The 56,290-nt window shown below is 72.9% G+C and carries 51 protein-coding genes (1 of these 51 cut by a window edge); 23 read left to right on the top strand and 28 right to left on the bottom strand.

Features of this window, described 5'->3' with window-relative positions; all coding sequences use genetic code 11:
- Window positions 1–95: 95 nt before the first annotated feature.
- On the bottom strand, window positions 96–371 hold the full coding sequence (locus B0I32_RS46965) for a hypothetical protein (protein ID WP_146178565.1): 276 nt from the start codon (window positions 369–371) through the stop codon (window positions 96–98).
- Between the two features lie 115 nt (window positions 372–486).
- Between B0I32_RS46965 and B0I32_RS46970 the strand changes: the two genes are divergently transcribed.
- Entirely contained in the window at window positions 487–1,467 is a 981-nt protein-coding gene (locus B0I32_RS46970) for an acetylxylan esterase (RefSeq protein ID WP_106250864.1), read from the top strand.
- Window positions 1,468–1,667: 200 nt separating this feature from the next.
- On the opposite strand, the gene B0I32_RS46975 is transcribed toward B0I32_RS46970, so the two are convergent.
- The 3 genes from B0I32_RS46975 to B0I32_RS46985 all read right to left on the bottom strand — a co-directional run bounded on the left by B0I32_RS46975 (window position 1,668) and on the right by B0I32_RS46985 (window position 7,331).
- Window positions 1,668–1,955, bottom strand: a complete 288-nt coding sequence (locus B0I32_RS46975) for a HesB/IscA family protein (RefSeq protein WP_106250866.1) — start codon at window positions 1,953–1,955, stop codon at window positions 1,668–1,670.
- Window positions 1,956–2,126: 171 nt separating this feature from the next.
- A complete protein-coding gene (locus B0I32_RS46980; RefSeq protein ID WP_106250868.1) occupies window positions 2,127–6,194 on the bottom strand; it encodes a hypothetical protein in 4,068 nt (1,355 codons plus the stop codon).
- A 183-nt stretch (window positions 6,195–6,377) separates the two neighbouring features.
- Window positions 6,378–7,331, bottom strand: a complete 954-nt coding sequence (locus B0I32_RS46985; RefSeq protein WP_219912381.1) for an NAD(P)-dependent alcohol dehydrogenase — start codon at window positions 7,329–7,331, stop codon at window positions 6,378–6,380.
- A 99-nt stretch (window positions 7,332–7,430) separates the two neighbouring features.
- On the opposite strand from B0I32_RS46985, the gene B0I32_RS46990 reads away from it, so the two are divergent.
- Window positions 7,431–8,159, top strand: coding sequence for a TetR/AcrR family transcriptional regulator (locus tag B0I32_RS46990; RefSeq protein WP_106250871.1), 729 nt, complete (start codon window positions 7,431–7,433; stop codon window positions 8,157–8,159).
- Between the two features lie 29 nt (window positions 8,160–8,188).
- On the opposite strand, the gene B0I32_RS46995 is transcribed toward B0I32_RS46990, so the two are convergent.
- From B0I32_RS46995 to B0I32_RS60555, 3 genes are all read right to left on the bottom strand, one after another.
- Entirely contained in the window at window positions 8,189–8,707 is a 519-nt protein-coding gene (locus B0I32_RS46995) for a type II toxin-antitoxin system Phd/YefM family antitoxin (protein WP_106250872.1), read from the bottom strand.
- Between the two features lie 86 nt (window positions 8,708–8,793).
- Window positions 8,794–9,045 carry an aldo/keto reductase gene (locus B0I32_RS60550; RefSeq protein WP_245956564.1) on the bottom strand — a complete coding sequence of 84 codons (252 nt, stop codon included), beginning with the start codon at window positions 9,043–9,045 and terminating at the stop codon, window positions 8,794–8,796.
- A gap of 8 nt (window positions 9,046–9,053) precedes the next feature.
- Window positions 9,054–9,191 (bottom strand): hypothetical protein, encoded by a 138-nt coding sequence (locus B0I32_RS60555; RefSeq protein ID WP_245956565.1) that lies wholly within the window; start codon window positions 9,189–9,191, stop codon window positions 9,054–9,056.
- Between the two features lie 200 nt (window positions 9,192–9,391).
- On the opposite strand from B0I32_RS60555, the gene B0I32_RS47005 reads away from it, so the two are divergent.
- The 3 genes from B0I32_RS47005 to B0I32_RS47015 all read left to right on the top strand — a co-directional run bounded on the left by B0I32_RS47005 (window position 9,392) and on the right by B0I32_RS47015 (window position 11,629).
- Complete coding sequence (locus tag B0I32_RS47005; RefSeq protein WP_106250874.1) at window positions 9,392–10,210, top strand: SDR family NAD(P)-dependent oxidoreductase; 819 nt, start codon at window positions 9,392–9,394, stop codon at window positions 10,208–10,210.
- Between the two features lie 63 nt (window positions 10,211–10,273).
- Window positions 10,274–10,816 carry a GNAT family N-acetyltransferase gene (locus B0I32_RS47010; protein ID WP_106251059.1) on the top strand — a complete coding sequence of 181 codons (543 nt, stop codon included), beginning with the start codon at window positions 10,274–10,276 and terminating at the stop codon, window positions 10,814–10,816.
- A 51-nt stretch (window positions 10,817–10,867) separates the two neighbouring features.
- Entirely contained in the window at window positions 10,868–11,629 is a 762-nt protein-coding gene (locus B0I32_RS47015; protein ID WP_106250876.1) for an SDR family NAD(P)-dependent oxidoreductase, read from the top strand.
- 76 nt (window positions 11,630–11,705) lie between these two features.
- On the opposite strand, the gene B0I32_RS47020 is transcribed toward B0I32_RS47015, so the two are convergent.
- Genes B0I32_RS47020 through B0I32_RS47055 form a run of 8 tightly spaced genes read right to left on the bottom strand, consistent with a single transcriptional unit; the run spans window position 11,706 to window position 20,438 of the window.
- Window positions 11,706–13,235: an aldehyde dehydrogenase family protein gene (locus B0I32_RS47020; protein ID WP_245956567.1), complete on the bottom strand. Its 1,530-nt coding sequence runs from the start codon at window positions 13,233–13,235 to the stop codon at window positions 11,706–11,708.
- Window positions 13,232–14,290, bottom strand: a complete 1,059-nt coding sequence (locus B0I32_RS47025) for a P1 family peptidase (RefSeq protein ID WP_106250878.1) — start codon at window positions 14,288–14,290, stop codon at window positions 13,232–13,234. The genes B0I32_RS47020 and B0I32_RS47025 overlap by 4 nt, the downstream gene beginning before the upstream one ends.
- Window positions 14,290–15,468: a M20 family metallopeptidase gene (locus B0I32_RS47030; protein ID WP_106250880.1), complete on the bottom strand. Its 1,179-nt coding sequence runs from the start codon at window positions 15,466–15,468 to the stop codon at window positions 14,290–14,292. Before B0I32_RS47030 ends, B0I32_RS47025 begins: the two co-directional genes overlap by 1 nt.
- Window positions 15,465–16,277, bottom strand: coding sequence for an ATP-binding cassette domain-containing protein (locus B0I32_RS47035; RefSeq protein WP_106250881.1), 813 nt, complete (start codon window positions 16,275–16,277; stop codon window positions 15,465–15,467). The genes B0I32_RS47030 and B0I32_RS47035 overlap by 4 nt, the downstream gene beginning before the upstream one ends.
- Complete coding sequence (locus B0I32_RS47040) at window positions 16,246–17,160, bottom strand: ABC transporter ATP-binding protein (protein ID WP_106250883.1); 915 nt, start codon at window positions 17,158–17,160, stop codon at window positions 16,246–16,248. Before B0I32_RS47040 ends, B0I32_RS47035 begins: the two co-directional genes overlap by 32 nt.
- Entirely contained in the window at window positions 17,147–18,007 is an 861-nt protein-coding gene (locus B0I32_RS47045) for an ABC transporter permease (protein WP_219912367.1), read from the bottom strand. The genes B0I32_RS47040 and B0I32_RS47045 overlap by 14 nt, the downstream gene beginning before the upstream one ends.
- The gene (locus tag B0I32_RS47050; protein WP_106250886.1) at window positions 18,004–18,942 is read right to left on the bottom strand and encodes an ABC transporter permease; all 939 of its coding nucleotides are present in this window, start codon (window positions 18,940–18,942) and stop codon (window positions 18,004–18,006) included. The genes B0I32_RS47045 and B0I32_RS47050 overlap by 4 nt, the downstream gene beginning before the upstream one ends.
- Window positions 18,939–20,438, bottom strand: a complete 1,500-nt coding sequence (locus B0I32_RS47055) for an ABC transporter substrate-binding protein (RefSeq protein ID WP_106250887.1) — start codon at window positions 20,436–20,438, stop codon at window positions 18,939–18,941. The genes B0I32_RS47050 and B0I32_RS47055 overlap by 4 nt, the downstream gene beginning before the upstream one ends.
- An 88-nt stretch (window positions 20,439–20,526) precedes the next feature.
- Here B0I32_RS47055 and B0I32_RS47060 point away from each other — a divergent pair, with 88 nt between their 5' ends.
- From B0I32_RS47060 to B0I32_RS47080, 5 genes are all read left to right on the top strand, one after another.
- Window positions 20,527–21,297, top strand: a complete 771-nt coding sequence (locus tag B0I32_RS47060; protein ID WP_106250889.1) for a FadR/GntR family transcriptional regulator — start codon at window positions 20,527–20,529, stop codon at window positions 21,295–21,297.
- Window positions 21,298–21,473: 176 nt separating this feature from the next.
- Window positions 21,474–22,424, top strand: coding sequence for an adenylate/guanylate cyclase domain-containing protein (locus B0I32_RS47065; RefSeq protein ID WP_181308556.1), 951 nt, complete (start codon window positions 21,474–21,476; stop codon window positions 22,422–22,424).
- A 35-nt stretch (window positions 22,425–22,459) separates the two neighbouring features.
- Complete coding sequence (locus B0I32_RS47070; RefSeq protein WP_106250893.1) at window positions 22,460–23,215, top strand: aminotransferase class IV; 756 nt, start codon at window positions 22,460–22,462, stop codon at window positions 23,213–23,215.
- A 53-nt stretch (window positions 23,216–23,268) separates the two neighbouring features.
- A complete protein-coding gene (locus B0I32_RS47075; RefSeq protein WP_106250895.1) occupies window positions 23,269–24,789 on the top strand; it encodes an acyl-CoA synthetase in 1,521 nt (506 codons plus the stop codon).
- 124 nt (window positions 24,790–24,913) lie between these two features.
- A complete protein-coding gene (locus B0I32_RS47080) occupies window positions 24,914–25,558 on the top strand; it encodes a class I SAM-dependent methyltransferase (protein WP_106250897.1) in 645 nt (214 codons plus the stop codon).
- 15 nt (window positions 25,559–25,573) lie between these two features.
- Here B0I32_RS47080 and B0I32_RS47085 read toward each other — a convergent pair whose 3' ends face one another.
- From B0I32_RS47085 to B0I32_RS47100, 4 genes are all read right to left on the bottom strand, one after another.
- Window positions 25,574–27,148 carry a benzoate-CoA ligase family protein gene (locus B0I32_RS47085; protein WP_106251063.1) on the bottom strand — a complete coding sequence of 525 codons (1,575 nt, stop codon included), beginning with the start codon at window positions 27,146–27,148 and terminating at the stop codon, window positions 25,574–25,576.
- Between the two features lie 79 nt (window positions 27,149–27,227).
- Window positions 27,228–28,676 (bottom strand): benzoyl-CoA 2,3-epoxidase subunit BoxB, encoded by a 1,449-nt coding sequence (gene boxB / locus B0I32_RS47090; RefSeq protein ID WP_219912368.1) that lies wholly within the window; start codon window positions 28,674–28,676, stop codon window positions 27,228–27,230.
- Window positions 28,663–30,246, bottom strand: a complete 1,584-nt coding sequence (boxC, locus tag B0I32_RS47095) for a 2,3-epoxybenzoyl-CoA dihydrolase (protein WP_106250900.1) — start codon at window positions 30,244–30,246, stop codon at window positions 28,663–28,665. The genes boxB and boxC overlap by 14 nt, the downstream gene beginning before the upstream one ends.
- Before the next feature lie 246 nt (window positions 30,247–30,492).
- A complete protein-coding gene (locus B0I32_RS47100) occupies window positions 30,493–31,431 on the bottom strand; it encodes a LysR family transcriptional regulator (RefSeq protein ID WP_106250901.1) in 939 nt (312 codons plus the stop codon).
- A 66-nt stretch (window positions 31,432–31,497) separates the two neighbouring features.
- Here B0I32_RS47100 and B0I32_RS47105 point away from each other — a divergent pair, with 66 nt between their 5' ends.
- Window positions 31,498–32,760 carry an MFS transporter gene (locus tag B0I32_RS47105; RefSeq protein ID WP_245956568.1) on the top strand — a complete coding sequence of 421 codons (1,263 nt, stop codon included), beginning with the start codon at window positions 31,498–31,500 and terminating at the stop codon, window positions 32,758–32,760.
- A gap of 64 nt (window positions 32,761–32,824) precedes the next feature.
- Here B0I32_RS47105 and B0I32_RS47110 read toward each other — a convergent pair whose 3' ends face one another.
- Entirely contained in the window at window positions 32,825–33,736 is a 912-nt protein-coding gene (locus B0I32_RS47110) for a MerR family transcriptional regulator (protein WP_106250903.1), read from the bottom strand.
- A 63-nt stretch (window positions 33,737–33,799) separates the two neighbouring features.
- On the opposite strand from B0I32_RS47110, the gene B0I32_RS47115 reads away from it, so the two are divergent.
- On the top strand, window positions 33,800–34,549 hold the full coding sequence (locus tag B0I32_RS47115; RefSeq protein ID WP_106250905.1) for a maleylpyruvate isomerase family mycothiol-dependent enzyme: 750 nt from the start codon (window positions 33,800–33,802) through the stop codon (window positions 34,547–34,549).
- 26 nt (window positions 34,550–34,575) lie between these two features.
- Here the strand turns inward: B0I32_RS47115 and B0I32_RS47120 are convergent, their stop codons facing one another.
- The 6 genes from B0I32_RS47120 to B0I32_RS47145 form a co-directional block, all read right to left on the bottom strand.
- On the bottom strand, window positions 34,576–35,394 hold the full coding sequence (locus B0I32_RS47120) for an aldo/keto reductase (protein WP_106250907.1): 819 nt from the start codon (window positions 35,392–35,394) through the stop codon (window positions 34,576–34,578).
- A 98-nt stretch (window positions 35,395–35,492) separates the two neighbouring features.
- On the bottom strand, window positions 35,493–36,137 hold the full coding sequence (locus tag B0I32_RS47125) for a response regulator (RefSeq protein WP_106250908.1): 645 nt from the start codon (window positions 36,135–36,137) through the stop codon (window positions 35,493–35,495).
- Complete coding sequence (locus B0I32_RS47130) at window positions 36,128–37,336, bottom strand: sensor histidine kinase (RefSeq protein ID WP_245956573.1); 1,209 nt, start codon at window positions 37,334–37,336, stop codon at window positions 36,128–36,130. Before B0I32_RS47130 ends, B0I32_RS47125 begins: the two co-directional genes overlap by 10 nt.
- Window positions 37,337–37,347: 11 nt before the next feature.
- The gene (locus tag B0I32_RS47135) at window positions 37,348–38,229 is read right to left on the bottom strand and encodes an ABC transporter permease (RefSeq protein WP_106250910.1); all 882 of its coding nucleotides are present in this window, start codon (window positions 38,227–38,229) and stop codon (window positions 37,348–37,350) included.
- Window positions 38,226–39,131 (bottom strand): ATP-binding cassette domain-containing protein, encoded by a 906-nt coding sequence (locus B0I32_RS47140; RefSeq protein WP_106250912.1) that lies wholly within the window; start codon window positions 39,129–39,131, stop codon window positions 38,226–38,228. Before B0I32_RS47140 ends, B0I32_RS47135 begins: the two co-directional genes overlap by 4 nt.
- Window positions 39,132–39,247: 116 nt before the next feature.
- Window positions 39,248–42,148 carry a hybrid sensor histidine kinase/response regulator gene (locus B0I32_RS47145; RefSeq protein WP_106250913.1) on the bottom strand — a complete coding sequence of 967 codons (2,901 nt, stop codon included), beginning with the start codon at window positions 42,146–42,148 and terminating at the stop codon, window positions 39,248–39,250.
- Window positions 42,149–42,303: 155 nt separating this feature from the next.
- Between B0I32_RS47145 and B0I32_RS47150 the strand changes: the two genes are divergently transcribed.
- The 6 genes from B0I32_RS47150 to B0I32_RS47175 all read left to right on the top strand — a co-directional run bounded on the left by B0I32_RS47150 (window position 42,304) and on the right by B0I32_RS47175 (window position 47,052).
- Complete coding sequence (locus B0I32_RS47150; RefSeq protein WP_106250915.1) at window positions 42,304–42,990, top strand: response regulator; 687 nt, start codon at window positions 42,304–42,306, stop codon at window positions 42,988–42,990.
- Between the two features lie 8 nt (window positions 42,991–42,998).
- A complete protein-coding gene (locus tag B0I32_RS47155; protein ID WP_245956575.1) occupies window positions 42,999–43,868 on the top strand; it encodes a glutamate ABC transporter substrate-binding protein in 870 nt (289 codons plus the stop codon).
- A gap of 100 nt (window positions 43,869–43,968) precedes the next feature.
- On the top strand, window positions 43,969–44,712 hold the full coding sequence (locus B0I32_RS47160) for an amino acid ABC transporter ATP-binding protein (protein ID WP_106250917.1): 744 nt from the start codon (window positions 43,969–43,971) through the stop codon (window positions 44,710–44,712).
- An 8-nt stretch (window positions 44,713–44,720) separates the two neighbouring features.
- Entirely contained in the window at window positions 44,721–45,551 is an 831-nt protein-coding gene (locus B0I32_RS47165) for a glutamate ABC transporter substrate-binding protein (protein ID WP_106250919.1), read from the top strand.
- A 5-nt stretch (window positions 45,552–45,556) separates the two neighbouring features.
- Window positions 45,557–46,225: an amino acid ABC transporter permease gene (locus tag B0I32_RS47170; RefSeq protein WP_106250920.1), complete on the top strand. Its 669-nt coding sequence runs from the start codon at window positions 45,557–45,559 to the stop codon at window positions 46,223–46,225.
- Window positions 46,222–47,052, top strand: a complete 831-nt coding sequence (locus tag B0I32_RS47175; protein WP_106250922.1) for an amino acid ABC transporter permease — start codon at window positions 46,222–46,224, stop codon at window positions 47,050–47,052. The genes B0I32_RS47170 and B0I32_RS47175 overlap by 4 nt, the downstream gene beginning before the upstream one ends.
- A gap of 100 nt (window positions 47,053–47,152) precedes the next feature.
- On the opposite strand, the gene B0I32_RS47180 is transcribed toward B0I32_RS47175, so the two are convergent.
- Entirely contained in the window at window positions 47,153–48,421 is a 1,269-nt protein-coding gene (locus B0I32_RS47180; protein WP_106250924.1) for a hypothetical protein, read from the bottom strand.
- Between the two features lie 234 nt (window positions 48,422–48,655).
- Here B0I32_RS47180 and B0I32_RS47185 point away from each other — a divergent pair, with 234 nt between their 5' ends.
- Complete coding sequence (locus B0I32_RS47185; RefSeq protein WP_106250926.1) at window positions 48,656–50,005, top strand: amidase; 1,350 nt, start codon at window positions 48,656–48,658, stop codon at window positions 50,003–50,005.
- Window positions 50,006–50,100: 95 nt separating this feature from the next.
- Here B0I32_RS47185 and B0I32_RS47190 read toward each other — a convergent pair whose 3' ends face one another.
- On the bottom strand, window positions 50,101–52,233 hold the full coding sequence (locus B0I32_RS47190) for an ATP-binding protein (protein WP_106250927.1): 2,133 nt from the start codon (window positions 52,231–52,233) through the stop codon (window positions 50,101–50,103).
- A gap of 166 nt (window positions 52,234–52,399) precedes the next feature.
- Here B0I32_RS47190 and B0I32_RS47195 point away from each other — a divergent pair, with 166 nt between their 5' ends.
- The 4 genes from B0I32_RS47195 to B0I32_RS47210 form a co-directional block, all read left to right on the top strand.
- Complete coding sequence (locus tag B0I32_RS47195) at window positions 52,400–53,479, top strand: NAD(P)H-dependent amine dehydrogenase family protein (protein ID WP_106250929.1); 1,080 nt, start codon at window positions 52,400–52,402, stop codon at window positions 53,477–53,479.
- A complete protein-coding gene (locus tag B0I32_RS47200) occupies window positions 53,476–53,994 on the top strand; it encodes a carboxymuconolactone decarboxylase family protein (RefSeq protein ID WP_106250930.1) in 519 nt (172 codons plus the stop codon). Before B0I32_RS47195 ends, B0I32_RS47200 begins: the two co-directional genes overlap by 4 nt.
- Entirely contained in the window at window positions 53,991–55,586 is a 1,596-nt protein-coding gene (locus B0I32_RS47205; protein ID WP_181308558.1) for a GMC oxidoreductase, read from the top strand. The genes B0I32_RS47200 and B0I32_RS47205 overlap by 4 nt, the downstream gene beginning before the upstream one ends.
- 197 nt (window positions 55,587–55,783) lie before the next feature.
- Window positions 55,784–56,290 carry the 5' portion of a glycerophosphodiester phosphodiesterase gene (locus tag B0I32_RS47210; RefSeq protein ID WP_245956581.1) on the top strand. Its footprint extends 588 nt past the window's final position, so 507 of the gene's 1,095 nt are visible here — the first part of the coding sequence; it begins with the start codon at window positions 55,784–55,786; the stop codon falls past the right edge of the window.

Consider the following 56,290-nt stretch of genomic DNA (forward strand, 5'->3'; position numbering starts at 1 on the left):
GGTCGGGGGTCGGGGGGCGGGGGGCGGGAGCCGGAAGTCAGGGGCGGGAGCCGGAAGTCAGGGGCGGGAGCCGGAAGTCAGGGAGGGTTCGGGGGTTAGGGGAGGGAGCGGCCGAGGCGGAGGCGGACGCGGTTGCCTCGTTGGACGGTTTCGCGTACGGTCCACACCCGCTCGTCGATCACCGTCCCCTTGGCCGTCATGTAGCCGCCCATCCGCAGCACCGGCCGCCCCGTGGAGTCGCGCAGCAGCTGGGCCCGGGACTCCGAGTCGTCGCCGAACAGCACCAGGAAGTCGGCGGCGTCCGCCGGGGCGTCGAGGATCAGGCCGGGATACAGGTGGGAGTACGCCACCTCGATCACATGGTCAGTCACGCGGCGACGTCTACCCAGATATCACGCTTTCAGCGGAAGCGGATGGCGGGATAGCGCTTTCCGGCGCTATGGGATGAAATGGCAGCATCCCTATCTACAAGGCTGGAGTACCACCGTGCCACTGTTCGACCTGCCCCTCGACCAGCTCCGCAGCTACCTGCCCGACCGCGACGAGCCCGCCGACTTCGACGCGTTCTGGTCCGCCACCCTGGCCGAGGCCAGGGAGTTCGACCTGGCCGCCGAGTACGTCCCCTATGACCTGCCGTTCACCGGCGTGGACGTGTACGACGTGTCGTTCGCCGGTTGGGGCGGTCACCGGATCAACGGCTGGTTCCTGCTGCCGCGCGGCGCGGAGGGGCCGGTTCCGTGCGTGATGCACTACATCGGCTACAGCGGCGGGCGCGGTTTCCCGAAGGACCATCTGATGTGGCCCGCGGCGGGGTACGCGGTGTTCGTCATGGAGACCCGCGGCCACGGCGGCGCGAACGTCGGCAGCCCCGGAGCCACCGGCGACCCCCACGGCAGCGCCGGGCCGCAGGCCCCCGGCATGATGACCCGCGGCATCCTGGATCCGGCCGACTACTACTACCGTCGCGTGTTCACCGACGCCGTCAGGGCCGTGGACGCGGCGGCGGAGCATCCGGCCGTGGACGCCTCCCGCATCGTGACGTCGGGCGGCAGCCAGGGCGGGGCCATCTCGCAGGCGGCGGCCGCGCTGCACCCGGGCGTCAAGGCGGCGCTGATCGACGTGCCGTTCCTGTCGCACTTCCGGCGGGCGGTCGAGATCACGGGGCGCGACCCGTACCAGGAGCTGGTCCGTTATCTGTCCACCCGGCGCGACACCGCCGACCAGGTGTTCCGCACGCTGAGCTACTTCGACGGGGTCAACTTCGCCGCCCGCGGCACCGTGCCCGCGTTGTACTCGGTCGCGCTGATGGACGACATCTGCCCGCCGTCCACGGTGTTCGCCGCCTACAACCACTGGCAGGGGCCCAAGGAGATCACGGTGTGGCCGTGGAACAACCACGAGGGCGGTGGCGGCTACCAGTCGGAGGAGCAGGTGCGTTATCTGCACAAGCTGCTGTCCGGCGGATGAGCCGGCCGGCTCCCCCGCTCGACCTCCTGGCCGGCGCTGAGCAGGGTCTCCGCCAGACTTCTGCCCGGCGGTTGAGCGGAGTCCCCACCAGGCTTCTGCCCGGCGGCTGAGCGGAGTCTCCGCCAGGCTTCTGCCCGGCGGCTGAGCGGAGTCCCCGCCGTGCCACAGCCCCCGTGGGCCGCGGCACGGCGGGAGCCGCGTCAGGCGGTCTGCTCGGTCACCAGGAAGGAGACGCTCCCCTGGTCGTCGGCTCCCGCGTCGAGGGCCTTGTCGTCCAGTACGGTCGCCGCCACAGGGTCGAGGTAGACCCGCGCGCCTCCCGTCTCGACCACCGCGTCGGCCGGTTCCGGGGCGGTGGCCAGGGTCAGGGTGAGCGAACTCGCGCCCTCTCCCTGCGACGAGATGCGGATCCCGCTCTGAGAGGGCTCGGGCGCGGTCGCGGTCAAGTCACGGATCGCCTGGGCGGCGTTTTCGGTCAGGGTGAGCACTACGGCTCCTCCTCACGTTCGACGTTCTTGAAGTTGCCTGCCCTTCCCTCGACCCGGCGCCCTAACCCTTCTTGACTGAATTCTTTTCCAACTGTTCCGTGTCGCGGCGCAGCACGATGCCGCGGTCCCGTCTCACGGGACCGCGGCACATGCGGAAGAGGACTGTGCGAGCTACCGGGCGTCGGACCTGCTGCCGGTCTTGGAGTCGGCGCCGGGGCCGCAGGAGCCGGCCTTGGTGCCCGCCACCTTCCACTCCGACCCCGGGAACGGGCTCATGAAGTGCGTCAGCAGGTCCACCGCGTAGTCGGGCACCTGCCCGCCCGGATCCAGCAGGGAGACCATCTGGGGCCCGTCAGCGCCGCGCAGCGTGATCGTGTTGCCGCCGGTGCCGGCCGCGAAGCCGGGTTTGGCGTCCACGGTCACGCAGGCCAGGCTGATCCCGGCCGCCTTGATCTCCTGCTTGGCCCCGATCCTGCGCATGCGCTGGTCGTAGCGGCGCAGGGCGAGAGAGGTGGCGGGGCCGATCCGGACGGCTTCGCGGAAGACGTCGTCGCCGACCTCCCTGCTCAGCTTGACGTCGAGTTCGACGTCGGGCCGCAGGTTGACGCCCTTGGCGGAGATCTTGACGGTGCCGTAGTTCCCCTCGAAGCCGGGGGCGAGGTAGCCGACGGCCGCGGGCGCCTTCACGCCGAAGGGCACCTTGCCCGGTCTGATCCGCAGCCATGACACGCGCCTGATGCTCACCGCGACGTCCTCGATCGAGCTCTTGGCGAGCCCGAACCGCCCGCCGACGTGGTAGGTGAGGAAGCCCTTGGTGTACGGGACCTCCTTGCTCACCGCGATGCCCTGCGGGGCGACCGGGTCCATGGTGAGCCCGGCGCGCAGCGTGATGCGGCCCGTGGGGACGGGCCTGGAGACCAGGTCGAGGGTGTGGTCGGGGTTGAGCCTGACCGTGGTGTCGGCGGCCAGGTCCTTTACCGCGAACGCCACGTCGCCCAGCCGCCCCGACGGGTCCACCAGACCGCCCTCGACGCCGAAGTAGCCGTCGAGCGTGCTGGCGCCGCCCTCCGCCTTGTACGTGACGGCCGGCACCTTCAGAGCGGCGGACGAGGCGTCGGCGTCCACGCCGAAGACGGCGGGCACGTCGCCGAAGCGCAGTTCGCCGGTGCCCTTGCCGGGCAGGGTGACCTTGGCGGTGAGGTGCTTGACGGGGGCGGAGTTGCTGACGCGGATGCGGGTCTTGGCCCCGTAGGCGCCTTGGAGTGCCACCTGCGCGGGCACCGGGTCGACGGCGACGTGGCCGCGCAACCCGGCCGCCTCGGCGTGCAGGTCGAGGGAGCCGAGCGTGGCGGGCGGCTCGATCCGGTACGCGGCCTGCACGGTGTTGCCCTGCCCCACCCCGAACGGCCCGATCGCCATCGAGGTGATCTCGGCCGGCAGCCCGGTCAGGGTGGCCCTGGCCTTGATCGGCACGGGCGACAGGACGCTGCTGGACAGGTAGACGCCGAGGTCGGGCCGCTTGGGCCGGAATCCGGAGAACGCCAGCGTGCGGCCGGTGAGGTCCACCGTGACCTGGTCGGGCAGGCCGGTCACGTCCACGTACCCCTGCAGGCCGAAGCAGCCGCGCTGGGCCAGGCAGAAGGGGCCCTGCGCGCAGCCGGGCGATCCGGCGGCGCAGCCGCCGTCCACCAGCGACACGCCGCCGGGCACGGCGGGCGCGGCCTGCATGCGGGCGAGCGCGGCCTTCTTGCCGAGCCAGGCGCGGGCGCGGACGTCCAGGCGCGAGCCCGCGTAGGAGAGCTTGCCGTCGGCCGAGGTGACGGACAGGCGTCCGGGTACGGGGCCGACCGTGCCGAGCAGGCCGAAGCGGTCGTCGCCCCGGACGACGTCGGCGTCCACGGCGATGATCTGCTTGGCCGAGCGGAAGTCGGCGCTGAACCCCTGCGCGGCCGGGCTGAACTCGACGTGCGAGAGCCCGTTGACCAGGACGCTGGCGTCGAGGTCGCCCGTGCCCTGGTCGTAGTGGGCCGCCAGGTGCGGCCCGGTCGGCGACTTGGCGCCGTCGTGGTTGGTGAACGCCAGTTCGGCCGTCTTGACCGGCCCCGACAGGCCGCGGAAGCGGTAGCCGGCCGGGTCCCAGGAGGCGTCGAACCTGGCGGGCACGCCGGTGACCTCGGCGGCGGCCCTGGCGTACCGGTCGCCCAGCTTGACCCGGGCCAGCGCCGACACCTTGGCGACGGGGGCGTCGGAGGTCCAGGTCAGCGTCCTGGCCTTGGTGTCGGCGACGAGTTCGGCGCGCTTGCGCACGCCTTCGACGGTGGCGGTCAGGTCCTCGCCGCCCACCCGCGTCACGTGCGCTTTATTGGCATAAATCGCCATCTCGGCGAGCTTCGCGGACGTGCTGACCTTGACCGTCGCACGCTCGCCCAGCTCCCACGACGCCTTCACGTCGTCGCGCACGCCGAGCAGGGTGCCGTCGATGGTGGGACCAGACTTGAGGTTCGTGTACGTGGCCCGCACCCGCTTGATCGTGCCGCTGGCCTGGTAGGCGGCCTTCCTGGCGGACGGGTCGAGTGTCACGTCCACCTCCCCGGGCGTGTTGCTGATCTCCAGGCCGGCCACGTGGGTGCGGTCGATGACGGCCGCGCCGACGAACGAGCGCCCGCTGGAGTCCGTCTTCAGATGGGCGTGCGGCGCGGCCCCGTACGTGACGTCGAACCCGGACAGTCCCGACACCAGCCCCGACACGCCGATGGCGGAGCCGTCCTTGATCATGGTGACGTGGCCGCCGCGCGGGGTGGCGACGGCACCCCCGTTGCGCTGCAGCACGGCGGCGAACCTGCCGATGGGCGAGCTGGACGACTGGGTGATCTGGTGCCGCTCGGGGTCGTTGACCAGGCTCACCCTGGCGGGCAGCTCGCTCAGCTCCGCCTTGAGCACGGTCTTGGCGGCGGCCCGGTCGTAGAAGAGCATGCTCGCCGCGCCGGCGCCCGCGCGACCCGCGCCCGCCGCGACGGCCAGGCTCTGCTTGCCGCCTCCGGCGACGTACTTCGCGGTGAAGGTGCGCGGGAGGCGCTCGAGCTCGGCCCGCATCACCCGGTTCAGCTGGCCGTCGCGGTAGTCGAGGTCGTCGACCCGGGCGTGGGCGATGGCGGTCGGGCTGGCGAAGCGGACCTCGCCGTGCGCCAGGCGCACTTTCGCGCTGGTGCCCATGCGGTCGAGCACGGCGTGGGTGAGGCGGCCGCCGCGCACGGCGACCGCCTCCAGCTTGGCGGGCGCGGAGGCGGCGACGTCGAGGGCGCGCGTGTCGAGGGCGGCGTTCACGGTGAGCCGGGTGGTGGCCGGGGTCTGGCGCATGCTCACGGCGCTGCGGCCGGTCAGGCCGGCGACCATGGCCGCGGACTGTCCCGGCTCCTTGCGCTCGACGACGGCCTTGACCCGCTTGCCGGTCGAGTCCATCGTGAACGTGCCCTTGTCGGAGGCCGACAGCGAGGTGCCGCGGCGCAGGCCGTCGAATCCGACCGAGACCTTGCCGTCGTACTCGGCCCAGACCTGCGCCTTCAGGTTCTCCTCGCCGAGCCGCCTGACGGCGAACCGCAGCCCGACCGAGCCTCCGCCGGGATCTGCGGTGGGCACCAGGTCGGCGGCCAGGTCGGGCTTGCCGTCGCCGGTCACGTCGGCGGCCACCGGCAGGCCGACCGGCTGCCTGATCGAGCAGGAGACGGGCACCGTCTCGCTCTCGACGCAGAGCCGGTAGGTCAGCCCGGGCACGGCCTGCCCGAGCGGCTCGAACGACTTCGCGATCGCGGCCAGGGGTTTGCTCAGCCCCAGCGTCGCGGCCTGAGAGGTGTCCGGCAGCATGTCGCCCGGCTTCGGCGCCTGCCTGCCGAGCCCCTGCCCTTCCTGGACGGCGACGGCGGCCGCGGTGATCTCGTTGACGAGCCCCGGGCCGGCCGGCGTGGTCACCTCGGGCGTGGCGGGGCCGACCGTGCCGTTCTGGCCGGCCGCGCCGTTCGCGACGGGGCGCAGCGCGAGCGAGTTCTGCCGCGGCACGGTGACGACGGCGGGGGCCGGCTCCCGTACCGCGGGCACGGGCCGCGCCTTCTGGGCGGCCTGCGCCCGTACGGGCTGAGTATGTGCCGGTACGGGCCCGGCCTGCGCTCCGACCGGCGGCAGAGCCACGAGGGCGGCGCCGGCAATCGTCGTCGAAGCGAGCACGCGCAGGAGGGCGTGCGGCATGTAGCGTTCTCCCCCGGACCTGGTTAATTCATCCCATCAGAAACATAGGTCACGAGACGACCATACTTCCTCACTTTCCGTCAAACTGCTCTCGACATGGGACTCCAATTTTCTGCGGGAAGGGAGGTTTCGCCGCAGGTCGGGCGTTTTCGAGAAGCCTGGCCAGTCCGGAGGAGCGGTGGGTCAGGCGATGCGGACGACGATCTTCCCGCGCACTCCCCCGGCCTCCAGCGCCCGGTGCGCGCCGGCGATATCGGAGAGCGGGTATACCGCGTGCACAAGCGGACGTATTGCGTCCTTTTCCACATAACGGGTCAGATCGGCGAAGTCGCGGTGAGTGGGGTCGCCGCTGAAGAAGCGCACCCGCCGGGAGCCGAACACGGCGGAGGCCAGCACGTACGACAGCGACACCACGGGCCGGCCGAGGTCGAAGGCGATCGCCACCATGCGCCCGCCCGGCGTCAGCAGGCGGCGGAAGGGCTCCTGCGCCACACCCCTGGTGTCCAGTACGACGTCGAACGGGCCCAGATCGGCCGGGCCGGTGACCGCGTAGTCGTATGCCTCGTCCGCGCCGATCTCGCGGACGAAGTCCAGCGTCCCGGCCGAGGCCAGCGCGGTGACGTGGGCGCCGAGGTGCTTGCCCAGCTGGACCGCGACGTTCCCGACGCCGCCGGCCCCGCCGATCACCAGCAGTCGCTCGCCGGGACGCAGCCTGGCCTTGTCGCGCAGCGCCGTGACCGCGGTCGTGCCCACGGGCAGGGCCGCCGCCTCGACCAGGTCCATGCCGGCCGGGGCGAGGGAGAGCCGGCGCGGGCGTACGGCCACGTACTCGGCGGTGCTGCCGAAGGTGCGCGACAGCGCGCCCCAGACCCGGTCGCCCACGGCGGGGCCCGGCTGTTTCGAGCGCACGGCGACGACCTCGCCGGCGAAGTCGATGCCCACGAGCTTGGGGAAGCCGCGCTGCATCAGGTCCGTCAGCATCCGCAGCCGGCCCGCGCGGCCGTGCAGCTCACCGCCGTTCACGCTGGTGGCGTGCACCTTGACGAGCACTTCGCCGGGCGCGGGTGACGGCATGGGGCGCCTGCCCTCGTAAAGCACCTCAGGGGGGCCGTACCTGTCGTAGAGGGCCGCGCGCATCTCGTCCATTGTCCTTCTTATCCCCTCTGCCGGAATCGTCACCAGTGACGCTAACGCGGCAAACGGACGGGGTGCTCCACTTAGGCTAATGTGAGAAACATGCCTGGTCATCCCTCTCGGATAGAGCTCGAACGTGGCACGGATCGGGCCGAACTGCGCGCGGCCGTACACGCCGATCTGCGGGTGCCTCCGCAGGACGGGCCGGGCCCCGACCTGCGGGCCGACGCGCGGCACAACCGCGAGCGGATCCTCGGTGCGGCGCGGGAGGCGTTCGCCACGCGCGGGCTGGACGTGCCGATGGCGGCCATCGCGCGGCGCGCGGGCGTCGGCGTGGCGACGCTCTACCGGCGCTTCCCCTCACGCGAGTCGCTGGTCGTCGAGGTCTTCGCCGACCAGCTCACGGCCTGCGCGTCCACCGTGGACGACGCGCTCGCCGACCCCGACCCGTGGCGGGGCTTCACCACGGCGATCGAGAAGATCTGCGCGATGCAGCTCGCCGACCGGGGGTTCGCCACGGCGTTCATGACGGCGTTCCCCGCCGCGACCGGCTACGAGCACACGCGGGCGCACGCGGAACGGCGCTTCGCCGAGCTGGTACGGCGGGCCAAGGAGGCCGGGCGGCTGCGGGCCGACTTCGACTCGGCCGATCTGGTGCTGCTGCTCAAGGCCGTCTGCGGCGTCACCGCCGACGCCGGCGAGGCCGCGGCGGCTTCTTCGCGCAGGCTGGTGGCCTACCTGCTGCAGTCCTTCGAGGCCGGGCGCACCGCCCCCTTGCCGCCCCCGCCCCCGCTCGACCTCGGCCACCTGCACCCGGTGGCACCCCGCTGACTCCCCCACCGCTTCGCGGGACGGAGCGGTCAGTCGCCCAGCGACCGCAGGGCCTGGGCGATGCCGTCGCCGGAGCCGGCCGCGAGCACGTTGCCGTCGCGGTCGCGGGCGATGGCGGTGATCCCGTCGCGGGCGTCGCGGGCCAGGGTGATCGTGGCGTCCGCGGCCAGCAGCCGCTCGGCCACCGGCGGCCGGGCGCCGGCCGCGCCGAGCAGGCGCCTGGCCGCGACCAGCGCGACGACGGGGGTGCGGTGGCGGGTCAGCAGCACGGGCTCGTCGTGCGGCCCGACGGCCTGGCGGACCAGCTCGCCCAGCTTGGACCGGGCGGCCGACAGCGACAGCACCGGCAGTCCGCTGAGCAGCCCGGACAGGTGCGACAGCGGGACCAGCGCGGCCCACTCCCAGCGTTCGCGGGTGATGAGGACGGTCGCGCCGTTGGTGGCGGCGTCCACGAGCGAGCCCCACCGGCCGCGGGCCTCCTCCACGCCGACGGGGGCGCCGAAGCGCGCCTCCAGGTCCTCGTACGGGGGCCGATCCGAGTTGATCATCGCCCGATCGTAAGCCACCTTACAGAAATTGTGCAAGCCGCCTTACAAGCTCTGCGGGACGGTCGTACCCGGGAAGGGCCGGGCGCTCAGTGGAGGCGGTCCAGGGCGGACAGGTCGTCGGGGGTGAGCTCCAGGAAGGCCGGCCCGCGTTCCTCGCACAGCCGGAGCACCGGCTCGGACTCCCGGTCGAGCACGTTGTAGCGGTTCTGGACGGAGGCGATCTCGGTGATCTCCAGCGCCCGCTCCAGCTCATCCGCCGTGACCGCGTCCAGCCCGATGTGCCGGATCTTGCCCTCCCGCCGCAGCTCGCCTCCAATGGTGAACTCCTGATCGGTCATCGTCCCCCTCAATAGCTGTGACCGGCCGTGACCTCGGCGGAGGCGGACACCGCCCGCCGGGCCCGCCGCCCGCCCCGTTCGAGCACGAGCATGGACAGCGTGTCGACGATGGTCAGGTGGGCCAGGCGGCCGGCGACGGCCTCCATGCCGAAGACGAGGTCCTCCCCGCCGCCGGTACGCGGCGTCGGCCGCCGGCTCGGCCTCGCGCGGCGCCTGCCTGGCGGCGGCGATCTTCAGCTCCTGGTAGCCGCCGAACCCCAGCCGCCGGCACGCGCGCACGACGGTGGAGGCGGAGGTGCCGGCCGGCGGAAGGGGTAGCGTCGGACACCGGTGATGGGAGGTGGGCATGAGGCCCATGGAAGAGCGGACGATCCTCGTCACGGGCGCGACCGACGGCCTCGGCCGGGGGCTGGCCGCCGACCTCGCGGGCCGGGGCGCGACCGTTCTCGTGCACGGCCGCGACGACGAACGCGGCCGGGCCACGATGGCGGAGATCAGGGCCGGCGTCCCCGGGGCGCGGCTGCACTGGTACCGCGCGGACCTGTCCTCGCTCGACCGGGTACGTGAGCTGGCCGCCGCCGTCGCCGCCGAGCACCAAGAGCTCGACACGCTGGTCAACAACGCGGGCATCGGCACCACCGTCCCCGGCGGCGAGGCACGCCAGGAGAGCGCCGACGGGCACGAGCTGCGGTTCGCGGTCAACTATCTGGCGGGCTTCCTGCTCACCCGGCTGCTGCTGCCGGTGCTGCGGGCGGCGGCGCCGTCCAGGATCGTCAACGTCAGCAGCCTGGGCCAGGCGCCGATCGACTTCGACGACGTGATGCTGCGCGAGGGGTACAGCGGGGTGCGGGCGTACGGGCAGAGCAAGCTGGCGCAGGTGATGTTCACCGTCGACCTGGCCGAAGAGCTGGCGGGCACGGGGGTCACCGCGAACGCGCTGCATCCGGCGACGTACATGCCGACCAAGATGGTGCCCGTGCCGGCCCTGAGCGAGCTGCGCGAGGGGGTCGAGGCGACCGCGCGGCTGGTGACCGCTCCGGAGCTGGACGAGGTGTCCGGGGGCTTCTTCGACGGGACGCGGCCCGCGCGGGCGATGCGGCAGGCGTACGACCCGGCGGCGCGGGCCCGGCTGCGCGAGCTGTCGCGGGAACTCACCGGCGGCTGATCGTGGTCACCGGCGGAGGAAAAGCGTTCGAGTGTGCCCACCGCCTGGGCTAACGTGCCGCCGGTGCACGTGTATCTGGAGACCGAGCGGCTGATTCTGCGCCGTTTCACCGAGTCCGACGCCGACGACCTGTTCGCCCTCGACAACGACCCCGACGTCATGCGCTACCTCAACGGCGGCGCGCCGACGCCGCGGGAGGTGATCGACGAGCGCGTCCTGCCGCGTCTCATCGCCGGCGGGTTCTTCGCCGCCCTGGAGAAGCCGGCCGGCCGGTTCCTCGGCTGGTTCCACCTGCGGACGGTCGAGGGCCGGCCGCCCGATGAGCTCGAACTGGGCTATCGGCTGCGCAAGGAGGCCTGGGGGCGGGGGTTCGCGACCGAGGGATCGGTCGCGTTGATCGACAAGGCGTTCGCCGAGCTGGGCGCCGGGCGGGTGTTCGCCCAGACGATGGCGGTCAACCTCGGGTCGCGGCGGGTGATGGAGAAGTGCGGGCTGCGCTTCGCGCGCACGTTCCAGGTCGACTGGCCCGACCCGATCGAGGGCTCGGAGCAGGGAGAGGTGGAGTACGAGCTGCTGCGCTCCGCATGGGAGGCCGCGCGCAGCTGATCGGCGGCCCAACCTGGTGCACTGGTCGGACCAGTCGCTAGGGTGCCTCGTATGGGATATGACGCGCTGTTCCGCCTGGATGGGCGGCGGGCCGTGGTGATCGGGGCGGGAAGCGGGATCGGCAGGGAGTCGGCGCTGGCGCTGGCCGCCCACGGCGCCTCCGTGGTGTGCGCGGACCGGAACCTGGAGGCCGCCAAGGAGACCGCCGACGGCTGCGGCGGGGACGCCCGGCTGGTCGACGTGCTGGACGCCGAGGCGGTGCGCGCGCTCGCCGCGGAGCAGCCGGCCGACGTGCTCGTGTTCACGGCGGCCACGAACGTGCGCAAGCGGCTGCTCGACTACACCGGCGAGGAGTTCGACCGGGTGGTGGCGCTGAACCTGCGGGCCTCGTTCGACGTGGTACGCGCGTTCGGGGCGGGCATGGTCGAGCGGGGACGCGGATCGATCATCGGCTTCGCCTCGATCCGGGCCTCGGTCACCGAGCCGGGCCAGAGCGTCTACTCGGCCACGAAGGCCGGGCTGGTGCAGCTGCTGCGCACGGCCGCGGCCGAGTTCGGGCCGCACGGGGTCCGGGTCAACGCCATCGCGCCGGGTGTGGTGGAGACGCCGCTGACCCGGCAGATCCAGGACGATGCCGGCTGGTACGCGGCGTACTCGGCCAAGTCCCCTCTCGGCCGGTGGGCCAGGGCGGACGAGATGGCCGGCGCGGTGGTCTACCTGGCGAGCGAGGCGGCCAGCTTCGTCACCGGCTCCGTCCTGTACGTGGACGGCGGCTGGACGGCCGTGGACGGCCGCTTCGACCCACCGAACTGACCCCGGGTCCGACCGCCTCCTGGGGCGTGCCCGGCCCCTGCCCGGCCCCACCGGCCACCTTCCGGCCGGGCGGGGGTCAGGGGCGGATGATGGCCATCTTGGTGACGGTGAGTTCCTCGATGGCGAACCGGGGGCCCTCGCGGCCGATGCCCGAGTCCTTGACGCCCCCGTACGGCATGTTGTCGGCCCTGAAGCCCGGCACCTCGTTCACCACCACGCCCCCGGCGTCGATGCGTTCGATCGCCGCGAAGGCCGTGGCCAGCGAGCGGGTGAAGACGGAGGCGTGCAGGCCGTACCGTGAGCGGTTGACCGCGGCGAAGGCCGCGTCGAGGTCGGGCACCGGGCGCACGCACACGACGGGACCGAAGATCTCCTCGTCCCAGGCGGCGGCCCCGTCCGGCACGCCGGACAGGACGGTCGGCGCGATGGCCCGGCCGTCGCGGTGCCCGCCGGTCACCACCTCGGCCCCGGACCCCTCGATCCAGGCGAGGACGCGGTCGGTGGCGGCCTCGTCGATGAGCGGCGCGACGCGGGTCCCGGGCAGGCGCGGGTCGCCGGTCGTCACGCCCTTGACGCGGTCGGCCAGCAGGGACAGGAACTCCTCGCGTACGGGCTCCTCGACCAGCACCCGCTGCACCGCGATGCACGCCTGGCCCGAGGCGTAGTAGCCGCCGCGCACGACGGCGTCGGCGGCGGCCTCCAGGTCGGCGTCGGCGGCCACGATGAGGGCCGCGTTCGAGCCGAGCTCCAGCAGCACCTTGGTCGGGGCGGCGGAGCGGGCGATGGCGTGGCCGGCGGCGGCCGAGCCGGTGAAGGAGACAGCGCCGATCCGCCGGTCCTCGACGAGCGTCCGGCCGACCTCGACGTCGCCGGTGACGAGCTGGACGGCGGCCGGCGGCAGGACGCCGGACGAGCGCAGCAGGTGCACCAGCCAGAGGGTGGCCAGCGGGGTGGCCGGGGCCGGCTTGACGATCACGGGGCAGCCGGCGGCGACGGCCGGGGCGATCTTGTGCGCGGCCAGGAGGAGCGGGTAGTTGAAGCCGGTGATGCCGACGACGACGCCGACGGGCCGCCGCGTCCAGAAGCCGATCAGGCCCTCGCCGGCGGGCAACAGGTCCAGCGGGACGGTCTCGCCGTGCAGCCGGGCCACCTCCTCGGCGGCCGTGGCGAGCGTGACGAGCGTCCTGGCCACCTCGACCCGGCAGTCCACCAGCGGTTTGCCGGTTTCGAGCACCAGCAGCCGCTCGAACTCCTCCCGGCTGGCCGCGACGGCGTCGTGCGCGGCCATGAGGGCGGTGCGGCGGGCGTGCGAGGGCAGGGCGGCCATGGCGGGGGCGGCGGCGAGCGCCTCGTCGAGGGCCTGCCGCGCGTGCTCGGGCGTGCCGAGCGGGGCGGCGGCCACCGTGGAGCCGTCGTAGGGGAAGATCACGTCGGTGGTGGCGGCGGTCTCCACCCATCCCCCGCCGACGGGCAGCCCGCCGGGCCAGTTCTGTTTCATGGCGGCCTCCAAAGGCTCGTGGGTGGCGCTCTCGCGGGCGGCGTTCCCGCGGGTGGTGGTCCCGCGGGTGGTGGTCTTCTCGTCGGGGCCGGGACGGTCTGCGGTCATGGCCGTCTCCGCCGGGCGCTCGGGAACACGTCGAGGTAAGCGGGCGCGCCCTCGCGGCCGGTGGCGGCCAGGACGGCGTGCGCGACGGCCCGGCTGAACACGTCCGCCGCCACCGCCAGGACGTCCTGGAAGGCGTCGTGGCCGGGGACGGGACGCGCGCAGGTGGCCAGGCCGAAGATGGTGTCGCCGTCGGTCATGGTGTGGGCCGGCCTGATCGCCCTGGCCAGGCCGTCGTGCGCGACGGCGGCGAGCTTGCCGCACTGGGCCTTGGTGAGGGTCAGGTCGGTGGCGGCGACGCCGATCGTGGTGTTGAAGGCGGGCGCCTTCTCGGGCCGCCACGCCTGCGCCTCGCGCGCGTCGGGCGGCCGGAGATGGCCGAACTCGCCCGGCAGCCCGTACCTGACGCCGGCCAGGGTGGCGTCCCGGGGGTCCAGGACCGAGCCGGCGGGGTTGACGACGGCCAGCGCGGCCACGGTCGTGCCGTCGGGCAGGACGACGCTCGCCGTCCCCACGCCTCCGGCCAGCCCGCCCGCCACCGCCCCGGTCCCGGCCCCGACGGACCCGCTCGCCGCCGCCGACGCCGTCCCTTGGGAGAACGACGTCCCGGCATCGGGCGCGCCAGGGACACGAGAGCCGCAGGCGGCGTCGTAGGCGGCGGCGCCCAGGTCGGCATCGGGGGTGGCGCGGAAGGCGCCGCCGCGGCCCAGGTCGAAGATGACGGCGGCCGGGACGATCGGGACCGCGCCCGCCGCCACCGGATACCCCGCCCCCGCGTCCGCGAGCCGGTCCATCACCCCGCAGGCCGCCCCCAGCCCGAACGAGCTGCCGCCCGACAGCACCACCGCGTGCACCCGTTCCACCAGGTTGCGCGGGTCGAGCAGCTCGGTCTCCCGCGTCCCCGGGGCGGCCCCGCGCACGTCCACGCCCGCGACGGCCCCGTCGGAGGGCGCGAGGACGACGGTGGTGCCGGTGCGGTAGCCGCCGCCGACCCGGTGCGCGTGCCCCACCCGGAGCCCCGCGACGTCGATCAGGGAGTTCGTCGGCCCGGCCCGCATCAGTGGTCGCCGGTCAGGAAGCGGCGGGCCGCCTCGGCGAACACCCGGGTGCAGCGCACGATCTCGTCGATCTCCACGTACTCGTCCGCCTGGTGCGCGATCCACTTGCCGCCGGGCCCGTACACGACGGACGGGATGCCGCCCCAGTGCGTCAGCACGGTCCCGTCGGTCGAGCCGGGCACGCCGCCGTACACCGGCTCCTGCCCCGTCACCGTCCGGTGGGCGGCGGCCAGCGCGGCCACGACCGGGTCGGTCACGGGGACGTCCACCGGCGGCCGGTCCACCAGCACGGACACCTCGGCGGTGACTCCGTCCCCGCCGGCCAGCGCGGCCACCCGGTCGGCGATCTCCTTGTGCTCGGCGCCGGGGACGGTGCGCACGTCCACGAAGACCGAGGCGACCGCGGGAATGACGTTGACCTGCTCCTCGGTGCCGGCCCGCAGCACGGTCGGGGTCACGTACACCTCGCCGAGGTGCTCGTGCGCGGGATGGCGGGCCTGCAGTTCCTCCTGCAGCGTACGCAGCGCGACCAGCAGCGATCCGGCGGCCTGGATGGGGTTGCGGCCGTGCTGGGGCATCGCGCCGTGCGCCATCTTGCCGGTCAGGTCCACCCGCAGCCGCAGCGCGCCCTTGGCGACGGCGCAGATCTCGCCCGCCTCGGGCTCGGCCACGATGGCGCCGTCGACGCCGGCGGTCAGACCGGAGGAGACGAAGTGGTGGGCGCCGATCATCAGGCCCTCCTCGTCGGCCAGCGCGCACACCTTGATCCGCCCGGGGAACGGTCCAGCGAGCTGGAGCGCGCGGGTGGCGTAGAGGGTGGCGGCCAGGCCGGACTTCATGTCGGCGCTGCCCCGCCCCCACAGCCTGCCGTCGCGGATCTCCCCGCCGAACGGGTCCACGGTCCAGGCGGACAGGTCGCCCTCGGTCACCACGTCGGTGTGGCCCTCGAACATGAGGGTCGGGCCATCTCCGCCGCCGCCCTCGACCACGGCCACCACGTTCGGCCGGCCGGGCGCGGCCTCGTACACGACCGGTTCCCAGCCCCACTCGCGCATCTTGGCCTCGACCAGCTCGGCGGCGGGCCGCTCGCTGCGCCCGCGCGCGGGGTCGTTGGTGCTGGGCACGCGCACCAGCGCCCGGGTGAACTCCACCACTCCATCGGCATCGACGTCGATCATGCAAACCCCTCCAGAGTCGGTACGGCCGCCAGCAGCTCCCGCGTGTACGGGTGGGCGGGCTCGGCCCAGACGTCGTCCACCAGGCCCCCTTCCACGATCTCCCCCTGGCGCATGACGGACACGGTCTCGCACACGTGCCGCACCACGGACAGGTCGTGGGAGACGAACACGAGGGTGAGCCCCAGCTCGTCGACGAGGTCGGCCAGCAGGTTGAGTATCTGCCCGCGGACGGAGACGTCCAGTGCGCTGACCGGCTCGTCGGCGACCAGCACCTTCGGCCGGGGCGCGAGCGCGCGGGCGATGGCGATGCGCTGCCGCTGCCCGCCGGAGAACTGGTGCGGGTAGCGGCCGGCCGCCTCGGCGGGCAGGCCGACCGCGTCGAGCAGCTCCGCGACCCGGTCGCCGACCGGCAGGCCGAGCGCGGTCAGCGGCTCGGCGACGAGGTCGCGCACGCGCATGCGCGGGTCGAGCGAGCTCATCGGGTCCTGGAAGACGATCTGCAGGTTCTCGCGCAGGAAGCGCAGCCGCCGTTCCGGACGGCCGGTGATCTCCTGGCCGTCGAAGCGGATGGAGCCGCTGGTGGGCTGGTCGAGCGCGCACAGCAGGCGCAGCAGGGTGGACTTGCCCGACCCCGACTCGCCGACGATGCCGTGGCGTTCGCCGCGCCGCACGGTCAGGGAGACGTCGCGCAGGGCGTGGACGGCGGCGCCCGGCCTGGTCAGTGAGGTGCGGGGGCGGTGGTAGACGCGGTTCAGCCGCTCCGCTGTTATCAGGGCGTCAGTCGGCTGGGTGCCAGCATGCGAAGGCATGGCCGTCTCCTGTCAGCGCCGGAGGCGTCTCGCACTCGGGGGTGGCGTGCGGGCAGCGGTTCCTGAACACGCAGCCGCCGGGGAAGCGCCCGGCCGCGGGGACGCCGCCCTCGATGACGGGCAGGCGGGTGCCGCGCGGGGTGAGTTTCGAGGCGGCCAGCAGCCCTTGGGTGTAGCGGTGGCGGGGGCGGGTGAAGACCTCGCGGATGGGGCCGGACTCGACGACGCGGCCGCCGTACATGACCAGGACCCGCTCGCAGACGGAGGCGACGACGGCGAGGTCGTGGGTGATGAACAGCAGCGCGGGCGCGACCTCGGCGATCAGCTCCAGCATCTGTTTCTGCACGGTGACGTCGAGCGCGGTGGTGGGCTCGTCGCAGATGAGCAGCCGGGGCTCGTTGGCCAGGGCGATGGCCAGCATGACGCGCTGGCGCTGGCCGCCGGAGAGCTGGTGCGGGTACGCGCGGGCGATCTGGGCGGGTTCGGGCAGGCGGACGCGTTCGAGCAGCTCGGCCGAGCGCGCCCTGGCCTCCTGGCGGGAGCGGCCGTGCAGGGTCATGACCTCGGTGACCTGGGCGCCGATCCGCATGAGCGGGTTGAGCGCGGTCATGGGCTCCTGGAAGACCATGGACAGCTCGTCGCCGCGCAGGCCCTTGATCCGGCTCTCCGGCACGCCGACCAGGTCGCGCTCGCCGAGCCTGGCCCGGCCGGCGGCGGTGACGCCTTCGGGGAGCAGGCCCATGAGCGACAGGGCGGTCAGCGACTTGCCCGACCCGGACTCGCCGATCAGGCCGACCCGCTCGCCGGGCGCGATGGCGAAGGAGACGTCGTGGACGAGGTCGGTGGCGTCCGCGCGGACGGTCAGGCCCTCAACGCTCAGCACGGATCCTCCTGAGCTTGGGGTCGAGGAAGTCGCGCAGGCCGTCGCCGAGCAGGTTGAAGCCCAGCACCGCGAGGGCAATGGCGATGCCCGGCCACAGGGCCAGGCGCGGGGTGGAGAAGAGCAGTTCCTGCGACTCCTGCAACATCCGGCCCCACGACGGGGTCGGCGGGCGGGTGCCGAAGCCGAGGAACGACAGCGCCGCCTCGGCCAGGATGGCGATCGCGAACGACACCGACGCCTGCACGATGAGCATGGAGCCGATGTTCGGCAGCACGTGGCGCAGGGCGATGGCGCCGCGGCGGCGTCCGGCGGCCCTGGCGGCCAGGATGTAGTCGGTCACCATGACCTGGAGTGTGGCGGCGCGGGCCACGCGGGCGAACGCGGGCACGGTGGCGACGCCGATGGCGATCATCGCGGTGAGCGTGCCGGCCCCGTACACGGCGCCGAGCATGACGGCCAGCAGCAGCGCGGGGAAGGCGAACACGAGATCGTTGACCCGCATGATCAGCTCGGACAGCCAGCCGCGCGGCGTCATCCCGGCGGCCATTCCGAGCGGGACGCCGAGCGCGGCGGCGATGCCGACCGCGACGACGCCGACGTAGAGGGTGGTGCGGGCGCCGACCATGAGCTGGCTGAAGGTGTCGCGGCCGAACTTGTCGGCCCCGAGCAGGTAGCCGCCGCCGGGTTCGCGCAGCTTGCCGGCGGCGTCCACGAGGGTGGGGTCGTGCGGGGTCCAGAAGAACGAGACCAGCGCCGTGAGCACGACGAGCGCGACGAGCGCGCCGCCGGCGAGCAGCCCGGCGTTCATCCGGCCGCGGTTCGCCTTCGCGGAGGTCCGGCGGCTCATCGCAGCCTCGGGTCGAGCAGGTGGTAGGTCACGTCCACCACGAAGTTGATCAGCAGTACGGCGGCCACCAGGACCATCACCACGCCTTGGACGAGCAGCAGATCACGCCCGGCGACGCCGTTGAGCAGCAGGTCGCCGAGCCCGGGGATGACGAAGACGCGCTCGACGACGACCGCGCCGATCAGCAGGGTGGCCAGTTGCAGGCCGAGCACGGTGACGACGGGGATCGAGGCGTTGCGCAGCCCGTGCCGCCACAGCGCGCCGGTGCTGCCCCGTCCCTTGGCGCGGGCGGTGCGCAGGTAGTCCTCGCGCATGACGTCGAGCACGGCGCTGCGCACGTAGCGGGTGAGCACCGCGCCCTGGACGAGCCCGAGCGACAGCCAGGGCAGCAGCAGGCTGCGCAGCCACTCACCCGGGCTCTCCGCGATCGGCACGTAGCCGCCGGACGGCAGCGCCTGGGCCTGCACCGCGAAGACGAAGACGAGCAGGATGCCGGCCAGGAAGGCCGGGATGGCGATGCCGAGCTGGCTGGCCGCGCTGATCGCCGCGCCGAGCGGGTCGCGGTGCCGTACGGCGGCGAACGTGCCCAGCGGCACCGCCAGCACCAGCGCCACCACCATGCCGCCGAGCACGAGCACGAGCGTGACGCCGAGCCGGTCGCCGATCTGCGGCCCGATGGGGGAACTGGTCACGTAGGAGGTGCCGAAGTCGCCCTGGAGCAGGCCGCCGGCCCAGTCGAGGAACTGCGCGACGGCGGGCCGGTCGGTGCCGAACTGCTTGCGCAGCTCGGCCACCGCGTCGGGGGTGGCGTTGACGCCGAGCGCGATCTCGGCGGGGTCGCCGGGCAGCACGGCCATGAACGCGAACACCGCCACCGCGGCCACGGCGGTGCTCGCGAGCAGGACGGCGAGCCTTTTGAGCAGGTAGAGGATCACTGTTTGGCGAGCGCGGTGAAGTCGAAGGACTCCGCGATGGCGTTCTTCGGCAGCCCGGTGACGCCCTTCTTCGCCACGATGAGGTTGGGGAAGAGGAAGAGCCAGTCGGCCGCGGCGTCGTCGGACAGGAGCTTGGCGGCCTGCTTGAGGTCGTCGGTCTGCTCCTGCTCGGTGCCCTCGTCGGCGGCGGCGAGGAGCTTGCCGAACTCCGGGTTGTCGTAGCGGAAGTAGTACGACTTATCGGCAAAAATCCCCATGTCGCGGGGTTCGACGTGGTTGATGATCGACAGGTCGTAGTCGCCCTTGGTGAACACCTGGTCCAGCCAGCGGGCCGGGAACTCCAGCGGCTCGATCTCGGCGTTGATCCCCACCTGCGCCAGCTGCGACTTGACGACCTGGGCGCTGTTGACCGCGTACGGGAGGTTGGGGATGCGCATCTTGACGTTGTACGTCTTGCCGCCGAGCAGCTGCTTGGCCTTGGCCGGGTCGTAGGGGTAGTCGCCGGTGCGGTCCTCGTACCAGGGGTCGGTGGGCGCCGTCATCGAGCCGATGAGCTGCCCGCGCCCGGCCCAGGCGGTGTCGAGCAGCGCCTTGTGGTCGATGGCGTGCCTGACCGCCTGGCGCACGGCCTTGTCGTCGAACGGCGGGCGGCCGTTGTTCATCGACAGCACGACCTCGCCGTTCGTGGTGCCCTCGACGGTCTCGAACCGGCCGGGGTCGGCGAACTGCTGCAGCGACTCGGGCGCCTGCACGCTGGAGATGACGTCGATGCCGCCGGTCAGCAGCGCGTTGTTCATCGCCGTGGCGTCCTTGAAGTACTTCAGCGTGATGGCGCCCAGCGGCGGTTTCGTGCCCCAGTAGGAGGGGTTGGCGGCGAGCTGGATGGAGTCGCCGCGGCGCCACGAGCTCAGCACGTAGGGGCCGGTGCCGACGGGCTTGTTGGCCAGGTCGGCCACGCCGGTGCGGCTGAACATGGCGCCGAGCCTGGTGGCCATCGAGTAGAGGAAGCCGTTGCTGGGCCGCTTGAGCGTGACGACGGCGGTCGAGTCGTCCTTCTTCTCGACCTTGTCGATGACGTCGAGCTGCGACTTGATCTTGAGCTTCCAGTCCGACTTGACCCGGTCGAGGGAGAACGTCACGTCGTCGGCGGTGAACGGCGCGCCGCCGCTGAACTTCACGTTCTCGCGCAGCGTGAACGTGTAGGTCTTGCGGTCGGGCGAGACGTCCCACTTCTCGGCGAGCAGGGGTACGATCTCGCCGTTCTGGTCGAGCTTGACCAGGCCCTCGTAGACGTTGACGAGCAGCGCCTGCGGGATGGCCGCGCCCTCGGTCGAGGTGAAGTCGAGATTCGCCGGCTCGGCCACGAATCCGACGGACAGCGACTGGGCCTTGGGGGTGCCGCCGGTGCCGGCGCTCCCGTTCCCCGATCCGCCGCCGCAGGCGGCGGTGGCCAGCAGGAGACCGCCGGCGGCGATCCAGATGCCGATTCGCCTCATGTCTTACAGCCTCCTGGCTAGTGCACTGGTCGGACCAGTAGGCTCTGCACATTGCCAGTCGGTGGCGGCTCGGGTCAAGGGGGCTTGCATGGGTGGACCGCGCTTCGAGCCGGTGCGTGCCGTGCGCGCTTACGAGCGGGTCGTGGAGCAGGTCGAGGAGGCCATCGAGAGCGGCGCGCTGACGCCGGGCGGGCGGTTGCCGAGCGAGCGCGAGCTGATGGTGCAGTTCTCCGTCAGCCGCTCGACCGTACGCGAGGCGCTGCGGGTGCTGCAGGCGCGCGGCCTGGTGCGGTCGCGGCCCGGCGATCCGAACGGCGCGGAGGTGCTGCCGTTCACGCCCGCCGCATTACACAAGTCGATGACCACGCTCGCCCGGGTGGAGGAGCTGTCGCTGGCCGAGCTGGTGCAGTTCAGGATGGTGCTGGACTCCGCGGCCATCCTGCTGGCGGCGCGCCTGCGCACCGAGGAGCAGCTGGCCGAGATGTACGCGGCGGTCGCGGCGATGCGCGCGGCGCTGGACGCGGGGGAAGCCGGTGACGAGGGCGCGGACTCCTTCGGTGCGGCCGACCTGGCCTTCCACGACGCCGTGGCGCGCGCGAGCGGCAACAAGCTGATCGAGATCTGCACCGACGTGGTGCGCTCGATCGTGCTGAAGCTGATCGCCGGCCGGATCACGGACGAGCCGGACCGGGGCGCGCTGATGCGGCGCAGCATCAGGAACCACGAGGACGTGGTGGCCGCCATGCGTGCCGGTGACGGGCCGCTCGCCGCCAGATTGTCGAGAAAAGCGATGTACGACTACTACGCCGGGTACGTACCGGAAAGAGAAAGAGGCGCCTTGCGTGCCTTGCTGGAGTGATCTGGCGCACAGGGTGTTATCTTGCCGAGGTGGCGGCGGTGTACGGGGACGAACCGGCCGGGGGGCCGGGCGGCGGACCGGCAGACGGACCGGCAGACGGACCGGCAGACGGACCGGTGGGCGGGCCCGCGAACGGATCGGCGGGCGGGGCGATGGGCGGTCTCACGGACGGGCTCATGAGCGGGCTCACCGAGGCGTTCCTGCGTGAGCCGCGCCGGTACACCAGTCACCAGGTCGCCGACATGGCGGGGGTGCCGGTCTACCGGGCGCGGCGGTTCTGGCGCGCTCTGGGCTTCCCCAACGTGCCCGACGAGGCGGTCGAGTTCACCGACTCCGACGTCGAGGCGCTCAGGACGCTCGTCGGCATGGTGACCTCGGGCGTCTACGACGAGGAGCACGTGCTGCTCCTCGCGCGCTCGCTCGGCCGGGCCACGACCCGGCTCGCCGAGTCGCACGCCGAGCTGGGCGTCGAGGAGCTCGACCAGGCCGGGGTGCCGCTGGCGGAGCGGCCGCGGGCCTGGCGCAGGCGGGCCGAGCGGGTGGTGCCCGACCTGGCCCGGCTGCTGGTCTACGCCTGGCAGCGCCAGCTCGCCGCCGCGGCCGGGCGCATCGCCGTCCAGGACATGAGCGCCGTACGCCTGGCCGTCGGGTTCGCCGACCTGGTCGCGTTCACCCGGCTGAGCCGGCAGATCACCGGCGGCGAGCTGGCCCGGCTGATCGACAGGTTCGAGGGGCGCTCGGCCGACATCGTCACCTCCTCCGGCGGGCGGGTGGTCAAGACGCTGGGCGACTCGGTGCTGTTCGTCTCCGACAAGGCGCACGTGGCCGCCGAGATCGCGCTGCGGCTGGTGGAGACGCACGCGCGCGGCAAGGACATGCCGGAGCTGCGGGTGGGGCTGGCCTCCGGGCCGGTGATCTGGCGGATGGGCGACGTGTTCGGCACCACGGTCAACCTGGCCAGCCGGCTGACCGCGCTGTCCCTGCCCGGCACGATCCTGGCCGATCCGCAGCTGGCCGAGGAGCTGGAGGGCGACCGGGCCTTCCGGCTGCGCGAGGTCAACCGGTTGTCGGTGCGCGGGCTGGGCGAGCTGGCCCCGTACACCGTGATGCGGGCGGAAGGCACCTGAGGCTCTCGGTGCGGAGGTCCGTAGAGTGGATCGTCATGACCGGACGCACCACTCTCGACGGGCGGCTCGTGGGCGCGGAGGCGCGCCTGCTGCTGGAGGCCCGCTACGGCCACTTCACCGCCATGCAGGTCAGGGATCGCCGGGTGCGCGGGCTCGGCCTGCACCTCGACCGGCTCGACGCGGCCTCCCGCGAGCTGTTCGGCGGCGGGATCGACCGGGCGGCGGTGCTCGCCTCCGTCCGCACCGTGCTGGGCGGCGACGTACGGGACGCGAGCGTGCGCGTCTACGTGCTGGACGGCGACCCCCCGCACGTCGTCGCCAGTTCGGGCCCGCCCCACGCACCGCTGGCGGGGCCGCTGAGCGTCAGGTCGGTGGTCTACCAGCGTTACCTGCCGCACATCAAGCAGGCGGGCGGCTTCCAGCAGGCCCACATCAACCGGGCGGCGGCCCGCGACGGGTTCGGCGAGGCGCTGCTGACCACCGGCGACGGCCTGATCAGCGAGGGCTCGATCACGAACCTGGGCGGCTTCGCGGACGGCCGGCTGGTCTGGCCGGACGCGCCGATGTTGCGCGGCATCACGATGCGGCTGCTGGAACGCATGGACGTGCCGCAGGTGCGGCGTCCGCTCAAGGTGGCCGATCTGACCGGATTCGACCTGGTCTTCCTCTGCAACTCCTGGGGCGTGATGACGGTCGGGCAGGTGGACGGCCTGCCGCTGCGCCACGACGACGGCCTCGCCCGGCGGCTGCTCGATCACTACGAGGCGATCCCGGGCGACCCTCTGGACTGACGCGGGCCACGGGTTAGGATCACCCGAACATCGTTCTGACGAAGGGTGCCCGGATGACACGCCAGCACGCCATCGGTGACCTCCTGCGGCGCTCTGCCGCCCGCTACCCGGCCAAGACCGCCGTCGTCTACGGCGACCTGCGGCAGAGCTACGCCGAGCTCGACGCCGTGGTGAACAGGACGGCCAACGCGCTGGCCGCGCGGGGTGTGGGCAAGGGCGACAGGTTCGCCGTCCTGAGCCACAACAACCACGCGTTCGTGGTGGCGTACTTCGCGCTGGCGCGGCTGGGGGCGATCTCCGTGCCGGTCAACTTCATGCTGGGGGCCGAGGAGGTGGCGTACATCCTTGAGCATTCCGGGGCGAGCGGGATGCTGGTGGAGGACGCGCTGCTGCCGGTGGCCGCCGCGGCGGTCACGGACGACGTACGCGTGCGCGGCGTGATCGGCGCGGGCGCCGACGGGTGGGAGCCGTTCAGCGCCTGGTCGGAGCACGACGACGCGACGGAGGTGACGGTGGAGATCGGCGACGACGAGCCGATCCAGCTCATGTACACCAGCGGCACGGAGTCCCGGCCGAAGGGCGCCACGCTGTCCAGCCGCAGCCTGATCGCCCAGTACGTCACCTGCGTGATCGACGGCGAGATGCGCCACGACGACGTCGAGGTGCACGCCCTGCCCCTCTACCACTGCGCGCAGCTGCACTGCTTCCTGACGCCGGGCGTCTATCTCGGCGCGACCAACATCGTGCTGCCGGGGGCGAGCCCGGCGGCCATCCTGGCCACCATCGAGGGCGAGCGGGCCACGAAGCTGTTCTGCCCGCCCACGGTCTGGATCTCGCTGCTGCGTCACCCCGACTTCGACCGCAGGGACCTGTCGTCACTGCGCAAGGGCTACTACGGCGCCTCGATCATGCCCGTGGAGGTGCTGAAGGAGATCGCCGCGCGGCTGCCCGACGTGCGCCTGTTCAACTTCTACGGCCAGACGGAGATGGCGCCCGTCGCCACGATCCTCGGCCCGGACGAGCAGCTGACCCGGCTCGGCTCGGCCGGGCGTCCCGCGCTGAACGTGGAGACGCGGATCGTCGACGACCAGGACCGGCCGGTGCCGCCCGGCGTGGTGGGCGAGATCGTGCACCGCAGCCCGCACGCGATGCTCGGCTACTGGAACGACCCGGACAAGACGGCGGAGGCGTTCCGCGGCGGCTGGTTCCACAGCGGCGACCTGGGCGTCATGGACGGCGACGGCTACCTGTCGGTGGTGGACAGGAAGAAGGACATGATCAAGTCGGGTGGTGAGAACGTGGCCAGCCGCGAGGTCGAGGAGGCCATCTACCAGCATCCGGCCGTCGCGGAGGCGGCGGTGTTCGGGGTGCCGGACGAGAAGTGGATCGAGGCGGTGACGGCCGCGGTGGTGCTGCGGGAGGGTGCGGGGCTGACGGCCGGTGAGCTGACCGGGTTCCTGCGCGGGCGGCTGGCGCCGTTCAAGACGCCCAAGCGGGTGGTGTTCGTGGACGCGCTGCCGAAGAACGCCTCCGGCAAGGTCCTCAAACGCGAGCTCCGCGAGTCGATGTCGTGAAATATGCTCATGGCATACCGCTGACCAGGCGTTATCCGGCCTGATAACGGGCATCCCCTCTCGGCGACGACTTCATCTCAAAGCCCAGGGACCTCTCCTTTGCGTCCCGACCGGGAGGGGCCGCATGCCACGCCTGCCCGAGCTCATGCACCGCGCGCTCTTCCGCGCGCTGTCCCTGCTGTCGGCGAAGGGGCAGGGGCTGGTCCTGCGCCGCTACTTCGACTGGCGGCACCGGATCCCCGACCCGTGGCGGCTCGCGACCGACGACTACGAGCAGCAGAAGTACCTGGTCACGCTCAAGCACCTGCCGCCGGGGCCGTACCGGCGGATCATCGAGGTCGGGTGCAGCGAGGGGGTGTTCACGCTCGCGCTGGCGGCGGCGTACCCGGAGGCGGAGATCGTCGGAGTGGATCTGTCCGAACGGGCGCTGACGCGGGCGCGGGCGCGCGTGCCGCAGAACGGGCACGTGCGCTTCGTCCGCGCCGACCTGCTCACCCACCGGCCGCAGGACCGCTTCGACCTGGTGTTCTGTTCCGAGACGCTCTACTACCTGGGGCGCGAGGAGCGGCTGCGGCTGGCGTCGTCGCGGCTGAGCGAACTGCTCGCGCCCGGCGGGGTGCTGGTGGCGGTCCATCCGTGGCCGGAGTCCGACCGGCTGCACGGCTACCTGGACGCGCACGGGTCGCTGGCGCGGCTGAACGAGCAGGTCTACGCCTCCTCGCCGCGGCCGTTCGCCATCACCGTCTACCGGACGCGGGCGGCCGCCTGACCGCCGTCCGGCCGGCTACTGCTGGCCCAGGAGGTCGGCGGCGATGCGGCGGACCACCACGCGCTGGATCTTGCCGGTCGCCGTCTTGGGCAGCTCGTCCAGCACCAGCACCTCGCGCGGCCGTTTGAACGAGGCCAGACCGTCGCGGCAGAAGCCGATGAGCTCGCCGGCGTCCACCTGGCGGCCGGGGGCGGGCACCACGCAGGCCACCGGCTTCTCCAGCCCCTCGCCGTCGATGTAGGCCACGACCGCGCACTCGCCGACCGACTCGTGCCGCAGCAGCCGGTCCTCGACCTCCATCGGCGACACCCAGATCCCGCCCGCCTTGATCATGTCGTTGGAGCGGCCGAGGCAGCGGTAGGAGCCGTCCTGCTCGCGGACATAGGTGTCGCCGGTGCGCAGCCACTCGCCCTGGAAGACCTGGCGGGTGGTGGCCGTGCGGCACCAGTAGCCGGTGGCGATCGAGTCGCCGCGGACGAGCAGGTGGCCCGGCCTGCCGTCCTCGACGGGGACGCCGTGGTCGTCGAGGAGCCTGGCCTCGTAGCCGGGCACGACCGTCCCCGAGGTGCCCGGCCGCACCTGGCCCGGCGCGTTGGAGATGAAGATGTGCAGCGCCTCGGTGGAGCCGAGGCCGTCGATGATCTCCACGCCGAAGCGGCCGGTGAAGCGGCGCAGGATCTCGGCCGGCAGCGCCTCTCCCGCCGAGACACCCAGCCGTACGGAGGCGAAGGCGTCATCGGGGATGCCGGCGGCGAGCAGCGCGGCGTAGAAGGTGGGGCCGGCGAAGAACAGCGTCGGCCGCTCGGCCGCCACCAGGGCGGCCACGCCGGCGGGGGTGGGGCGGGCCGGGTCGAGGACGGCGGTCGCGCCGGCGGCCAGGGGGAAGAACATGGAGTTGCCGATGCCGTACGCGAAGAACAGCCGCGCCACCGACAGGCACCGGTCGTCCGGGCGGATGCCGAGCACCTGGCGGCCGTAGGTCTCGTAGACGTCCCTGATCGCGCCGTGGCGGTGCATGGCGGCCTTGGGGGCTCCGGTGGTGCCGGAGGTGTAGAGCCACAGGGCGGGTGAGTCGCGCCAGCTCTCGTACGCGGGCCCCGCCGGCCGGCCCGAGGCCAGCACCTCGGTCCAGGAGCGGCCGGGGTCACGCGCCTCTCGGGTCTCGGCGCCCTCGCCGGTGTCGCCGGTCAGGATGAGTGTCGTCACCTCGGGGGTCTGCGTCAGGGCCGTGCGGACGACCGGTTCGAACTCCGGCGTGGCCACGACAGTCCTGGCCCGCGCGTCCCTGATGAGCGCGCCCAGCTCCGTCCCGTTGTACATCGTGGACACCGGCACCGCGACCGCGCCCATCCGCATGACGGCCAGGATGGTGATCACGGTCTCCGGCCGGTCGGACATGACGAGCAGGACCCGCTCCTCCGGCCTGATCCCCAGGCGGGCCAGCCCGGTGGCCAGCTCGGCCGTGCGGGTGGCGAGCTGGGCGTAGGTCAGCGTGCCCGCCGGGCCGGTGACGGCGACGTGGTCGCCCCGGCCGGCCTCGACCTGGCGGTCGGTGAGAAAGACGCTGGCGTTGAACGATTCGGACGTCATGGCCGTCCCCATCCGCAGGCGGGCGATCGTGACTGAATCTTCTACACAGGATCGGTAGCTCGTCAATGACTTGTAGAGCTCAAAGGTGCACGTACTCGTAGTCGAAGGGCCGGCCGTTGATGCCCGAGCGCGGCGGCGCGACCCAGGCGGCGATCTTCCCCGGCTCGTAGACGGGCCGCATCAGCGACAGCACGTGCGTCTTGTCCTCGGCGGCCGGCAGCCAGCGGCCGGCGGCGGCCTCCCAGTCGAGCTCGGCGAGCACCCGCCCGTCCGGGGAGACGTGGTGGCCGGCGAACGCGCCCACCTTGCGGTTGAAGCCCACGTGCGGCAGGTAGAGGACGGGGTCGAGGCCGTGGGAGACGAGGATGCGGTTCCACCGGTTCACGCCGGTGACGCAGTCGGCCACGTACTCGCCGCGCAGGTCGGCGTTGAGCGCCGTCAGCGCGGGCAGCCGGGCCTCGGCCAGGCGGCCGTCCTCGATCCGCGGCACCACGGCGACGGCCTCGGTGAGCAGGTGGTCGTCCTTGCGGCGCTCCTCCTGCCAGCGCCCCTTCAGCCCGGCCGTGTAGTAGTTCGCCACGTTGGTGGAGGTCTCTCCGCCGAACAGGTCGAGGCTCACGCTGTAGTGGAAGTTGATGTACTTCTGGATGACGTTCAACGGGATGCCACCATATTTCCGGACATCTTCGTCGTCGTGCTCGCGCATGAGCTGCGCCGTCCGCTCCACCACCCGGTCCACGCCCGTGGTGCCCACGAACATGTGGTGGGCCTCCTCCTTGAGCATGAACTCGCAGGTACGGCTGAGCGGGTCGAACGCCGACTCCTTGAGCGTGCCGAGCTGGTACTTGCCGTCGCGGTCGGTGAAGTAGGTGAACATGAAGAACGACAGCCAGTCCGGCGTCTCCTCGTTGAAGGCGCCCAGGATGCGCGGCGAGTCCTCGCTGCCCGAGTTGCGCAGCAGCAGCGCCTCGGCCTCGTCCCGGCCCGACCGGCCGAAGTAGGCGTGCAGCAGGTAGACCATCGCCCACAGGTGCCGGCCCTCCTCCACGTTGACCTGGAAGAGGTTGCGCAGGTCGTACAGGGAGGGAGCGCTCAGCCCGAGGCGGCGCTGCTGCTCGACGCTGGCCGGCTCGGTGTCGCCCTGGATGACGATGAGCCGCTGCAGGTCGGCGCGGTACTCGCCGGGCACCTGCTGCCAGACCGGCTGTCCCTTGTGCTGGCCGAAGGCGACCCGCCGGTCGGTGTCGCGCTCGGCCAGGAAGATGCCCCAGCGGTACTCGGGCAGCGGTACGTGGTCGAAGTGCGCCCAGCCCTCACGGCCGACGGCGACGGCGGTGCGCAGGTAGACGTCCTGGGTGGGCAGCGCCGGGCCCATCTCCGCCCACCACTGCAGGAAACGCGGCTGCCACGACTCCAGCGCCCGCTTCAGCCGCCGGTCCTCGGCCAGGTCGACGTTGTTCGGGATCCGCTCGGTGTAGTCGATGCCCATGTCAAGCTCGCCTCCGGTCGGCTGGTCATGCTCGCTCACGGTCGTAGACGGGGCGCCGGCCGGTACCGTAGCTGCGCAGCGCGCCCTCGGGGCCCGAGGCGTTCGGGCGGGTGAAGATCCAGTTCTGCCAGGCGGCCAGGCGGGCGAAGATCTTGGTCTCCATGGTCTCGGGGCCGGCGAAGCGCAGGCTGGCCTCCATGCCGGTGAGCGCGTCGGGGCTGAGCGCGGCGCGTTCCTCCAGCGCCAGGCGTACCTCGTCGTCCCAGTCGAGGTCGTCCGGCGCGAACGTCACCAGCCCCAGCTCCAGCGCCTCGGCCGGGCCGAGGCGCCGGCCCTGCTCCTTCTCCAGCGCGGCCACCCGGCCGGGCTCGGCGTGGAAGCGGGCGGCCAGCCGCGACAGGCCGTTGCCCATGGGATAGTCGCCGAAGTTGGCGTGCGAGAGCTCGATCTCGGCCGGCCGGTCCGGGTCGTCCTGCATGTACTGGCGGTCGCAGGCCAGGGCCAGCTCCAGCAGCGGGCCGGCGAAGCAGCTGCCCGGCTCGATCAGCGCGATGAGGCTGCGGCTGGTGACGTCGAGGCGTTTGAGCGTGCGCTTCAGGTAGTGCCTGATCTCGCCGTGCGGCCAGGCGTCGGTGCCCGGCTCGGCGGCCAGGACCGCGTCGATGTCGCCCTCGGTCCTGATCACCCAGGTGCCGAGCTCCGGCTCGTTCGTCCGCAGGCGCAGGATCAGGTCGTCCAGTTCCCTGGTCATGCGCAGCAGCCAGCCGTCGTCGCCCGCCTCGGGGCCGCGTACGGTGATCGTGACCTGGTGCTCCTCCGGCACCGCCGTGACCGTGGAGTAGGCGTAGCCGTCGGGGCGCAGCGGCGGCAGCTCGACCGGCCGGGCGCCGTCGGGGCGGGCCGAGCGGGCGGCCGCCTCCTTCGCGCGCTTCCGTACGGTCTGCTCGAACCGGCTGCGCGGCACCGCCTCGTCGACCAGCCGCCAGGCCACCGCCGTCCTGCCGCGCACGCCCTCGCTGCGGGTGGCGAACACGTCGGCCAGGTCCTTGCGCACGCCGCGCTTGTCGGTCAGCCGGGTCAGGCCGCCGGTGCCGGGCAGCACGCCGAGCAGCGGCACCTCCGGCAGGGACACCGCCGTGGAGCCGTCGTCGACCAGGATGATCCGCTCGCAGGCGAGGGCGAGCTCGTAGCCGCCGCCCGCCGCGGTGCCGTTGACCGCGGCCAGGTAGGTCTGGCCCGAGCAGGCGGTGGCGTCCTCGATGGCGTTGCGGGTCTCGTTGGTGAACTTGCAGAAGTTCACCTTCCACGGGTGGGACGACTGGGCCAGCATGCGGATGTTCGCGCCCGCGCAGAACACCCGGTCCAGGCTGCCGGTGAGGACGACCACGCGGACCTCGGGGTGCTCGAAGCGCAGCCGCTGGACGGCGTCGTGCAGCTCGATGTCGACCCCGAGGTCGTAGGAGTTGAGCTTGAGGTCGTAGCCCGGGACGATGCCGGCGCCCTCGTCGACCGCCAGCACGATCCTGGCGACGTCGCCGTCGAACTCAAGCCTGAGATGACGGTATCTGCCGGGATCGGTGTCGAAGGACACCTCTGGCTGTCCGGTCATGCCTCAAGTTCAACAACCAACGCGTGCCGCGTCAAGGTTCTGTAGAACTTTCCGGGCGGGGGCCGAGGTCCTGCGAGCGAGGGTCGGGCGCCCGCATGCGGGGGTGCCCCTGAGCCTGGCGGAGGCAGGCCGTCCCGAACGACGTGCGTTGCCGACGCGGGTGGGCGGCCTTCCCCGCGAGGTGTGGCGTTACCGGCGCGGCGGCGTCCCGGCTCGCTGGCGACGTTCGGAAGCGGCGTGCGGCGTTCAGGAGGCGTGGGGGCGGAAGCCGGGGCCGAAGTCGGTCAGGCCCGAGCAGACGTGGTCGCGGAACGAGCGCGCGGCCGGGGTGAGCCGTTCACCCACCGGCCAGCTCACCCCGATCGTCCTCGACACCGGCGGATCCAGCGGGATCTCCACCACACCCCCGGCCGGCGGCTGCTCGGAGCGGGGCAGGACGGCCACGCCCAGCCCGGCCGCCACCAGGCCGCGCACGGTCTCCGTCTCCTGCCCCTCGAACGCGATCCGCGGCTCGAACCCGGCCGCCGCGCACAGGCTGTCGGTGATCTGGCGCACGCCGTACCCGTGTTCCAGCGTCACCAGCTCCTCCCCCGCCAGCTCCTCCGCCCGCACCCGGCGCCGGCCCGCCAGGCGGTGGGACGAGGGCGCCGTCAGGACCATCTCCTGGTCGGCGAGCGGGCGGCTGGCCAGGTCGGGATCGTCCAGCGGCATGGGGCCGACGAACACCAGGTCGATCTCGCCCTCGCGCAGCGCCCGCAGCATGTCCTGCCGCGACCCCTGCGCCAGGCTGAACCGGATGTCCGGGTTGCGCTCGCGGAAGCCGCCGATGAGGGAGGGCACCAGGGTGCGGCCGAGCAGGTGCAGGAAGCCGAGCACGATGCGGCCGCTGCCCGGGTCGATGTCCTCGCGCACCTCACGGGCGGCGGCGGTCACGACGGCCAGGGCTCTGGTGGAGGCGGCGGCCAGGGTACGTCCTGCCCTGGTCAGGCGGATGCCGCGGCCGGCGGGCAGCACCAGCGGGGTGCCGACCAGGTCCGCCAGTCCGGCCAGACGGCGGCTGGCCGTGGGCTGGGGGATGCCGAGCAGCTCGGCGGCGCGGGTCACGTGGCCGGTCTCGCCTACGGCGGCCAGCAGCGCTAGCACGGGGGCGAGGCTTGCCGCCAGCTGGTCATCCGATTCATCCATCACAGTATGAATTATCGCCTATTTCTGCATTAGACGTATTTATTAGCCTTGCTTAGCGTTTGTGGGGTGGTAGTTCTCGAAGCCTCCTCCTCCGCCACCGTCGGCACGCGGCGGGTCAGCATGGCCGTGGCGGCGGCCGGGCTGTCGTCGTTCGCCCTGCTGTACGCGCCGCAGCCCGTCCTTCCTCAGCTCGCCTCCGCGTACGGGCTCGATCCCGGCACCGCCTCCTTGGCCATCGGGGTGGCCACCGCTGCACTCGCCGTGGCGGTGCTGCCCCTGGCCTGGTTCGCCGGGGCGGTGGGCCGGCGCCGGGTGATCGTCTGGTCGGTCGTGCTGTCGGCGCTCATCGGCCTGCTGCTGCCGCTGGCGCCGTCCTTCCCCGTGCTGCTGGGGATGCGGGCGGTGCAGGGGGTGGCCATCGCCGGGTTCGCGGGGGTGGCGGCGGCGTACCTGGCGGACGCGCTCGGTACGGCCCGGCTGGCCGGAGCGGTAGGGGCCATGATCGCCGGCAACTCCGTCGGCGGCATGCTCGGCCGCCTCGGCGCCGGCTTCGCCGCCGAACCTTTGGGCTGGCACGGAGCCCTCGCGGCGGTAGCGGCCGTCTCCCTGGCCTGCGCCCTCTTCACCGCCACCACCCTGCCCCGCGACCCCCGTACAGCGGGATCCCGGCGAGCCGCCGCGCCGGCGGACACCGGGGCACGGGCGGGTACCGGAGTGCGGGTGACGCTGGTGGTGCCGGTGGTGGTGGGGGCGCTGGGGATGGGGGCCTTCGTGGCGCTGTACAACGCGGCCGGGTTCCGGCTGGCCGCGCCTCCCCTGTCGCTGGCCCCGGCCGCCGCCTCCCTGGTCTTCCTGTCGTACGCCATGGGCACCGCCTCCTCGGCCGCCGCCGGACGTCTGACGGCCCGCCTCGGCCGGAGGACGGCGCTGGTCACCGCGCTGGCCGTCACGACGGCGGGCTCCGTGCTGACCGTGTCGGCGTCGCTGCCCGTGGTGGTGGCCGGGTTCGCCGTGCTGACCGCCGGATTCTTCGCCGCCCACGCCGTAGCCAACGCCTGGGTCACCGCCGACGCGCCCCCGTCCACCAGGGGCAGGGCCGCCGGGCTCTACACCCTCTTCTACTACCTGGGCAGCGGCGCGGGCGGCACGGCCGGCGCCGTCGTGTACGGGCACGCGGGCTGGACCTGGCTGATCGTCATGACCTCGGCCTGGCTGCTGCTGGCCGCCCTCATCGTCCTCCTGACCACCCGCCGCCCGACCTCACCCGCCCCAGCGGCGCACGACGCCAGGACGAGAACCCAGGAGAACCAGCGAACCCCGACCAGCTGACCACCGACCCGGGTCCGGCCGGAGCCCGTTCTCCGAGCGGTTGACCACCGAGCGGGAACCGGCTTCATCCGACAGAGCGTTCCAGCGAGTCGGTCAGCCAGCCGAGCAAAGCGCCGATCGTGGCCTGTTCGCCGCTGACCTCGCCCACGAGTTGCCAGTAGCGGCGGACGCGTGGGTCGCGGTCGGGTTCGACGATCGTGAGGAGGCGGCGGCGGAAGGACGGGGTGTCGGTGCGGCCCCTGACCGTGGCGTGTGCCTGGACGAAGCGGTCCAGTTCGGGTCCCGGGCGCGGTGCCTCGCCGGCGAGCACGAGCGGCGCGGCCAGGGTGATCGCCTCGCCGACGCCGTGCATGAGGTCGTCCTCGCTGCCGATCTCCCTGGCGTGCGCCACGGCCCTGGCGCGCAGGTCGCCGGTCAGGGAGCGGTCCCCGGCCAGGGCGACCAGTTCCGCGTACGCGATCACCTGCGGCGGCGTCGGATCCGGCGGCGGCGGGGGCGCGGCCATGGCCAGGAACGGGGCGAGGGTCGCGTCGGAGACCGGCGAGACCATCTGCCACCGCCAGAACCGCAGCAGCGCCTCCCGCGCGGCGGCCGCGTCCGCCACGCCGGCCAGCAGCGCGAGCCTGGCCGCCCGGTCGGCCGGGTCGGCCTCCTCGACGGCCCGCAGCCGGGCGCGCCGCCAGGCCAGCTCCGCGAGCCGCAGGTCGAGCGCGGCCCGCTCGGCGGCGACGGCCTCGCCGACGGAACGCTCGCCGGTGAGCACGTGGCAGATCGCGGTCAGCCCGAGCCCCAGCCCGCGCAGCCGCTTGACCAGGCCCAGCCGCTCCACGGCCGTCCGGTCGAACCTGCGGTGCCCCCCGGTGCTGCGTACGGAGGCGATGATCCCCTCGTCGCAGTAGAAGCGGATCGTCCGCACGGGGACGCCGGTGAGCCGGGCCAGATCCCCGATCCCGAGCGTCTCGTCGCGCGAAAGCACTTGAACCTCCACTGGACTGGAGTTCTTACGCTACCGCCGTATCCGTGGAGAGGAGATCTCGTCATGATGACGCTGGACTACGCGCGGCTGGTGGAAGGGCTGCGGGAGGTGACCACCGGGCTCGCCGGCGCGGTGGCAGGGGGCGATCCCGAGGCGAAGGTGCCCACCTGCCCGGAATGGCGGCTGGCCCGCCTGGTCGGGCACATCGGGCAGGCCGACCGGTGGGCGGCGGGCATCGTCCGCGAAGGCGGCCCTTCGGCCGTCCCCGATCCGGCCGAGGCCGACCACGATCAGCCGGCGGCATGGGAGGACTGGCTTCTGGGCGGCGCCGAGGAGCTGATCGCGGCCGTGCGGGACGCCGGGGCGGAGACTGAAGTGTGGTCGATGGCAGGGCCGGTGCCCACGGCGTTCTGGATGCGCCGGATGATGTGCGACACCGCGGTCCACCACTACGACGCGGCGCTGACGACCGGCGCCGCGTACGGGATCGCCGGCGATGTGGCCGCCGAGGTGCTCACCGAGAGCCTGCAGCTGATCGCGGCGACGGAGGCGGCGGAGGCGTTCCTGCCGAGGCTGGCCGCCCTGCGCGGCCGGGGCGAGCGGCTGGTGATCCGCCCGGACGGGGTGGACGGCTGGGTGATCACCAGAACGCCCGAAGGGGTGCGGTGGGAGCGCGGCGACCGTGACGGTGACGTGGTCGTGTCGGGGACGACGGCCGAGTGCATGCTGGTGTTCGCACGTCGGCTGCCGGCCCGCGCCGTCACCGGGGACCGGGCGGTGCTGGAGCACTGGCTCGCCCACACCGCGTTCTGAACGGTCGCCCGACAGGGCGGGGATGGTCAGAGTTCGACGTGGTGGTCGGGGTCGCCGCCGAGGCGGCCGCCGTTCAGGGTGTCGAGGCGGGCCGTCTCCTCCGGTGACAGGCTGAAGTCGAACACCTCGAAGTTCTGCCGCATCCGTTCGGGATCGCCCGACTTCGGGATGGGCACCGCGCCCCCCTGCACGTGCCAGCGCAGCACCACCTGGGCCGGGGTACGGCCGCGCGCGAAGGCCAGGTCGGTGACGGCGGGCTCGTCGAGCAGCTTGCTGCTTGCGCCGAGCGGGCTCCACGACTCGGTCACGATGCCGTGCTCGGCGTGGAAGGCGCGCAGCTCGTGCTGGGGGAAGCCGGGATGCATCTCGACCTGGTTGACGACCGGCAGCACGCCCGTCTCGTCGGCCAGCCGGCCGATCTGGGCTGGGGTGAAGTTGGACACGCCGATCGAGCGCACCAGCCCCTGATCACGCAGGTGGGCGAAGGCCCGCCAGGTGTCCACGTAGAGGTCGCGGCCGGGCAGCGGCCAGTGGATGAGGAGCAGGTCCACGTAGTCGAGGCCGAGGCGGGCCCGGCTCTCCTCGAAGCCGCGCATGGCCGCGTCGTAGCCGTGGTGGGAGCCGCGCAGCTTCGTGGTGACGAACAGCTCCTCGCGGCCCACGGGCGCGTCCGCGACGGCGGCGCCGACGTCGGCCTCGTTGCCGTAGGCGGCGGCGGTGTCGATCAGGCGGTAGCCCAGCGAGATCGCGTGGGACACCGCCTGGCGGGCCTCCGCGTCGCGCATGGGATAGGTGCCGAGCCCCAGGCGCGGCATCGGGCGGCCGTCGGAGAGCATGACGGTCATGATGTGGGTCCTTCCCCCCTGTGTCGTACGAGTCGAGTGTCCTCCCTTACCCGGCGGCCTGCCGGGCAATCCGTGACGTGCCGCGGGAAGGGGATCACTCAGCTTTCCAGATAGCGCAGGATCGCCAGCACGCGGCGGCTGTAGCCGGGGTCGCGGGGCAGGTCGAGCTTCTCCATGATCGCGTTGACGTGCTTCTCGACCGTGCTGAGCGAGACGTGCAGGCGTTCGGCGACGGCGGCGTTGACGAACCCCTGGGCGAGCAGCCGCAGCACCTCCCCCTCGCGCGGGCTGAGCCGGCTCAGCGGGTCGGCTCGGGTGGTGCGGGCCAGCAGCTGGCGCACCACCTCGGGGTCGAACGCGGTGCCACCGGCGCGGACCCCTTCCAGCGAGTCGAGGAAGTCGCCGACCTCGGAGACCCGGTCCTTGAGCAGGTAGCCGAGCCCTTCGGTGGACCCGGCCAGGAGCCTGGCGGCGTAGTGCTGCTCGACGTACTGCGACAGGACGAGCACGCCGACCCCGGGCAGCCGCTCGCGGATCTCCAGCGCCGCCCGCAGCCCCTCGTCCTTGTGCGTGGGCGGCATGCGCACGTCGACCACGGCCACGTCGGGACGGTGCCGGCCGACGGCGTCGAGCAGCGCGGGCGCGTCGCCGACGGCGGCGACCACCTCGTGCCCGGCGTCGTCGAGCAGCCGGGTCAGGCCCTCGCGCAGCAGCACCGAGTCGTCGGCCAGGATCACCCGCACGGCGGCGCCTTCGGCAGCGTGGCGGCGATCCGTGTGGGGCCGCCGGGCGGGCTGTCCACGGTGAACGTCCCGTCGAGCGCCAGCACGCGCCGGGCCAGGCCGGACAGCCCGCCGCCCGAGGCGTCGGCGCCGCCCGCGCCGTCGTCGGAGATCGCCACGCTCACCGTCCGCTCGTCCTCGCTCAGGACCACCAGGATGTCATGCGCGCCGGCGTGCTTGACCGCGTTGGTGATGGCCTCACGGGCGACGAAGTACAGGGCCGTCTCGACCTCGGAGGCGAGGCGGCCGCTCAGCTGATGGTGCACGGTGACGGGGACGCCCGACCGCTCGGCCACGCCGGCCAGCGCGGCGCGCAGGCCGAGCTCGTCGAGCGCGGTCGGGTAGACCCGCCAGGCCACGCTGCGCAGCTCGTCGAGGAGCTGGCGGGCCTCGGTGTAGGCCTGGTCGACCAGCTCGGCGGTCCGGTCGGGGGCGACGCTGTGGCGGGCGCGGCCGAGCAGCATGGCCAGGGCCACGCCGCGCTGCTGCACGCCGTCGTGCAGGTCGCGCTCGATCCTGCGCCGCTCGTCGTCCACCGCTCTGACGATGCCGGAACGGGTCGCGGTCAGCTCGGCGATGCGCCTGCGCATCAGCTCCCGGCCGCCCGGCCCGAGGAAGCGGGCCGCCAGGCGGCGCTCCAGGGCCGCCAGGGCCGCGACCATGAGGACGAGCACGGCCAGCAGGGCCGCTCCCGTGGTGAGGCCGACGATGCCGCTGCTGGTCACGAGCTTGACGCCGGGCAGGTTCAGCGGAACGGGCTCCGTGCTGTCCCTGATCAGGTCCCAGGCGCCGCCGGCCAGGAGCAGGCAGGCGAGGAACAGCGTGGACGCGCAGACGTACCCGCCGAGGAGGGCCAGGGCGGCGCGGGCGGCCAGGAACGTGTACCCGCCGTCCCGCGTGCCCTGGTCCTGGACCAGGTCCGCCGCCCCGTCAGTCCCCCGCGAACGCGTGCCGAGGTGGCTCGGGTCCAGGTCGAGCCAGCGGGACAGGCGGGCGCGTTCCAGGGCGGTGAGGCGGGCGCGGCCGCGGGCGAGGGCGGGACGCAGCGCGGGGACGAGGGACGCGGGCGCCGCCGCGCACAGGAAGGCCAGCTCGGCGAGGCCGAGAGCCGTCCCGACGAGGACCCCGGCCGCCATCCGCGCGATCTGCCCGCCCCACACGGGCGTGAAGTCTAGGCGTCGCGGCGGCGCAGCACGACCAGGCCCGCCACCAGCGCCGCCGCCGTCCAGGCCACCAGCCATGCCAGCCCCTCCCCCGCCGGGTACGGGATCGGCCCGCCGGTCAGATTGCCGGTGCTGCCCATGAACGCCAGCCCGGCGAACATCGGCAGCCGCATCGAGGCGTCCACCGCCACCTGGCCGCCGGTCATCAGCAGCAGCAGCGGCAGGCCCATGAGCAGCATGAACACCACGGTCAGGGTGCCCGCCGCGCTGCGCACGGCCGCGCCGGCGCCCAGTGTCAGCACCCCTGCGAAGGCGTAGTACACGCCGGTGCCCAGCAGGTCGAACGCGACGTCGGCGGCGGGCAGCGCGACCAGGCCGCCGAACACGTCGATGGACAGCAGCAGGTACACCGCCGCCGTAGCCACCGCCCCGGACAGGACTCCGGCCGCGAACATGACGGGCGCGACCACCAGCGCCTTGGCCGCCAGCACCACGCCGCGCACGGGCGTGGCCTGGAGGGTGACGCGGATGCCGCCGGAGGCGTACTCGGCGGTGATCGTCAGCATGGCCAGGGCCACCAGGGCGAACTGCACGAACGACGTGGCCGAGACCACGGGCTCGCTGGCCGTGACGCGCACGCCGGCCGCGCCGTCGCGCAGGGCGTCGGTGGCGGCGGCCCCGCCCAGCGTGACGGCGGTCAGCACGGTGAGCGCGAGCGCGCAGGCCAGGCACCACCATGTGGACCTGACCGACCACACCTTCGCCCACTCCGCCCCGGCCGCCTGCCACAACGCCCGCGCCATCGCCCCCGGTCGCCCGGACTCCTGCCCCGACGTCCGCGCCGTCGCCTCCGACGGCTCGGACGCCTGCCCCAGCGTCCGCCCGTTCATCGGCCCGCTCCGTACTCGACGCTGTCCGCGGTCAGCTCCTGGTAGGCCTGTTCCAGGGACGCCTGTCTGGTCCGCAGTTCGTGCAGCCGGATCCCGGCCTCGTGGGCCAGGTCGCCGACGCGTTCGACGGGGGCGCCGGTGGCCTCCAGCTCGTTCTCGCCGAGCCGGTCCACCGCGATCCCGGCGGCGCGCAGCCGGTCGGCGAGGGCGTCCGCGTGCGGGGTCCGGATCAGCACGGCCGTCAGCGAGCTGCCCGCGATGACGTCGGCGAGCGGCGCGTCCGCGATGAGCCGGCCCCTGCCGATCACCACGAGGTGGTCGGCGGTGAGCTGCATCTCGCTCATCAGGTGGCTGGAGACGAACACCGTGCGCCCCTCGCCGGCCAGCGACCGCATGAGCCCGCGCACCCACCGCACGCCGTCCGGGTCGAGCCCGTTGACGGGTTCGTCGAACATCAGCACTTCCGGGTCGCCCAGCAGCGCCGCGGCGATCCCGAGGCGCTGGCTCATGCCCAGCGACAGCGTCCCGGCCCGCTTGCCCGCCGCGCCGGCCAGGCCGACGGTCTCCAGCACCTCGCCGACCCGCCGCCGCGCGATCCCGTTGCTGCGCGCCAGCGCCACCAGGTGGGCACGGCCGCTGCGGCCGGGGTGCACGGCGCGCGCGTCGAGCAGCGCGCCGACCGTGCGCAGGGGATTCCTGAGCCGCTGGTACGGGACTCCGCCGACGAGCGCGGTGCCGGCGCTGGGCCGGTCGAGGCCGAGGACGAGGCGCATCGTGGTCGACTTCCCCGCTCCGTTCGGCCCCAGGAAGCCGGTCACCGTGCCCGGTCTCAGGTCGAGGGACAGGTCGTCGACGGCGAGACGGTCGCCGTATCGTTTGGTCAAACCCCGCAGACTGATCACGCCGCCCCACGCTAGGAGCCCGGCGCGGCGGGGACCATGGGGGCGGCCCGCCGACCTCGATGGCGGAAAACCGTAAAACCAGGCGCGTCCCCGTGATGGGGCGGGCGGTTCCCGCCTCAGGAGTGGGCCGCGCTCATCCATTCGGGGATGTCGCTGAGCAGGCCGCCGAGCTCCTCCAGCAGGTCCTCGTCCACGGCGGCCCCCGACGCGGACAGGTCCTCGACGCGCCGGCACAGCTCCGCCTCCCTGACCGCGCCGACCGTGGCGCAGGCGCCTCTGAGCCGGTGCGCGAGCGCCGTGGCGGCCGCCCGGTCGCCGTCGCGTACGGCCTGCCTGAGCTCGTCGAACGTCCGCGTCGCGGTGGCCAGATAGGCCCGCGCCACGTCCGCCAGCGCCTCCTGGGACAGCCCGGCCAGCTCGGGCGGCAGCCCGGCCGAGGCCGTCCACTCCGGGATGCGGGCCAGCACGCGCGGCCAGTCCACGGGCTTGGCCAGGTGGTCGTCCATGCCGGCTTCGAGGCACCTGATCCGGTCGTCGGGCATGGCGGCGGCGGTCATCGCGATGATCGGCGTGTGCACCTCCTCGCGGCCCCTGATCTCGGCGGTGGCGGCCAGGCCGTCGAGCACGGGCAGCTGGCAGTCCATGAAGACCAGTTCGTAGCCGCCGTCGAGCACGGCACGCACGGCCTGCGCGCCGTCGTCGACCACCTCGACCTCGTGCCCGGCCTGACCGAGGACGAGCATCGCCACCTGGCGGCTCACCTCGTCGTCCTCGGCCACGAGGATCCTGGCGGCGGCGGCCGGGCTGCCGTTCTGGCCCGCCGGATGGTCGCCGGGGGACTCGGCGGTGCCCAGGGCGTTCTCCACGGCGGCGACCAGGCGGCGGCGGCTGAGCGGCCGGGTGATCGACTGCACGGCCCGCTCGCCGGCCGGAGCCGGCCAGGCGAAGCCGGAGCGGCCGGGGGTGACGACCACGATGACGCTGGTGGCCTGGAGCAGCGGGTCGGTGAGGATGGCGTGGGCGAGTGACCGCGGCGAGCCCGGATCCACCCCCGGCGAAAGCTCCGATGACGTGCTCATCGGGCCGCCCGGTGCGGCGTCCTGCGTCGTGCCCAGGTCGAGGGCGACGACCGCCAGCTCGTACGGCTCCCCCGCCGCCGCGGCCGACCGCAGCCGGGCCAGGGCCTGCTCCTGGTCCCTGGTCTCCTCGACCTCGGCCCCGGCCTGGGCCAGGTAGCGCGCGGCCAGCGTACGGTCCTCGGGCCGCGAGTCGGCGACGAGCGCGCGCCGTCCCTCCAGGGTGTGCGCCCCCGGCTCCGCCCACGTCACGACGTCGAGCGGCAGCGTGGCCCAGAAGCGGCTGCCCACGCCCTCCACGCTGTCCAGCCCGATGCTGCCGCCCATGAGCTCGACGAGCTGCCGGCTGATGGCCAGGCCCAGGCCGCTGCCGCCGGTCCTGCGCGTGATCGGCGAGTCCACCTGGCGGAAGACGCCGAACACCCGCTCCCGGTCGTTGGGGCCGACCCCGATCCCGGTGTCGGCCACGGCGAACCTGAGCGTCACCCGTTCCTGGCCCGGCTCGCCCTCGTCGAGGGTGACCCGCAGGTCCACGCCGCCCTGGAAGGTGAACTTGAGCGCGTTGCCGACGAGGTTGGTCAGCACCTGGCGCAGCCGGGCGGGGTCGCCGGACACCTGGCTCGGGACGTTCTCGTCGAGCCGGAGCGTGAGCCAGAGCCCCTGCTCGTACGCGTGCGGCGCGAACGGCGCCACGACCTCGTCGCACAGGCGGGGCAGGTCGAAGGCCACGGCGTCGACCTGGAGGTGGCCGGCCTCGATCCTGGACAGGTCGAGGAAGTCGTCGAGCAGGCGCAGCACGTTGTGCGCCGACTCCTGGGCGGTGGTGGCGTAGTAACGCTGCTCCTCGTCCAGGCGGGTGCCCATGAGCAGGGAGTTCATGCCGAGCACGCCGTTGATCGGGGTGCGGATCTCGTGGCTGATCTTGGCCACGAACTCGGACTTGGCGTTGGAGGCGCTGAGCGCGTCGTCCCTGGCGGAGGCCAGTTCGGCGGCGTACCTGGCGAGGGTGGCCTGGGCCCGGCGGCGGCCGCGGGTGGAGTGGATCTGCAGGCCGAGGCCGATGAGGATGAGCAGGGCGAGCAGGGCGGCGACGGTGAGCACGTTGGTCCGCAGCTTGTCGGCCGAAGCCAGGGCCTCGGCGGCGGAGACCTCGGCGGTGACCGTCCAGCCGATGCTCGGGATGGGCTCGGAGGCCGACATGACCAGGCCGTCGATGCCGCGGTACATGCCGCTCCACGCCTGCCCGGCCAGCGCGGCGTCCACCCGGAAGTCCTCGCGCAGGGAGGTGAGCGCGTACACCTGCCTGCCGGGGTCGGCGACGAGCACGCCGGCCTTGTCGGTGATGAGCAGCCGGATGTCCTGCGCGTTGGCGGCCTCCTCGGCGAAGGCCTTGATCGCGTCCAGGCTGTAGACGAGGGCGAGCATGCCGAACATGCGCACGCCGTCGGCGCTCATGATGGGCGCGGCCACGGCGACCGCCCTGGACACGTCGCCCATCGTGGGCGTGTACGCCTGGGAGACGTGGGCCTGGCGGCCGTCGCGCACGGCGCGGTACCAGTCGGTGCTGGTGATGTCCTGGGGCAGCGCGCTCGGGGGTTCGGCGCCGAGCATGCCGCCCTCGGGGGAGATCAGCATGAGCCCGCTGACACCGTCGCGCATCCGTTCCAGCTGGCCCAGCCAGTCGCGCAGGGTCGTCGGCGTGGCGTCGCCGACGGAGTCGCGTACCTCGGGGCGCTGCGCGAAGGCGGTGACGAGCTGTTTGAGCGAGCTCATCTGCTGGTCCACCACGACCCTGCTGACGGATGCCGTGGTCCTGACCCGGTTGCTGACCTCGTCGCGCACGGCGCCTTCGGACAGCGAGATGCTGGACGACGTCAGCGCCGCCAGTGGCAGCAGGCCCAGGAGCGTCCACAGGGCCGTCACCGCGAACAACCACCGCACGGGCGTCCGTCCCTCCCCCCAGCCGTTCGGGTACAGAGTAGGAGGTAACCGGCGGGCACGCCGGATCCGGATGAGCAGAACGAGCAAAAGTCGATCTTTTGTAATAAAACACGCCTAAGCTGCAAGAATCTACTGCTTGGACGAGGAGCGTGGCGATGCCTGAGCCCAGGGACATCACCGTACTCATCGTGGACGATGATCCGGTCGTCACGGCGGCGCTGCACGCGCAGGTGAACCGGGTGCTGGGCTTCAGGGTGGTGGGCATCGCCCACACCGGCCACGCGGCGCTGGCCGCCGCCGGCCGCTTCGCGCCCCGGCTGATCCTGCTCGATCTGCACCTTCCGGATATGCCCGGCTTAGAGGTGGCGCACCGGCTGCGCCGGCCGGAACAGCCCCCCGCCGACATCATCGTCGTCTCCAGCCGCAAGGAGTCGGCGACCGTACGGGCGGCCATTCAGCGCGGCGCCCTCTACTACCTGGTCAAGCCGACCAGGGCCGGCACGCTGGAGCAGACCCTGCTGCGGTACGCGGCCACCGCCGAGCAGCTCGACGGCGGCGGCCGGTTCGCCGAGCAGCAGGAGATCGACCGCCTCTTCCGCTCGCTCCACCTCGACCAGGGCACCCGGCCGAAGAGCATCTCGCCGGCCACCGAGCAGAAGATCCTGGACGCGCTGGCCGAGGTCGAGGAGGACGCCTCGGCGCACGAGCTGGCCGGGATGGTCGGCGTCAGCCGGGCCACCGCCCGCCGCTACCTGGAGCACCTGGCCGATCGCGGGCTGGTCGAGGGCCGCCCGAAGTACGGGGAGACCGGGCGCCCGCAGCACCGGTACCGCGTCCGATGATCAGCCCGATGAGCAGCCCGCGGAACGGCCCGATGAGCGGGACGGCGCGGCGCGGGTTGCGGGTGGTGCTGGCGGCGGTGCTGCTCTGCGTGCTCGCGACGGGCTGCGGCGAGGCGGACGCGTTCGCCGCGGAGTCCACGATGGCGCGGATCAAGCAGCGCGGCGTGCTGACCGTGGGCACCAAGTTCGACCAGCCGATGTTCGGCTACAAGGACCCGGCCAGCGGCCGGATCACCGGCTTCGACGCGGAGATCGCGCGGCTGCTGGCCAAGGACCTCACCGGCAGCGAGCGCAACATCCGCTTCGTCGAGACCGTCTCCCGCGAGCGCGAGAACTTCATCACCCAGGGCGTGGTGGACCTCGTCATCGCCACCTACTCGATCACCCCGGCCCGCGCCGAGCTGGTCTCCTTCACCGACCCGTACTACTACGCGGGGCAGGACCTGCTGGTCAGGATGGGTGACTCCACCATCAACCAGGTGACCGACCTGGGCGGCAAGACGGTCTGCACGGCCAAGGGCTCCACCTCGGTGGACCGGCTGCGCGAGCAGGTGCCGACCGCCAAGCTGGAGATCGTCGACGCCTACAGCATCTGCATCCCCGCCCTCATCTCCGGGCGGGTGGACGCGCTCAGCACCGACGACACCATCCTGCTCGGCCTGCTGGCCCAGCATCCCGACACGCTGCGCCTGGTACGCAAGCCGTTCGGGCGCGAGCCGTACGGGATGGGCGTGCGCAAACAGGACACGGCCTTCCGCGACTACCTCAACGGCCTGATCTGCCGCTGGCTGCGCGACGGGCAGTGGGACCGCGGCTTCATGGCCACCATCGGCGTTCACGGTAACACCGCCGGCCCGTCCAGGCCCGCCAACTGCTGAGCTAAACGAGCACAAGCAACCTAAACGATCACAAGCCTTTCCGCGGAACATGCGGCTCCTACGGTTACGCCAACGCTGACCGAGACGAGGAGCGTGGCGCATGTCCCAGTCGGACCTGATCGTCCTGGACCAGGTCAACAAGAGATTCGGCGACCATCACGTGCTCCGGGACGTGAACCTGACGGTCCGGCAGGGCGAGGTCGTCGTGATCATCGGCCCGTCCGGGGCGGGCAAGTCCACCCTCTGCCGGGCGATCAACCGGCTGGAGACCATCGACTCCGGCACGATCACCCTCGACGGCACTCCGCTGCCGTCGGAGGGCAGGGAGCTGGCCAGGCTGCGCGCCGAGGTCGGCATGGTGTTCCAGTCCTTCAATCTCTTCGCGCACAAGACCGTCCTGGACAACGTCGTCCTCGGGCAGGTCCACGTGCTGAAACGGCCGAGGGAGCAGGCCGTGCGCAAGGCCCGTGAGCTGCTCGACCGGGTCGGCATCGGCGCCCAGGCGGACAAGCTGCCCGCCCAGCTCTCGGGCGGGCAGCAGCAGCGGGTGGCCATCGCCAGGGCCCTCGCGATGGACCCGAAGGCGATCCTGTTCGACGAGCCCACCTCGGCGCTGGACCCCGAGATGGTCAACGAGGTGCTCGACGTCATGACCACGCTGGCCCGCGAGGGCATGACGATGGTCGTCGTCACCCACGAGATGGGCTTCGCCCGCCGGGCGGCCGACCGGGTCGTCTTCATGGCCGAGGGCGAGATCGTCGAGCAGGGCGCCCCCAGCGCCTTCTTCGGCGCGCCGAGCAGCGACCGCGCCCAGTCCTTCCTCGCCAAGATCCTCACCCACTAAGGAGTGTCATGTTCGGCAGATCCCTTTACGCCGTGTTCGCCGTGGTCGCCGTGACCGCCACCGGGTGTGGAGGCGGCCAGGACGCCTACGCCTCGATCGTGGACAAGGCCAAGACCGAGAAGAAGCTGGTCATCGGCGTGAAGGCCGACCAGCCGGGGCTCGGCCTGCGCACGCCCGACGGGAGCTTCACCGGGTTCGACGTCGAGGTCGCCACGTACGTGGCCAAGCAGCTCGGGGTCGAGCCGTCCGGGATCACCTTCAAGGAGACCGTGACGGCCAACCGGGAGGCGTTCATCGAGCAGGGCCAGGTGGACATGGTGGTGGCCACGTACTCGATCACCGACGCGAGGAAGCAGAAGGTGTCGTTCGCGGGGCCGTACTTCGTGGCCGGCCAGGCCCTGCTGGTACGGGCCGACGACGCCGCGCTGACCGGCCCCGAGGCGCTGAACGGCAAGAAGCTGTGCTCGGTCGCCGGCTCGACCCCGGCGCAGAAGGTCAAGACCGAGTACGCCAAGGAGGTGCAGCTGCAGGAGGAGCGGACCTACTCGGCCTGCGTGGACCGCGTGCTCGGCGGCCAGCTCGACGCCCTCACCACCGACAACGTCATCCTGGCCGGCTACGCCGCGCAGCACGCGGGCAAGCTCAAGGTGGTCGGCGAGCCGTTCAGCACCGAGAAGTACGGCATCGGGATGAAGAAGGACGACACGAACGGCCGCAAGGCGGTCAACGACGCCCTGGAGAAGATGTTCGCCGACGGCAGCTGGACCAAGGCGCTGCAGGCCAGCGTGGGCTCCTCCGGCTTCACCGTCTCCCAGGCCCCGCAGCTCGAACGGTACTGAGGCCCATGGACGCGTTGCTGACCGAGGGCGGCACCGTTCTGGCCGCCTTCTGGATGACGGTCCGGCTGACGGCGGTCAGCGCGCTCGGCTCTCTGGTGCTGGGCACGCTGCTGACCGCCATGCGGGTGGCCCCGCTGGGCTCCCTGCGCGCCGCCGCGACCGCGTACGTGACCGTGGCCCGCAACACGCCCCTGACGCTGGTGCTGCTGTTCACCGGCCTGGGGCTCGGGGCGAACCTCGGGCTTGAGCTGTCCGACGACATCGCGACCAACAACTTCTGGCTCGCCGTCATCGGGCTGACCGCCTACACTTCGGCGTTCGTCTGCGAGGCGCTGCGCTCGGGGCTGAACACGGTGCCCGTCGGGCAGGCGGAGGCGGCCCGCTCGCTGGGGCTGGGCTTCGTCAGGACGCTGGCGCTGATCACGCTGCCGCAGGCGTTCCGCGCGGTGGTGGCGCCGCTGGGCAGCATCCTCATCGCGCTGACCAAGAACACCACGATCGCGCTGGTGGTGGGGGTCGCGGAGGCGTCGGTGCGGATGCGGGAGCTGGTCGAGACGTACGGGGACCAGGTCATCGAGATCTTCCTCGGCTTCGCCGCCGGTTTCGTGCTGCTCTGCCTGCCCATGGGGCTGGCGTTCGGCTGGCTGTCGAAGCGGATGGCGGTGACCCGATGACCTACGCGAACCTGTACGAGGTCGCGGGACCGCGCGGCGTGCGGCGCAACCGGGTGCTGACGGGTGTCGTCGCGCTCGTGCTGCTGGCCCTGGCGTACGTCGTCTACGTGCGCTTCGAGGAGAAGGAGCAGTGGGCGGCGGCGAAGTGGGCGCCGCTGCTGCGGGCGGACGTGTGGGCCACGTTCATCCTGCCCGGTCTGGCCGGGACGCTGGCGGCGGCCGTCGCCGGGGTGGTGCTGGCCGGGATCTTCGGGCTCGTCTTCGCCACCGCCCGGCTGTCGGAGCACGCGTGGGTGCGGGTGCCGGCGGCCGTGGTGGTGGAGTTCTTCCGGTCCGTGCCGCTGCTGCTGCTGATCTTCTTCGCCTTCTTCGGCTCGTACGCGCTCATCGGCGTGAACGTCTCGGCCTTCGCGGCGGTGGTGTTCGGGCTGACCCTCTACAACGGCTCGGTGATCGCCGAGATCGTCCGCGCCGGCGTGCTCAGCCTGCCGAGAGGGCAGCGGGAGGCGGCGTACGCGGTCGGCATGCGCAAGGGGCAGGTGATGCGCCTGGTCCTGCTGCCGCAGGCGCTCAAGACGATGCTGCCGGCGCTGATCAGCCAGTTCGTGGTGCTGCTGAAGGACTCGGCGCTCGGGCTGATCGTGGGTTACGACGAGCTGGTGGACCGCGGCCTGAACGGGATCGCGGCGAACTTCTCGAACGTGATCCCGGCGGCGATCCTCATCGCGGCCATCTTCATCGTCATCAACATGGCGCTGGACCGGCTGGCCCACCGCCTGAGCAGGCCGGGCACCCGCCGCCCGGCCAAGCCCGCCCTCGCCGTCTGACCCGGCCGAGCGCGTCCCCGTCCGCTGGCCGGGGAACAGCGTCTGACCGGGGAACAGCGTCTGACCGGGGAACAGCGTCGCCGGCGCTGAGCGCCGGGTCTCAGCGGGCCGCCCTGGCCCGGCGTCGCAACGCCGGGAGCCAGGGCGCGGCGCCGAGCACGGCGAGCAGCGCCAGCAGGGGCAGCCGCCACCACCACGGGACGCTCGCCGGCGGCGGCTCCAGGGGTCCCGTGGCCGTCCACGGCCGGGCGGTCTTCGACCAGGCGAGGAACGCGTCGCCGATCGGCATCAGCCCGAAGGCGTACCGCTTGGTCCACGGGGTGCCGACGGGCAGGCCGGCCAGCTCGCCATAGCGGGCCAGCGCCCCGGCCAGGGCGGCGTCGCCGTGGACCTGGGCGGCGCCCAGGGTGACCGCCGTGGCCGACAGGCTCACGCCCAGCGGCAGCGGCCCGGAGTCGACGTCGCCGGGGCCGTCCATGCCCGAGGGGTACTCCCGCACGGCCGGGCCGAGGCCGAGCGGGGTGACGACGTAGCGGTCGCGGAAGCGCAGGTACTGCCCGGCGGCGAAGCCGGGGTCGATGTCGGGCAGGAAGCGCTGGATCATGCTCTGCGAGCTGCCCCTGGCCACCTCCTCCGGCTCGCCGGTGCCGGGCGCGGCGCGGTGCGGCAGCAGCCCGGTGCTCGGGTCCAGCCGCTCCCGCACCAGCTCCAGCCAGCGCGCGACGGTCGCGGCGTGGCGGGGCGGCTCCAGGGTGTCGTGCAGGCGCAGCGAGGCCATCGCCACGGTGGAGTCCACCGGCCAGGCCTGGCCGGGGTAGGCCTCCAGGTACGGCGACGGGGAGGCGTCGAACGCCTCGGCCAGCGCGGCCGAGTCCGCGGCGAAGCGGCGCGACTCCCCCGCGTCCCGCCGCCCGGCCGGCTGGAGGCTCAGCACGCCGCCGCGCAGCCAGTTGCACCAGCCCCGGTAGAAGACGCCGTACTCGGGGACGAGGTCGGCGCTGAACGGGGCGCGGCCCGGCGGGGTGTCCAGGCGTTCCAGCGCCCACCGCGCCTCCCGCAGCGCCTCGGCCCTGGTCTCGCCCGGGACGCGCAGGCCCAGCTCGACCCAGGTCAGGCCGTACAGGACGTGCAGGAAGAAGTAGCCCTCGGGGAACAGCGCCTGCGCGTCCCCGGCGGCGCCGGCGTCCAGGGCGCCGCGCAGGAACGCGAGCTGCCGCCGCACCCCCGGCGGCTCGCCCGCGGGGCCGCCCGGCGTGGCGGGGGCGATCAGGCGCACGGCGCCGACGACCGCGCAGAAGCTGATCAGGACGGCGGCGATCCGGCGCGACCAGCGCAGCGCACGGCGGAGGAGGGAGGGCACCTCGGGCATCCGCCGATGCTAGCGCTCCCCCGGCCCCCGCCCCGTCTCCGTCGGCGCGGGGGCCGGAGTGATGTGCGGACCGGCCACCCTGCCCGTCTCCGTCGGTGCCCGGTCCGGGTGAGATGCGGACCGGCGGTCCGGATCGGATCCGTCGGTGCGAGGGCCGGAGTGATGTGGTGCGGACCGGCGGTCCAGAGGGGAGCCGTTGGTGCGGGGACCGGGGTGATGTGTAGAAAAGGGTCCATGCCGATTCCCCAGGGACCCTTCACCGGCCGTACCGTCACCGACCTCGCCCGGGAGCTGCGCGACCGGAAGACCACCTCCGTCGATCTGGTCGAGCAGGCGCTCGGCGCCGTCGCCGTGCTCGATCCGGCGCTGAACGCGTTCGTCACCGTGGACGCCGGCGGGGCGCTCGAGGCCGCGCGCCGGGCCGACGAGGAGCTGTCAGGGGGCGCCGACCGGGGGCCGCTGCACGGGCTGCCGGTCGCGGTGAAGGACATGATCATGGTGGCGGGGGTGCCGGCGACCATGGGTTCGCGGCACTTCGCCGGATACGTCCCGGACGCCGACGCGGCCTGCGTGACGGCGCTGCGGGAGGCGGGCGCGGTCGTCGTGGGCAAGACCACCACGCACGAGTTCGCGTACGGGCCGACCGGCGACCGCTCCGCCACCGGCCCCTCGCGCAACCCGTGGGACCCGGAACGCATGTCGGGCGGCTCCAGCGGCGGCAGCGGGGCGGCCGTCGCGGCGGGCATGGTGCCGCTGGCGCTCGGCACGGACACGGGCGGCTCCGTCCGCATCCCGGCGGCCGTGTGCGGGATCGCCGGGTTCAAGCCGGCGTACGACGCGATCCCGGCGGACGGCGTGTTCCCGCTCTCGACGACGCTCGACCACGTGGGCGTGCTCGCGGGCACCCCCGACGACTGCCTGATCGCCTACCGCCACCTGGCCGGGGACGGCGGCGGGCCGGGCAGGGAGGGAACGGAGCCCGTGCGGGTGGCGTGGCTCGATCCCGGTGCCGTCTTCGACGGCGATCCCCGGGTGACGCGGACCGTACGAGCCGCGTCGGGGGCCTCCGCCGAGGTGCGGCTGTCCGAGGAGGTCGCGGCGGAGCTCAGGGAGACGTACCTGGCCATCCAGAGCTGCGAGACCGCCGCCGTGCACGCCGAGCGGCTGGAGCGGGCGCCCGAGCTGTTCGACGCCGAGGTGCTCGAACGCCTGCGCGCCGCCGCCGAGCTGCCCGGCTGGCGCTACGTCCGCGCGTTGGAGGCCAGGCGGCGGCTGGCCGGCACGGTGGGGGCGCTGTTCGAGCGGCACGACGTGCTCGCGCTGCCGGCCGTGCCGATCGTCGCGCCGCCCGTCGGCGCGCGCGAGATGGAGGTGGACGGGCGCTCCGTCGCGGTGCGGCCGGCGCTGCTCGCGCTGACCAGCCCCTGGAACGTGCTCGGCTTCCCGGCGCTGACCGTCCCTGCGGGGACGGTGGACGGCCTGCCGGTCGGCCTGCAGTTCGTCTGCCGTCGGGGCGACGAGCCGCTGCTCTTCGAGGCGGCGGCCCGCGCCGACGCGGCGAGGACCGCGCGGACAGCAGACTGACGGACGGCGGGCTGACGGACGGCGGGCTGACGGTCAGGCAGACGGCCGGACGGCCGGACGGCCGCCGGCACCGGTCGGCCCCCTGAGGACCGCGGTCAGTGCTCCTGGGCCGGGCGGGACGGGGGCGAGGAGGACGGGTCGAGCGGGCCGGGGTCGAGGGCGCTGAAGATCCCGGACTCCAGCCCGGTCCCGTAGCCGGTCAGGAACGCGTCGCGGTATTCCTGGTCGCCGATCGCCGCCCGCGCCTGCCGTTCGCACTTCTCGCGGGCGCTGACCCACTCGTGGATGCCGAGCTGCGCCCGCCCGATGGTGTCCCACACGTGCTGGGCCAGCCCCAGCCGGCGGGCGGCGGACGCGCCCTGCCCCGACGCGGCGGCGGCGCAGGCCAGCACGTCGAGGGCGAGCGCGATGCCGACGCTGTCGTGCAGCCGATACTTGACCTCCAGCGCCGCCCGCGCGTGCGTCTGCGCTTCCTCGAAGCGGCCCAGCGTGAGCTCGGCCTGGGCGCGGAAGAGGTCGGCGTAGGCGCGCATCCACCGTTCGCCGCGCTTGTCGCACTCGGCGCACATCTCCTCCAGCACCTTGACCGCCTCCTCGACGCGGCCCTCGGCGGTGTGCACGTGGCACTGGCCGAGGCGGGCCAGGAGGCTGGGCAGGCTCAGCCCGTGCTCGGGCCGGTGCACGGCCAGCAGGCTGTCGGCCAGGGCCAGCGCGAGCGCCAGGTCTCCTCTGATCGTGGCCGCCGCCATGACCATGGCCTGCGCGGCCAGCGCCGCCTCGGTGTCGCCGAGCCGCTCGGCCGCGCCCGCGCACTCGGCGGCCCAGGCCATGCCGGCGGTGGCGTCGCCCTGCACGACGAGGGTCAGGCTGCACACCCACAGGGCGCGGTTGCGCACCGCGCTGGGCTCGGTGTCGAGGCGCAGGGCACGTTCCAGGTAGTGCTGGCCCTCGCGCAGGAAGCCGCAGGGGTACCAGAAGAACCAGAGCGCGGCGGCGAACTCGAGCGCGCTGTGGTCGTCCGGGGTGCTGAGACTGTGGTCGAGGGCGGTGCGCAGGTTGTCGTGCTCGACGGTGGTGCGGTCGTTCCAGTCGATCTGCTCGGGCCCCAGCCAGGAGGCGTCGCCGCGGCGGGCCAGGTCGAGATAGAAGTCGCGGTGGCGGCGGCGCAGCTCGTCCTGCTCGCCGAGGGCGCGCAGCCAGATGGCGCCGTACTCGCGGATGGTGTCCAGCATCCGGTAGCGTTCGCCGCCGCCGGTCGGCGCCCAGATGAGGATCGACTTGTCGGCCAGCCCGGCCAGCAGGCCGACGATGTCGGCGGCGGGCAGCAGCTCGTCGGCGCAGACGTCCATGGCGGCCTGGTCGTCGAAGCTGCCCGCGAACACCGAGGTCCGCGCCCACAGCAGCCGCTCCTCGGGGGTGCACAGCTGGTGACTCCAGCCGATCGCGGTGCGCAGCGCCTGATGCCAGGGCGGGTCGGCGTCGAGCACCTCGTCCTCGGTGTCGCCGAGCAGCTCGAACCGGTCGTCCAGCCGCGCGGCCAGCTCGGCCGGGGCCAGCTCGCGCAGCCGGGCCGCGGCCAGCTCGATCGCCAGGGGCAGCCCTTCGAGCCGCCGGCACAGGCGGGCCAGCTCGGTCCGGTCGCCGTCGCCGACGGCGAAGCCGGGCACGGTGGCCGCGGCGCGCTCGGTGAGCAGCCGGACCGCCTCCTGCGGGCCTTCGCCGTCGTCGTCGGGGACGGGCAGCGGGTCGATGATGAGCACCTGCTCGTCCGGCACGCCCAGCGGGCGGCGGCTGGTGGCCAGGATCGACAGCCGGGGGGCGGCGACGAGCAGTTCGCGGGCCGTCCTGGCGCAGTCCTCGATGAGGTGCTCGCAGGTGTCCAGCACGAGCAGCAGGTGCCGGTCGCCGAGGTATTCGGTCAGCACCTCCAGCATCGGCCGGGTGGTCTGGTCGGCCAGGGGCAGCGACTCGGCGATCGAGTACGGCACCAGCGCCCCCTGGTCCAGCGCCGAGAGCGGCACGAGCCAGGCCCCGTCGGCGAACCCGGGCCGCATGAGGGCGGCGGCGCGCAGCGCGAGCCGGCTCTTGCCAACCCCGCCCACCCCGGTCAGCGTCACCATGCGGAACTCGCGGCATAACCGGCGGATGCGGGCCAGCTCTCCGCGGCGGCCCACCAGGCTGGTCGTCTCCGGCGGCAGATTCCCGCTGTGCCGCCCACCCATCGTCATGGCCCTCACCTGTCCGGCTCGCCCACCTTGCCGCCTCGGTGAACAGCAGCTTGCCGGACGCGGCCTGGATCCGCCACGAAAAGTGAGAAAGTGACTACGCGTCAGGGCCGTAGTGAAGGCAGGGAAACCTCTAGGCAACAAACCAAGCGCTTGCTACGCTCCGCCCATGGTGTCCACGATCGTCTGGGGTACCGGCAACATCGGCCGCGCCGCCATCCGCGCCGTCGAAGCCCATCCGGCGCTCGAACTGACCGCCGTCCTCGTCCACGACCCGGCCAAGCTCGGCCGCGACGCCGGCGACCTGGCCGGCCTCGGCCGCCACCTCGGCGTTTCGGCCACCGGCGATCCCGAGGCGGTGCTGGCGACCGGCCCCAGGGCCGTCGTGTACGCCGCCTCGGGCGACATCCGCCCGGCCGAGGCCCTGGCCGACATCGTCACGGCCGTGCGCGCCGGCGCCGTGGTCGTGACGCCCTCCCTGTACGCCCTCTACGACCACCGCAGCGCCCCGCCCGACATGCGCGAGCCCGTGCTGGCCGCCGTCAAGGAGGGCGGCGGCTCGCTGTTCGTCTCCGGCGTCGACCCCGGCTGGGGCAACGACGTGCTGCCGCTGCTGGTCAGCGGGCTGGCGACCACCGTGGACGCCGTACGCTGCCAGGAGATCTTCGACTACTCCACCTACGACCAGCCCGACGCGGTCCGCTACCTGGTCGGCATGGGCCAGCCGATGGACTACGAACCGCCGATGATCGCGCCGACCGTGCCGTCCATGGTGTGGGGCGGCCAGATCCGGCTCATGGCCAGAGCCCTGGACGTCGAGCTGGACGAGATCCGCGAGAGCGTTCATCGCCGCGAGCTCGACGCCACCGTGACCACCGCCTCGATGGGCGCGTTCGAGGCGGGCACCCAGGGCGCGGTGCGGTTCGAGGTGCAGGGCGTCGTGGACGGGGAGGCGCTGATCGTGATCGAGCACGTCACCCGCATCCACCCGTCCTGCGCGCCCGACTGGCCGCTCCCGCCGGACGGCGTGGGCGCGCACCGGGTGATCATCGAGGGCCGGCCGCGCATCGAGGTCACCGTCGAGGCCGCGGACGAGGACGGCAACCGCTCGGCGGGCGGCAACGCGACCGCCGTCGGCCGGCTGGTCGGCGCCATCGACTGGCTGGACCAGGCCCCGCCAGGACTGTACGACGCACTCGACGTGCCCCTGCGTCCCGCCACCGGCAAGCTCGGAAGGAGACGGTCATGAAGATCGACATACCGGAGGGCAAGGACGCCATCGCGTACGTGTGGGGCGAGATGGTGCCCGGGATCGGCCCGGCCGCCTCGCGCTTCTCCCTGTCGGTCTACACCCACACGACCCTCGGCCTGCGCGAGTTCGAGGCGGCCAGGCTGCGCGTCGCGCAGATCAACGGCTGCGCGTTCTGCCTGGACTGGCGGACGGAACGCGACGGCGTCAAGGTCGAGGAGAGCTTCGCCGACGCCGTGACGCACTGGCGCACGACCGGCGACTTCGACGAGCGCACCCGGCTGGCCGCCGAGTACGCCGAGCGGTACACCCTGGACCCCCACAACCTCGACGAGGAGTTCTGGGACCGGATGACCGCGCACTACAGCCAGCTGGAGATCGTGGAGCTGAGCATGAGCATCGGCTCGTGGCTGGCGTTCGGCCGGCTCAACCACGTCCTGGGCCTGGACACCGTGTGCCAGTTGCCCAGCGGCGCTTCGCCCGTACCCGAGCCGAGAGTGAGGCCGGCCAGATGAGTCAGAACGAGCTCTCCCGCCGCGGTTTCATCGCCGGGACCGGCACCCTGCTGGGCGCCGCCGCCCTCGGGGTGCACGCCCCCGCCGCCCGCGCCATCGCCTCGGGCGCGCAGGTCCCCGCCCTGGTCATCGGCACCGGGTACGGCGGCGCCGTCGCCGCCCTGCGCCTGGCCCAGGCGGGCGTGGACGTCCACATGATCGAGATGGGCATGGCCTGGGACACCCCCGGCACCGACGGCAAGATCTTCTGCAACACGCGCGAGCCCGACTACCGCTCCTACTGGCTGCGCACGAGGACCAAGGCCCCGCTCAACTACTTCCTCGGCTTCCCCATCGACCGTGACATCCCCCGCCACACCGGGGTCCTGGACGCGGAGGAGTTCGGCGGCATCACCGTCTACCAGGGCCGCGGCGTCGGCGGCGGCTCGCTGGTGAACGGCGGCATGGCGGTCACCCCGAAACGGGCGAACTTCGCCTCCGTGCTGCCGTCGGTGAACGCGAACGAGATGTACGACGTCTACTACCCGCGCGCCAACGCCGGCCTCGGCGTCGGCACCATCGACCCGGCCTGGTTCGACAGCACGGCCTACTACCAGTACGGCCGCGTCGGCCGTAAGCACGCCCAGCGCTCGAACTTCCCGTTCGTGTTCGTGCCCGACGTGTACGACTGGGACTACATGAAGGCGGAGGAGGCCGGCACCGTCCCGAAGTCCGCCCTGGCCGGCGAGATCCTCTACGGCAACAACCACGGCAAGAAGTCGCTGCAGAAGACCTACCTCGCCCAGGCCAAGGCCACGGGCCGGGTCACCGTCTCGCCGCTGCACCGGGTCACCTCGGTCGCGCCGGCGTCGGGCGGCCGGTACACGGTGACCATGGAGCAGCTCGACACCTCCGGGAACACGATCGCCACCAAGACCGTCACCGCCGACCGGGTGTTCTTCGCCGCCGGCAGCGTCGGCACCAGCAAGCTGCTGGTCAAGCTCAAGGCCACCGGTGTGCTGCCCAACCTCAGCGGGGAGGTCAGCAAGGGCTGGGGCGACAACGGCAACGTCATGTGCGGCCGGGCCAACCACTTATGGGACCCGACGGGCTCGCTCCAGTCGGCCATCCCGTGCTGCGGCATCGACAACTGGGCCGCGGGGGGCGCGTTCGCCGAGGTGGCGCCGCTGCCGACCGGCATCGAGACGTGGGCCTCGTTCTATCTGTCCATCACCAACAACCCGCATCGCGCGCAGTTCTCCTGGAACGCGAGCGCGAACAAGGTGGAGCTGAACTGGCAGACGGCGTGGAAACAGCCGTCGATCGACATGGCCAAGACGATCTTCGACCGGATCAACGCCAAGGAGGGGACGATCTACCGGACCGACCTGTTCGGCGTCTACAAGATCTGGGGCGACCACCTGACCTACCATCCGCTCGGCGGCGCGGTGCTGAACCGGGCGACCGACAACTACGGGCGGCTGACGGCGTACCCGGGGCTGTACGTCATCGACGGGGCGCTGATCCCCGGCAACACCACCGTCAACCCGTTCGTCACGATCACGGCGCTGGCCGAACGCAACATCGAGCACATCATCGCCACCGACCTCTGACCCGCCCGATCGACCAACCCGATCGACCAACCCGAGCGGCCCTCCGGGGCCGCTCCCCCGGCCGGCGGAGGTGACGGCCCCGCCGCGGGCGACGGCGTCCGCTCCCCCGGCCGGACGTGACGCCCTCGCCGCGGGCGACCGCGTCCGTTACCCCGGCCGTGACCCGCCGTCCACCTGGCGGGGCTACCGTGCGCGTCATGACGATGCGCAGGTTGCTCGCGAGCGTGCTGGCCGGGGTCCTGGCCGGCGGTAGCGTCGCGGTCGTGCTGACCCAGACCTCTCCCGCCACGGCCGAGCGCCGCGGCCACGCCCCGCTCGTGATCGGCCACCGGGGCGCCAGCGCCCACCGGCCCGAGCACACGCTCCTGTCGTACGAGGCGGCCATCGCGATGGGCGCCGACTACATCGAGCCCGACCTCGTCTCCACCAAGGACCACGTGCTGGTGGCCCGGCACGAGAACGAGATCTCCGGCACGACCGACGTGGCCGCCAGGCCCGAGTTCGCCGGACTGCGCACCACCAAGACCGTGGACGGGCGGCCGGTCACCGGCTGGTTCACCGAGGACTTCACGCTGGCCGAGCTGAAGACGCTGCGGGCCAAGGAGCGCGTGCCCGACCTGCGGCCGGACAACACGGCGTTCGACGGGCTGGCGCAGATCCCGACGTTCGAGGAGGTCGTGCGGCTGGCCGTCGCGCACGGCGTC

The sequence above is a fragment of the Nonomuraea fuscirosea genome (assembly GCF_003001935.1).
In the GTDB taxonomy this organism is placed as follows: domain Bacteria; phylum Actinomycetota; class Actinomycetes; order Streptosporangiales; family Streptosporangiaceae; genus Nonomuraea; species Nonomuraea fuscirosea.

Coding starts and splice junctions, on each gene's coding strand:
- B0I32_RS46980 (WP_106250868.1), bottom strand. CDS start 6,194: ATGCCGCACGCCCTCCTGCGCGTGCTCGCTTCGACGACGATTGCCGGC.
- B0I32_RS46985 (WP_219912381.1), bottom strand. CDS start 7,331: ATGCGCGCGGCCCTCTACGACAGGTACGGCCCCCCTGAGGTGCTTTAC.
- B0I32_RS46990 (WP_106250871.1), top strand. CDS start 7,431: ATGCCTGGTCATCCCTCTCGGATAGAGCTCGAACGTGGCACGGATCGG.
- B0I32_RS46995 (WP_106250872.1), bottom strand. CDS start 8,707: ATGATCAACTCGGATCGGCCCCCGTACGAGGACCTGGAGGCGCGCTTC.
- B0I32_RS60550 (WP_245956564.1), bottom strand. CDS start 9,045: ATGACCGATCAGGAGTTCACCATTGGAGGCGAGCTGCGGCGGGAGGGC.
- B0I32_RS60555 (WP_245956565.1), bottom strand. CDS start 9,191: ATGGAGGCCGTCGCCGGCCGCCTGGCCCACCTGACCATCGTCGACACG.
- B0I32_RS47005 (WP_106250874.1), top strand. CDS start 9,392: ATGAGGCCCATGGAAGAGCGGACGATCCTCGTCACGGGCGCGACCGAC.
- B0I32_RS47015 (WP_106250876.1), top strand. CDS start 10,868: ATGGGATATGACGCGCTGTTCCGCCTGGATGGGCGGCGGGCCGTGGTG.
- B0I32_RS47020 (WP_245956567.1), bottom strand. CDS start 13,235: ATGACCGCAGACCGTCCCGGCCCCGACGAGAAGACCACCACCCGCGGG.
- B0I32_RS47025 (WP_106250878.1), bottom strand. CDS start 14,290: ATGCGGGCCGGGCCGACGAACTCCCTGATCGACGTCGCGGGGCTCCGG.
- B0I32_RS47030 (WP_106250880.1), bottom strand. CDS start 15,468: ATGATCGACGTCGATGCCGATGGAGTGGTGGAGTTCACCCGGGCGCTG.
- B0I32_RS47035 (WP_106250881.1), bottom strand. CDS start 16,277: ATGCCTTCGCATGCTGGCACCCAGCCGACTGACGCCCTGATAACAGCG.
- B0I32_RS47045 (WP_219912367.1), bottom strand. CDS start 18,007: ATGAGCCGCCGGACCTCCGCGAAGGCGAACCGCGGCCGGATGAACGCC.
- B0I32_RS47055 (WP_106250887.1), bottom strand. CDS start 20,438: ATGAGGCGAATCGGCATCTGGATCGCCGCCGGCGGTCTCCTGCTGGCC.
- B0I32_RS47060 (WP_106250889.1), top strand. CDS start 20,527: ATGGGTGGACCGCGCTTCGAGCCGGTGCGTGCCGTGCGCGCTTACGAG.
- B0I32_RS47065 (WP_181308556.1), top strand. CDS start 21,474: ATGAGCGGGCTCACCGAGGCGTTCCTGCGTGAGCCGCGCCGGTACACC.
- B0I32_RS47070 (WP_106250893.1), top strand. CDS start 22,460: ATGACCGGACGCACCACTCTCGACGGGCGGCTCGTGGGCGCGGAGGCG.
- B0I32_RS47075 (WP_106250895.1), top strand. CDS start 23,269: ATGACACGCCAGCACGCCATCGGTGACCTCCTGCGGCGCTCTGCCGCC.
- B0I32_RS47080 (WP_106250897.1), top strand. CDS start 24,914: ATGCCACGCCTGCCCGAGCTCATGCACCGCGCGCTCTTCCGCGCGCTG.
- B0I32_RS47085 (WP_106251063.1), bottom strand. CDS start 27,148: ATGACGTCCGAATCGTTCAACGCCAGCGTCTTTCTCACCGACCGCCAG.
- boxC (WP_106250900.1), bottom strand. CDS start 30,246: ATGACCGGACAGCCAGAGGTGTCCTTCGACACCGATCCCGGCAGATAC.
- B0I32_RS47100 (WP_106250901.1), bottom strand. CDS start 31,431: ATGGATGAATCGGATGACCAGCTGGCGGCAAGCCTCGCCCCCGTGCTA.
- B0I32_RS47115 (WP_106250905.1), top strand. CDS start 33,800: ATGATGACGCTGGACTACGCGCGGCTGGTGGAAGGGCTGCGGGAGGTG.
- B0I32_RS47120 (WP_106250907.1), bottom strand. CDS start 35,394: ATGACCGTCATGCTCTCCGACGGCCGCCCGATGCCGCGCCTGGGGCTC.
- B0I32_RS47135 (WP_106250910.1), bottom strand. CDS start 38,229: ATGAACGGGCGGACGCTGGGGCAGGCGTCCGAGCCGTCGGAGGCGACG.
- B0I32_RS47150 (WP_106250915.1), top strand. CDS start 42,304: ATGCCTGAGCCCAGGGACATCACCGTACTCATCGTGGACGATGATCCG.
- B0I32_RS47155 (WP_245956575.1), top strand. CDS start 42,999: ATGAGCAGCCCGCGGAACGGCCCGATGAGCGGGACGGCGCGGCGCGGG.
- B0I32_RS47160 (WP_106250917.1), top strand. CDS start 43,969: ATGTCCCAGTCGGACCTGATCGTCCTGGACCAGGTCAACAAGAGATTC.
- B0I32_RS47165 (WP_106250919.1), top strand. CDS start 44,721: ATGTTCGGCAGATCCCTTTACGCCGTGTTCGCCGTGGTCGCCGTGACC.
- B0I32_RS47170 (WP_106250920.1), top strand. CDS start 45,557: ATGGACGCGTTGCTGACCGAGGGCGGCACCGTTCTGGCCGCCTTCTGG.
- B0I32_RS47175 (WP_106250922.1), top strand. CDS start 46,222: ATGACCTACGCGAACCTGTACGAGGTCGCGGGACCGCGCGGCGTGCGG.
- B0I32_RS47180 (WP_106250924.1), bottom strand. CDS start 48,421: ATGCCCGAGGTGCCCTCCCTCCTCCGCCGTGCGCTGCGCTGGTCGCGC.
- B0I32_RS47185 (WP_106250926.1), top strand. CDS start 48,656: ATGCCGATTCCCCAGGGACCCTTCACCGGCCGTACCGTCACCGACCTC.
- B0I32_RS47190 (WP_106250927.1), bottom strand. CDS start 52,233: ATGACGATGGGTGGGCGGCACAGCGGGAATCTGCCGCCGGAGACGACC.
- B0I32_RS47195 (WP_106250929.1), top strand. CDS start 52,400: ATGGTGTCCACGATCGTCTGGGGTACCGGCAACATCGGCCGCGCCGCC.
- B0I32_RS47200 (WP_106250930.1), top strand. CDS start 53,476: ATGAAGATCGACATACCGGAGGGCAAGGACGCCATCGCGTACGTGTGG.
- B0I32_RS47205 (WP_181308558.1), top strand. CDS start 53,991: ATGAGTCAGAACGAGCTCTCCCGCCGCGGTTTCATCGCCGGGACCGGC.